We start from the raw sequence: 48,845 nt of genomic DNA, 5'->3' as shown, positions 1-48,845 counted from the left end.
AGGTTATTTCCCGAAGGAAATAACCCCGCTCGACTTGCATGTATTAGGCACGCCGCCAGCGTTCATCCTGAGCCAGGATCAAACTCTCCAAAAAAAGTTTGATTGCTCTATCGAATCAACGAGGTCATGCTTCACTCTTCAGTTTTCAAGGAACACTTGCCTTTATTTATTTCACCGCATTTCGCAGCGACAATTGAAATAATACCACCCTAAAATGAATAAGTCAACGACTTTTTGCAAAGAATAATTTTCCAAAGTTGAAGGTAGATATCCGATATAAAATAATTGGGACTAAATACGAGGCTGTTGAGAAACCCGGTTTTCCTTCTCCAGTTAAACGACTTCTTGCTTGTTTTTATAGAGCGGGAGTGAAATGGAAAAGGTAAACCGGCATACAATGGGCACTTTATCAAAAAGCTGAATAAGGACTTAATATCTGACTATTTTTTGTGTTGATTTTCTTCATCCTGTTTGGGCGTATGAAAAACATTCTGGATTTGCTCGCCAATATTTTTGACCAAGCCCTCAACCTGTTTAAGTACCTGGCTTACTTCTTCCATCTCTGGATCATCTTTTGCACGAATAATTCCAAATCGGATTTTTCTTTTCATATATACTTCCCTCGCTTTTTATCAAAAATCACATGGTTCTGCCTATTATATCACAAATATTCATTCTTTTCCGCTCCCTTCTTATTCAACAGAATTCTACAATTCTTTCAATTAGGGTATTGCCAACTTTCTAAACTTCCGCTATACTGTCCACTATAGATGAACATATGTATTTTCAACAAAAACAATTTGTGTGATAGGAGTAGGCATCCATGAATAATGAGACAGTAAAAGTAGGCTTGATGGGTTTTGGAACGGTTGGAACAGGTGTTGTACGGATTATTCAGGGCCATCAGGAAGATCTGGTCAAACAGACAGGTTTATCGATCCAAGTCGAAAAAATCCTGGTACAAAATCTGAACAAAAAGCGGAGTTTACAGGTACCCTCTGATTTACTGACAACGAATGCCTATGAGATTTTGTATTCTCCTGACATAGATGTCGTGATTGAAGTGATGGGTGGTATTCATCCAGCCAAAGAATACATTTTAACTGCCCTGGAACAGGGAAAACATGTCGTTACTGCCAATAAAGATTTAATGGCATTACATGGAGAAGAGATTCTAAGTAAAGCCAAAGAAAAACAATGTGATGTATTTTACGAAGCCAGTGTGGCAGGCGGCATTCCGATCCTGAGAGCACTGATTGAAAGTTTTTCTTCCGATCGAATTACCAAAATCATGGGAATTATCAATGGAACCACCAACTATATTTTGAGCAAAATGAGCCAGGAAGGAGCAGATTATCAGGAAGCATTGCAAGAAGCTCAGGCACTTGGATATGCCGAGGCGGATCCGACATCGGATGTGGAAGGATTGGATGCTGCACGTAAGATGGTGATTTTATCTACACTCGGGTTCCATATTCCGATGAAGTTGGATGAGGTGGAAGTAAAAGGGATTAGCCAGGTGACCAAAGAGGATATCGCTTATGCCAAGAAACTCGGGTATGAAATGAAGCTACTTGGCCTTGCTGAGCAAAACGGAAAAGGAATCGAAGTAAGTGTCGAACCGACTCTGGTTCACAAATCCCATCCCCTTGCTTCAGTCCATGGAGTGTTCAACGCGATTTATGTGCATGGAGAAGCCGTTGGTGAAACCATGTTCTATGGTCCAGGTGCAGGCGAGCTACCTACAGCCACTTCGGTGGTATCCGACCTTGTCACAGTTGTAAAAAACATGAAACTGTTGGTGAATGGCCAAGGAATTTCTTCCTCTTATAAAGAGAAAAAGTTAAAGGCGGATGATCATAAATACGCCAAATACTTCCTGCGGATGATTGTCTCAGATCAGCCTGGAGTATTTACGCAAATTTCGCAAGCATTGGCTGAGCAAAACATATCACTGGCTACCATTGTTCAACAGCCTCATCCAAAAGAAAAACAGGCCGAAATCATCATTATCACACACCGTGCAGCAAAAAGCAGCTTGAATCAAGCGCTCAGTCAAATGGAAAACATGGCCATTGTCTCTGAAATCAAAAGCTGTTACCGTGTCGAAGGAGGAGAAGCAGAATGGCTCGCCTAGCAGAAACCAGCTCAACAGATCGTATGGGAATCATCGCACGTTATCGAGAATACTTACCCGTAACAGATAAAACCCCTTTACTTACCTTACATGAAGGGAACACTCCGCTCATTTATGCAGAAAACCTGTCAAAGCAGCTTGGACTTCAACTTTACTTTAAATATGAAGGATTGAATCCAACCGGATCCTTTAAAGACAGAGGGATGGTCATGGCCGTTGCAAAAGCGGTGGAAGAGGGAAACACCACCATCATGTGTGCTTCCACAGGAAACACCTCCGCTTCCGCCGCTGCTTATGCAGCACGTGCCGGGTTGGATTGTATCGTTTTGATTCCAAGCGGAAAAATTGCCTTAGGAAAACTGGCGCAAGCGATTGCGTATGGAGCCAAAATCGTTTCGATTGACGGAAATTTTGACCAAGCGCTCTCCATCGCCCGTGACATTACGGCCCATGAACCCATTACCCTGGTCAACTCAGTCAATCCTTATCGGATCGAAGGGCAAAAAACTTCTTCGTTTGAAATTTGCGATACCTTGGGCAAAGCCCCTGACATTTTGGCAATCCCAGTGGGAAACGCCGGAAACATCACTGCTTATTGGAAAGGATTCAAAGAGTACAAAGCGATAGACAAAATCGGGCAACTTCCACGAATGTACGGATTCCAAGCTGCTGGAGCCGCTCCTTTGGTTCATGGCGAGCCTGTTCTTCAACCTGAAACAGTAGCCACTGCGATCCGAATTGGCAACCCTGCCAGCAAAGAAGGAGCTCTCAATGCCATCAAGGAATCATACGGTCTCATTGAGAGTGTAACGGATGAAGAAATTCTAGCTGCACAAAAATTACTCGCCCAGTCCGAAGGAATCTTTTGTGAACCGGCATCTGCCGCCTCACTGGCTGGGGTTATCAAACTGCGTCAAGCCAACCAGATCCAGGACGAAACCACCATCGTATGTGTTCTGACCGGAAATGGACTCAAAGACCCTGATATTGTCATCAACACAATGTCCTTTGAATCCCAGACCATCCCGGCTACTTATGATGCTGTGCTCTCCCTCATCAAAAAATAAAAAGGAAGTGAACAACATGAATCACTCCCTTTCTGTTCAAGTCAAAGTTCCAGCGAGTACGGCAAACCTGGGCCCGGGATTTGATACGATGGGTATGGCTTTTCAACTATACACAACGATTTCCATGCAGCTGGCGGAGACTACCCAAATTTCCCTCTCCGGTCAGGAATTACAAGGACTTCCTCATGATAAAAGCAACTTGCTTTATCGTGTGGCAGCTGATCTCTTCACTCGGGCTGGTTTACCCCAGCCAGAACTGACCATTGAAGTCAGCTCGGACATCCCTCTCACACGGGGACTCGGAAGTAGTGCAGCAGCCATCGTGGGAGCATTGGTTGCCGCCAACCAGCTGGCTGGCGAACCGTTTACCACGGATCAACTGTTTGCCTTGGCAACCCATTGGGAAGGTCATCCAGATAATGTAGGGGCTTCTCTCTTTGGCGGAATCGTGGTTGCGGCCATGCCCGAACATCCAGATGAACCCGTTCCCTATCTCAGACTGCCGGCTCCACCATTACAGGTACTCGTCACCATTCCAGATTTTCAGCTGGCTACAGCAAAAGCTCGCTCGGTTTTACCCAAAAACTATCCAAAATCGGATGTGATCTACAATATCGGGCGAAGCAGCCTACTCGTAGCTGCCCTTGCCCAAGGGCGTTTTGATCTCCTCAAAAAAGCGATGCGTGATCGCATTCACCAACCTTATCGTGCCGGACTGGTTCCAGGTCTTGACGAAATCCTTGAAGCTGCCCCAGACCATGGCGCATTGGGTGTCGCTCTTAGCGGAGCAGGTCCGACCATTTTATGCTTTTATCAAACAGAGCAGGAAAAACAGCAACTCTCTTCCTTTATTGCAGATGTGATGGCCAAACGTGAAATTACCTATCGAAGCATGTCCCTGCTCCCAGACTCGTCAGGTGTTCAAATCGATACATCTTTGCTATCTGCGATCGACTGAACCGATCAATCTGTTAAGGATGGCGAGTCTATCCAGAAAATATGGATACGATTCTCCCGTGCTTCGGGATGGGTTCCTTTCTCCGTGACGACTTCTGTACCATCACAGTCACTCCGTCAGGAACCCATCCCTCCGCTTTTTACAGGAAACAGAACACCTTTTTCATCCCTCTTATCGTGTTGATCAGCCACATGAGAGCCTGTGACAATCAAAGGGGCTCCTTTTCCAGTTGAGAAACGGAAAAGGAGCCCCAGCATTCAATACCCTGAAATCAGACAGATCTATTCCTTCTGCCCCGTCACATACAAGATATGATAAGTCGCATATACTCCATTGGCTACTTGATAGATTTGATCATACATTCTCATCACTTGGCCAAGCAACTTTCTGCTTTGACTCAATCGAAGCCGGTTTTCACTATAGCTGGCTCCGACTGCCTTCACCGCTTTTAAAAATGTATAGCAGTCGGGATATTCCAAACGATGAAACTGTTCAATGCCATCGACATTCTCCAGCCCTGCCTGTTTCCAGATCTGTTTCCAGTCATCCAAAGCCAACAACGGCAAATGATGTAAGGTTGACGGAAAACCCAGTTCTTCTTCCTTACGTCGAAACACATCAGACAATTCACGAAATGTCTGCGGGCCAAAGGTAGAAGTGATCATCCATCCATTTGGCGATAATACCCTGGACAGTTTTTGTATGGTTTTTGGTTTGTCTTGAAACCACTGGATGGTAGCATTGGAAACGATGAAATCAAATGGAGCAAACTTTGATAAATCCAGGGCCTCAATATCTCCTACCACAAATTGAATATTTTTGGCCTGATTCAACAGACTGCGCGCTTTGTTAACCATCTCCTCAGCAATATCTACTGCAACAATGGTTGAATTTGAAAATGCCTGAACCAACAAGTGAGTAAAAATCCCTGTTCCGCAACCAATCTCCAATATTCTCAGCTTTTCTTCCGATCTTGGAAGCAGTTTGACTAATTGCTCCGCCATCTTTCGTTGGACAAGAGCATGTCGATCATATGTCGCCACAGCTTGATTAAATTGTTTGGCAATCTTTTTCTTTAATAGTAACGACATCCAATCGCCCCTTTATCCAATCGGTAAACGCACTTGGTCTTGTCCAAAATGGAACATGCCCTACCTGTTCCCAAACTGTAAGCTCGGCTCGAGGCAATTTTTCGGCTAAAACCTGGGCCCCCTTCAACGGACAAATATCATCTTCCGCTCCTGTCAACAAAAACACGGGAACATCGATGTCATGAAACAAATGATCCATCTGAAACTGTTTTAAATAATCCAACCCCGCTTTAAGAGCATCCACTGCTGGAATTTCACTTCCTCTCCATCGTGACCAATTCTCCAAAAACCCTGCTTCCCGTTCAGAGACTGAAAACATCTGGCCATCAAATGCCGAAAGAACTTGCTCCGGTTTTTTCACCAACTGTCGTTTCATCCATTCCAGTTGGCGAGGATCACATCCATGGGAAAACACGGATGATCGCACAAATTGTACTGTACTTCCCACCAAAAACATCGCCTGGATTTTCTTCTGATCCATGGCAGCAAGCTCTAATGCCACCAATGATCCGAGTGACCAACCAACGATGATCGCTGAAGACGATGTGATGTTCTCCCATGCCTGTTTTCCTTTTTCACGGATCGCTTCCACATCGGGACAATCATTGAAATCAATCAGAGCATGCCTGAAATCCGGAAACGGTTGTATTATTTCTTGCCACACAGCCGCAGGGACCGACCATCCTGAAAACCACAAAAAGGTAATCGACTCGGTCATTTCAAATCACTTCCAACTCTTTGGCGATCTCTTTGATAACATGGACAGCTTTGCGTAAATCGTCCCACTCATGGTTCGCCATGATGGACAGACGGATCCGGGCGGATCCCTTCGGTACAGTTGGAGGGCGTATGGCAACAGACAGGATGCCACACGCCAACAACTTTTCGCTGAAAGCAAGTGTTGTACGTTCATCTCCCAAAACAATCGGAATGATTTGGGTCGAGGAAGAACCAATATCCAATCCGGCCTCTCGAAGCTCCCTCCGCACATATTGGCTTTTTTCAGCGAGCATCTGGCGCAATTCGTTTCCATTTTGCACCAATTTCAGTGCTTTGCGAATTCCGCCAACAACCGTTGGAGGCAAGGCCGTTGTATAGATCAAGCTTCGACAAGTATGAACCAAATACTGAATCCATTCTTTCTTTCCAGCTATATAAGCGCCGTAAACTCCAAACGCTTTACTGAACGTTCCCATATGAAGATCAACCTGCCCATGTATCCCCAGCTGATGTGCCATGCCTTGTCCCTCTTCACCAAACACACCGCCCGCATGCGCTTCGTCAATCATCAAAGCGGCACCATATTTTTCTTTGAGAAAAATGATTTCCTTTAAGGGAGCCACATCGCCATCCATGCTAAAAACGCTATCTGTTACGATTAGCCTTCGTTTAATCCCTTTCTGCTCTGCTTTTTTTAGCTGCAGTTCCAAATGATTCAAATCCCCGTGATGATATCGGTAATGAACGGCCCCACTTAGCCGAATCCCATCGACTATACTGGCATGATTCAACCGATCACTAAACACCGCATCATGCCGCCCCAGAAAAGCAGATAAAATCCCTACGTTTGCCATATAGCCATTGGCAAACACCAATGCAGCTTCCTTGTCTTGAAAACGGGCCAGCTCATACTCCAGCTCTTCGATTGCTTCATCATGACCAATAATCAGTCGGGAAGCGACTCCACCTGCTCCCCGTTCTGCCGCTTCTTTTTCAGCAGCAATGATCTCAGGATGACCAGCCAAACCCAGATAATTATTGGAAGAGAAGTTTAACAGCTGTTTTCCCTGGTACACCAGCACAGGCTGGCAGACCTGCCTGACCGGTCGCAACTCGCGTTTTAAACCAGCCTCAGCGAACGACTGTAAACGATGTTGAATCATCTCATTCCAATACTTCGTCATTCAGATAGCCTCCCAAATCTGAACAAGCGGCTGAAGGTCGATGGATCGTTGACTGGCCTCTCGAATCGTTTCTGTTGTCAATTCAGATAACCATGGCATTTTTCCAAGGACAGGAATGCCAGCCAATTGCTCCATCCATTGCGGATTCTCTGCAACACTTGGATCTTCTGCCAAAAGCTCCTCAGACCATCCGTTAATCACTACCCCCACAGGGTGAAGGCCTTTTTGCTTTGCCCATAAAGCCGTTAACGCCGTATGGTTCACCGTTCCCAAATTCGGTCGGGCCACAATCAAGAGTGGAAGCTCCATCGCTTTGGCCAAATCGGCAACAGTCCAATTTCTTCCCAGCGGCACCAACAAACCGCCGGCTCCTTCAACCAGCACGATATCATATTGGGCAGCCAAGTCCTGGTAAGACCGTAATATCTGCTCCAGTTCAATGACTTGTCCCTCTTTTTCAGCGGCTACACCTGGAGCGACTGGCAGCGTAAAGTGGTACAGAACAATTCGCTCAATCGGCTCAGAAGAACGGGTCCATTGTTTCAGACACATGCCATCGCCAGCTGGATCTTCCCGCAGATTCCCGCTTTGCACAGGCTTCATGACCGCCACTTTATAACCTTTTTCCTGCAAAGCCAACGCGAGCCCGGCAGTAACCACTGTTTTCCCTACACCCGTATCTGTTGCGGTAATGAACAATCCCTTGCCTCGACTCATCCTTCCGTCACCTCCGCAATGGCCCGATACAAAATATCGACCATTTCCTTCAGTTCGCTTTCCGTTGATACCAGTGGCGGCATGAATGTAACCACATCTCCGAGTGGCCGTGTTAACATTCCCAGATCACGTGCTTTGCGGCAGACTTTGACTCCCATCGCTTCTTCCCAGGGATAAGGCTCTTTGCTCTGTTTCTCCTTCACAAGTTCAATCCCAATCATGAGCCCAAGCTGTCTGACTTCCCCCACATGGGCTAACTCATCAAATCGTCTGAATGCTCGCTCAACTACTTTACTCATTTCCTGTACATGAGAAATGACATTTTCCTTTTCATAAAGATCCAGATTGGCTAAAGCCACCGCACAACCCAATTGGTTTCCTGTATACGAATGCCCATGATAAAAGGTCTTCGCTTCCTGAAAATCTCCATAAAACGCATCGTAAATTTCATCGGATGTCAACGTTGCTGCAACAGGTAAATAGCCACCGGTCAATTTTTTGCCCACCATCATAATGTCCGGTTCTATCCCCTCATGCTCAGAAGCAAACATCTTGCCCGTTCGCCCAAAGCCTGTGGCTACCTCATCCACCAATAACAGAACATCATACTGGCGGCAAAGTTTTTCTACCTCAGATAGAAATCCACTCGGCATCATAATCATACCGCCGGCTCCCTGCACCATCGGTTCCACGATCAAACCCGCGATATGATCCGCTTTTTCTTCCAGCTTTTGCTGTAACTCACTCAAACAGGCTTCTACACATTCTTCCACTGTGCCCTCAAATCGGTATGGATACGGATATGAAACTTTTTCAGTTGGAAACAGCAAACGATCAAAGGCTTGATGGAACAAATCAATCCCGCCAACACTGACCGCACCCAGAGTATCGCCGTGATATCCATTTTTCATGCTGAGAAACAATTGCTTCTCAGGCCGTCCCCGATGTTTCCAATATAGAAAGGCCATTTTCAATCCGATTTCCACTGCCTCTGCTCCACTGTCCGAATAAAACACTTTCTGCAAACGGCCAGGGGTAATCTGTACCAAACGCTCTGCCAACAGAATGGCCGGAATATTTGCAGCGCCCAATAACGTTGAATGTGCAATTTGGTTCAACTGCTCGACAATCGCCTGATTCAACTCTGGACGATTATGCCCCAGTGGATTGAGCCAGACCGATGCATTTCCATCGTAGTACTCGTTGCCCTTTACATCGATGAGCTTCACGCCTTTTCCTCTGGCTATAATGACTGGTTCGTCCTGTAGATATTCTTTCATTTGGGTAAACGGATTCCAAAGGTATTTTTTATTTTTTTCCAATAATTGTTCGTATGTATGATTCATCATTTGTCACCTCAAATGTAAACTATTATTTTATCAAGGTTTACATTTGAGGTAAGTATATCATTTATGCTTCATCCTGTCTATGCAAGATACAGAAACAAAAAGAAGATCCTGTTAAAGGCGATAGGATCTTAACAGCTTGTTGACAAAATATTCTTTATATACCGGTTTTCCTTTTCCGTTTCACTCCCGTTGCTTAAAAACGAGCAAGAAGTCGTTCAACTGGAAAAGGAAAACCAGGTTTGTCGACAGCCTCAGAAGATCCTGTTGATAGCAATAGGATCTTCCTGAAATATTGCTCATGGTTTCATTTCCACACTTCCCGATAAACTCGCAGCCAGTTCCCGCCCAGAATTTGTTCAATGTCACTTTCCTTATATCCATGTTTCAACAATGCCTCTGTAATCTTGGGAATCTCCCCATGCCCCTTGATGACATCAAATGGTTTACGGGGAATCTGAGCCAACGTCTCAGGAGCGATATACTTCATGAAATCTTCGCACAAATCGAGTCCAAGGCCCATATGCTCGATCCCTACTAACCTTTTGATATGATCCATGTGGGCAAGAAGACCATCAACATTTGCTTGTTCATCCGTGTCGGCTACCACGAAACTGACTGCATTGATCCCGATCACACCGCCTTTTTCGGCAATCGCCTTAATCTGATCATCGCTCAGATTGCGTGGTGAAGGGCAGATACTGCGGCAATTGGAGTGGGAAGCAATAACAGGATGCCGGGCAGCTTCCATCACATCCCAAAAACCCTCATCATTCAAATGTGTGACATCGAGCACAATTCCCAATTCTTCCGCTTTCTCGATCAACTCGAAACCAAAATCCGAAAGTCCTCCCTGTTTTCTTTTTCTCCCAAGAATGAAATCGCTTCCATCCCCTGCATCATTGCGTCGACTCCAAACAAATCCCAGCTTCCTCAAACCCAGTTCATAAAAAATACGCAACAAGTTCACATCGCGATATAGTGGTTCGGCCCCTTCCAAAGAAAGGATAAACCCGATTTTCCCCTCTTCCTCTGCTTTTTGAATGTCCGCCACGGATCGACATAAGCTAATAACCTCAGGCGATTCATCCATCTCCGCATACAATGCCTGAATCTGATTTAGCGCTTTTCGCAAGCTCATCTCTGGAACAAATTGATTATCTATGTAGATCGCAGCAACAACTGTATTCACTCCACCTTCTCTGAACTTTGGCAAATAATCGGTTTCAATGACTTTTTTCCGTCCATATCCTCGTTGAATCTCTACATCCATCAATAAATCAAAATGCGCATCAACAATATGAGCGCACTGATGGATTTGCTTGACTTGCTCCATCATGATCCCTCCTATTTTTACAGGTTAATTCGCTTTATTTTGAATATAATTGTTATATTAATATACTATCATTTTATATCTATTAAATAGAAGCGTTTGAAAGTATACCATAAGGCTACTTTTCCGCTCTCATCATCTGCCAAGTTTCAAGCCCCAGCCTATGAATGTTTATACAATCATATCGAATCAACTAAAAATAAGCTTGATCTAACAACAATTCGAAATGGTATATAATAAAAAAAATCGATAATCAAAACAAATCAAAGGATTGAGTCAACATGCCTTCAAACCATATTCACCTTAACCATTCACTTGTGATTGAACAACTGACCAGTCATGATATTCAAGATATTGTGAATCTATCAACCCTGCTTGGTTGGGACTACTCAGCTGAGGAAATCCATCTGATCCTGGAAACAGGGTTCTTATTTGGACATCGAAACCATCGAGGAAAGGTCATTTCGACTGCAGCCATTTTTCCATATAAAAAAAACTTCGCCTCATTGGGAGTCGTCATGGTCGACCCAGATTTTAGACGAAGAGGACTTGCTACACAATTGGTTCAAAAATGTATGGAAACAGTATCAGGCATTCCTATCATGTTGATCGCGACCGAAGAAGGAAAACCCTTATATGAAAAACTTGGATTTAAAACGGCGGGAACCTTATATAAGCTAATAGCGCAAAAATACAAGGGGACGCAAACCGTTCATGTTGATGACTATACAATCCATTCTCTGACGGATGCACACATGAAAGCCATACTAAAACTGGATCAACAAGCTTTTGGCGCCGATCGTGGGACTTTCCTGAAGAAAAGGATCAAACAAGCGACACTTCGTGCTGTACTTCTCAATCAGTCAAAAGAAGTGGCAGGATATGCACTGGGCGTTCAAACTCCTGAGCTACTGATCATCGGCCCCGTTATCGCTCCAAATTCATTGGCTGCCAGTCTCCTTGTCCAACATATTGCCAGCAGACATCCAGGTCCCATGCGGATCGACATCCCTTCCGAACATCCATCTTTATCTGATTTCCTGATTTCAAATGGATTTGAAATTGTTCGCCAGCCACCTGTCATGACATATCATTTTGATCATTTTCCCAATCGACCTCATTTATTTGCATTAGCCGCCCAAGCTTACGGTTAATTGATTGAACAGAACATGTTTGATCATCCGTTGTCAAATGAAAGTAAAGACTGTTAACCTCTTTGGACTTGCTAAGTTCCCTTTAGCTACAGGGTTCCTTTTCCATTTTTGCTTCTGCTGCTTTTCTCAATCAAAAACTCGCTCCACAGGAAAAGGAACCTTTAGTCTATTTTTTCTAGTCGTTATTTTTAAATCCCTATCCACTTATTTTCGGTTATCTATCTTTACAGCACATCTTCATGTAAAAATATAAAAACCAAACAGCATGATTCTGTTCATCTGCTGCTGCACGGCGAAATATATGCTGGATATATTTATCTTTTGCACGATCAGCAATATCCAAGTAAAAATCAACCGTTTCTTGTTCATCTTTAAAAGCAATTTTTAACCCTTCTTTGTAATTTTTCGGACATGGTTCCGTAATAGCTGGACTAGGCTGTCGACCAGTCAGCCTTGTATAAATCTTGGAAAATATCCGATAGTGTCGAACCTCATCCTCATAAATTTCCAATATCTATCTCTTTTCCTCTGTATTTCAAATATACGTTATGTACCTGTCATCAAAATGGTACTCTCAAGCACATTAGATAAAATGGTTAAATGACTTATATCACATGTAAATAATTCTCATATCCTGTATTGAATTTCCATTACTAAGCAAAAGGAGAGAATCAAAATGAGTGAAACGTTACATTGGCCCCATGGTTACCATGGTGTGGAAAGCCCTTATTATGATGACCCTGTAAGAAGATTAAGACCGTATCCATCCAAAAGGAAAACTCTCTGCACTGTTGAACCTATTGTTCAATATGGTCTACGGGAAGCCAGATATACCTCCGTAGAACATGCGATGCGCGAAGCAACAGCCATTGCCTATTTGGTCGGAAGGGGATATGATCCAAGGACAGCCCACCGAATTGTAGAATCTTGGGAAGTGAACGAAAGGTTCTAAATGAAATCCTTATGCGAACATAATGTGTAGCTTGATTGACATCGTCGGTTAAATTTTTTGTTTAATAGTGATTAGTTTCTTGACTGGTAAGACAAAAACTTTCCATATTCTTATAATTATCTTTCCATCTTGGTAAATCGAGCCAGCCTAAATTACAGATTAGGCTGGTTTTTGTTAGTTAGAAGGGTGCTAATCATTAACACTTGAATGAATGACCTCTTGTTAGATCTGAGCCTTGGACAGCCATTTCTCCGCAATCGACTATAGCTTGTTAATAGAGAGGTTGCTGCATCTTCCATTAGGTACTCCCTTTGGTCACGGCAATGGTTGCAAAAGTGGAGTAGATTTGATACTAACATGTATAAGCGTAGGTTGTGTGCTATTTTTCGCATGTAACATCACTTCACGTAATTCCTCAACACTATTTACCCTATACCCCATACCACCACAGCATTCGGCAAATCTGGCAAAGTCGATGCTGGAATAAGATACGCCATGAATAAATCCAAACTTGATCCGCTCCTCATTTAGTTCCTTGCCCAGTCCTAAGTTGTCCAAGACGATAACTGTAATTGGTAAGTTATAGGACACCGCTGTACTAAATTCTGCCATCAACATGGAAAATCCGGCGTCTCCAACGATGGCGAAAACAGGACGGCTCGGTTGAGCCACTTTTGCACCGATCGCAGCAGGCAGTCCAAAGCCAACACTGCGCCATAGCCACGACAAAAGAACTTGCTGTTGTTTACCGCGAAAAACCTCGCCCCACCAATACGTATGGTCTCCTGTATCTACTGCCAATATCGCATTGTCTGGCAAAATACTTTCCAGTTCTCTCATTACTTTGGCAGGTTCCATTGGAATGGCTTCGTTTAATACAGTTTCAACCCGACGGTTCCAAGTTTCTTTAGATTTCTTTATTTCGTTTACCCAGTCTGGTTTTTTATTCTCATCAATCGACTGAATCATGGTTGAGAGGACTGTCTTGGTATCGCCTGCAATTCCAAGATCGGCATGATAGTGCTTCCCGATGTTTTCGGGTAAAACATCCAGTTGCATGATCCGGTAATTTTGAGCCAAACGGTATAGTGGTTCAGGCCACCACGTTGAACCGATCACAAACAAAAGATCAGAACGAGCGGCAATTTCCTTGGACGTATCTGTTCCCGCACCGCCTATGACACCTAATCCCAGAGGATGATCTTCCGGGAACAGCCCCTTTGCTGGCAAACTGGTAATCACACCTGCATCGATCTTTTCTGCCAATTGCCTGACAAGGTCTTCTGCCCCCATTGCTCCCCTTCCAATCAAGAAGACAGGTTTTTGAGCGCTTCTCAACATTTCGATTCCATGTTCGATAATATAAGAAGGTGATTGTGCGAGTGTTCCGAGAAACGGTTCGAAAGGATAAATTGTCCCCGTGGTCGGCATGGTTAACAGATCACTTGGAATCCCAATATGCGACACTTTTTTTCGAGCCAATGCTTTTCTCATTGCTTCCTTTACGATTTTGGTCGTCGCTTCTGGGACTCCCAGTGTGGTATTGTATACAGTCATGTCTTCATAAAGCAAACCTGGTGTAAACTCTTGTTGATGCTCCGTTCCTCTATATTTTCCAGGAACTAGACCGGTAATGGCCAAAACAGGCACGCCGTCTTTGTAGGCATCGTACAATCCGTTCACAAGATGAGCAGCTCCCGGACCTCCGGAGGCCAGACAAACCCCTAACCGATTGGATGCTTTGGCATAAGCCGATGCCATGAATGCTGCACCTTCTTCGTGGCGTACAAGATAAAAACGGATCTTGCTTTTCTCTATTGCTTGTAAGAGAGGAATGTTGAACACACCAGGCATGCCAAAGATCGTGTCAACACCCCAAGCCTCTAATTGCTTGATCACCAGGTCTGCCACCATCCGCTTTTCTTCTGACCAACCGGAACTATCGGTTTAGTTTCAACAGTCAACATGGTTGCCATTATTACTTCAGCCCTCCGCTCTTCAGTTATTGACATATTTTTTGTATTTCACTGGAAAATATGGCGTTTTTTCTCTTCTTGGTTTTTTGCCGTTTTTCTTATCGAAATTATTATGGCTATGTAAGGTGTTGGTTTATGCTGATTCCCCAACTACGTTGCCACGTTTAGAAAACATCAAAAAGCCCTGAACATATTTAGTACAGGGCTTTTTGATGTGTCATTACCAATGTTTAGGAATCTTATTCTTCCCAATAACGAAGTCTGCATTTGAATGCCAGCTTTTCGGTCAGAAGGGGCCCATACAGGTAAAGGAACGGTTCTCTTTTGCAGTTGATTTCCGATTAACGACATGATTAAGATTCGCCAGTCGTAGGAAAAAATCGTCAGCTATTTATTTTCATCCTTCTGGTGATGACCATCCCCTGAACATAAAAAAATCCGCCATTCGTTCCCCACTTAAAAATTGGAAGACTTCTGGCGGGTAAGATTAAATTCAGGATTTCATTTCAATTGCTTTCATAACTTCTTATTCCTTTAACCCCTGTCTCGCTATGGCTTTACAATGAGTTTTCCCCATGTTTTTCGATTGGCCAAAAGATTCAACGCTTTCGGTAACTCTTCAAACGGAAACTCCCTATATAGAAGGGGGCGGATCGCACCCTGTTCGTATAATGTCATAAGGTGATTATGTGCTTCTACAACACGTTCCGGCATAAGTCTGCGGAACAATCCCCAATGTACTCCGACCACAGAATAATTCTTAACCAAAGCATGGTTAGTAGGTGCATTTGCGATGCGGCCTCCGGCGAAGCCTATGACGAGCAAACGTCCTTCAAATGCAATGCATTTTCGAGATCGATCGAACGTATCTCCGCCAACCGGGTCAAAAATCACATTTGCCCCACGACCTTTCGTAACTTTCTTAACAATGTCTGCAAAATCCTCCGCCAGATAATCAATTGCCACCTCAGCACCCAGATCTTTGCAAATCTGGACTTTTTCCGCGCCTCCTGCAGTAGCAATAACACGCGCCCCCGCTGCGCACCCTAATTGTATGGCCGCAGAACCCACTCCTCCAGATCCGGCATGCACCAGCAACACTTCTCCAGGCTGTATTCTAGCGCATCGATGCAGAGCATAGTAAGCGGTCTGGTAGGTGATAAACATCGATGCAGCCTCATTCCAGGATAACGAATCTGGAATCGGATAGACGTAATCCTCGGGAACCGAGACCCATTCTGCGAGACCTCCAGACGGCAATCGCGGCGTAGCAAGTACCCGTTGGCCCACTTTGAGGGAAACACCTTCACCAACCGACGTAATGGTTCCGGAAATTTCTGCTCCGGGAGTAAAGGGCAACGATGGCTTTTCTTGATATTTTCCCTGACACAACAAAATATCAAAAAAATTTAAAGCAACTGCTTCTACCTTAATTAATACTTCTCCTGAACCCGGCTGTGGTTTCGGCAACTCCTCCAGATGCAGGACTTCACCAGGATCACCCAGTTCTTTAACCACCCAAGCACGCATATCTCTTTCCTCCTCTACCTGTAATTCTATTAAGATCACTTTTTGGTCATATCCCAGTTGGCATTCGCTTGCATTATTAACCATAACTACATACCAACCAGTTAGTATATGGATTCTATAACATTTTGTCATTTATCCCATTCAACAGTATCTCAAGATATGTTTGAATGAGTTCATCTTCTGACACAGGACCGTCAGGATTAAACCAATTGTAGCTCCAATTGCACATTCCCAGAATCGCAAATGTCACAAGATCAGCCCTTAAATCGGCTCGAAATTCTCCCCTTTCTATTCCCATTTCGATTATTTTTTGTAAATTCAACCGGAATTGACTTCTCTTATTTTTGATGATCACGTAATGATCTTGATTAAGGTTAATCAATTCGCGAAAGAAAATCTTTGCCTTACGGCCATGTGTCTTTATTTGTTTTATTAATAACTGAACATTTTCAAATACTTTCGTTTTACAGTCTTTACTTGGATCAGCCAGAATTTGTTGCTGTTTTATCAAGAGTTCATCAATATACATTAATTGAATATCCATTAACAATTGTTCTTTGGAATCAAAGTAATAGTAAAAAGTTCCTTTCGTTACACCTAGTGCATCTACAATATCTTGAATCGACGTTTCACTAAATCCTTTTATTTCAAATAATTTAATGCTCTCTTCCACAATTTTCTGCTTCATAATTTGGCCCCTTTCTTACTGGCAACTGAGATGATTGTATAAAAAATTGAGATTGTTGCACAATTCTCCGTCGGTTCGCGATTAAACCGCTTCCGCAACGCCACAGCAGGTCTAAAGTCGCTCAGCGCTCCCCTAGCAAGTTTTCTATTCATTTATGCAACATGCTCAATTATTAAAACAATTATAATTTGTGAAGATCCCATCATCAACAACAGGCTTCTTTAACAGAAAGAGCGAATTGTGTCTGCAACGAGCGGGCCTTACAGTGACAAGAAGTTTTATGAGTTAAAATAGCTCGATGAACTTCTATGATTGAAAAAGAGGTCCGGGGAGAATCATGCAACATGATCCACATTAAAAAGAGGGGCCTTTTTTGATTAAGGAACTAATATTATCTTGCCTGTTGTCTGACGGCTTTCCAAAAGTTCATGAGCTTTTCCAGCCTCTTCGAGCGGAAATGTTTGTCCAATAATTAATTTTAATTTCCCCTCACCCACATAGTTAAGCAGCTCCTTTACACTCTCTTGATACAACGCGGGACGTTCCATAATACGTGGCAACCAGAACCCTATAACACTCGTATTTCTTTGCATAAGAACAGCAGGATCAAACCGGGTCTTTTCACCACCTGCTCGACCGTAAATGACCAGTCGTCCAAATTTCGCCAGGCATTGTAAACTTTTCTTGAATATATCTCCCCCTACCATTTCAAGCACGATATCGATACCTCTTCCTTCCGTTAGATCCATTACTTGATCCTTCCAATTTTCGTCTGTATAATTGACCCCAACATCCGCTCCTAATGAACAGGCAAGTTCCAATTTGTCCGAGCTGCTAGCTGTAGCGATCACTTGCCCTGCTCCCATTAACTTCGCCAACTGAACTGCCAACGTTCCAACTCCTCCTGCTGCGGCATGAACCAACACGGACTCACCTTGGGCCAATTGCCCTGATGTCTTCAATATATGATACGCACTGAGCCCTTGAACCAGGATGGCAGCAGCCTGTTCAAAATCAACATCTTCCGGAATGGGAATTAGCTGCTTTTCATGAAGAGCTACATACTCCGCATAGCACCCTTTTTCGGTTAAGGCAACCACACGGTCCCCCACCTTAAAACGAGTTACGTCAGGCGAGACCTCTGTAATCACTCCTGCTGCTTCGGAACCCGGGATGTAAGGAAGAGGTGTTTTCGCTAAATATTGGCCATAGCGGCGAGCTGTGTCCGCAAAGTTTACCCCCGCTGCCTTGACTTGTACCAATACACCACCTGGATTTAACGTTGGCACTGGAATATCTACTACCTGTAATACATCAGGTTTTCCATACTCACTAAATTGAATCGCTTTCAAATGTTTCATCCCCTATATGCTGGTGTTCATTGTTGCTTCAGGAAGTTTTGTCGCCAACTGGAGTAGCAATAAAAATTGATTTTGCAGGAATCAGGCTTACCAATCCCGCTTCCATCCCCCGTGATAACAGCAATATCCCCAGAATAACGGCTGATGTTTATCCCTCATCTGGAACCGGTGTTTATTTTTCATTTTAACGCTTGAATGAAGCCGCTCCGTCATCAACGCAAAAAACATGTCCGTTCAAAAAGGAAGCCTCGTCGCTGGCCAGAAAGGCTACCACCTGAGCGACTTCCTCCGGTGTACCTGCCTTGCCTCTCATCTGCGCCTTTTCAATGATGTTCCAAAGAGTCGGATTATTCCTCCACTCACTTACAATGTTCGTATCGATCAGTCCGGGTGCAATTCCGACCACTCTGATGTTAAAGCGGGCTAAATCAAGAGCTGCCGATTTTGTCATCATGACCACGGCCCCTTTACTGGCGTGATAAGGGAAATGTTTACGATCGGCAATAAATCCATAGATAGAGGCTGTATTGATGATCACGCCACCGTGATCTTTCATCGCGTTTGCTGCGGCCTTGATCCCGTAGAAAACACCGTGCTGATTCACCGCCACTGTTCGATGGTATTCTTCAACTGGCATGTCGAGCACATTATATCGTGTGTTCGTTATACCCGCATTGTTGAACATGATATCCAATTTTCCATAAAGTCCCAGTGTTTGTTGGACAAGCAATTCCACGCTTTCATACGAAGAAGTATCAACAGCAATGTAAGCAGCTTCTCCTCCCTGTTCTTTAATGCTTGTAGCTGTCATCGCTCCAGATTCGGGATTTATATCGGCAACTACCACCTTTGCTCCTTCCTGAGCAAACTTTTGTGCGGTTGCACGGCCGATCCCACTTCCAGCCCCGGTTACGATCGCCACTTTGTTCGCTAGCCTCATTTCCATCTCCCATTTCATCACATGATTTTTTATTAAAATATCCGGTTGTTCTCTGATGATGCAGCCTCAGACACCCGTAGAGCCTGGCTGGAACGCTTCATCGTAATAACCGCCAGGCTCCTTCATTTACCGTCTGTCCAACCGTGAGCAATCCGTAATTTTGCAAGATTGCCGCTCAGTGACCCCGGCGTTTTTTCAGCTCCTCTTCTTGCAGCTTTCTCCAGAGGATTTTGCCGCTGCCTGAAAGAGGGAGACTCTCTACGAACTCGACAATCCGCGGGTATTTATACGCTGCCATCTTCCCTTTGGACCACTCAATGATGTCCTGTTCGGTAACTTTGCCCTGATCCTTCTCGTTCAGGATAATAAATGCCTTGACGGTCTCCCCTCTTCTCGGATCTGGCACACCGATGACACAAGCCTGTTGTACTGCCGGGTGTTTGTATAAAATGGATTCCACTTCCGTCGGCCATACCTTGTACCCTGAGGCGTTAATCATGCGCTTGATGCGATCCACCATGAAGAAATATCCTTCCTCATCGTATTTCGCGATGTCTCCCGTTCGGAAAAACGATTTGCCTTCAATGGTCACAAAACTCTCCTGGTTTTCTTTCGGACGATTCCAGTATCCTTTCAGAACCTGGGGTCCACTAACAATCACTTCCCCTTCTTCTCCGGGGCCCAGTTCCTTCAAAGTCTCAGGATCAACAATACGGGCATCCACGTCAAAAGATGGGATTCCCATACATTGAAGCTTCGGCCGGTCCGGCGGATTGAAATGCGTTTGCGCCATGGTTTCGGTAAGCCCGTATCCTTCCGCATAATACAGGCCGGTCATTTCATACAGCTTTTGCCCGACGGCTTCGGGAAGCGGGGCTCCCCCGCCATTGATCGTATTCAATGTGTCCAGCTTGTACTTTGATAGATTTGGATTTGAGAGAAAGTCAACCACCATTGTGCTGATATTGGTCCAGTGTGTACAACCGTATTCCTGAATCAGTTTCCCTGCGACGTCCCGGTCCCAACGGCTCATGATTACCATCGTACTGCCCGCATAAATCGGAGCGTTCATACTGTGCTGCATCCCGGTAACATGAAAGAATGGCAATGTTCCTAACACAACCGCATCAGCAGTCATGTTTGCCCACACACTTGCACCTACAGCGTTGGCCTGAACGGTTGCATGAGTATGAATGCAACCCTTCGGCCGCCCTGTTGTCCCGGATGTATAGGGCAGTACAGCCATATCGTCCGAATCCGCGGTAAGCGGCCCGGGTTGAGAGCCATGCTGAAGAGCATCCTGCCACAAAACCACTCCTTCTTCCCGAATATGTTGACGGGGTGCGGTCACCATATCAGGGCATTCGTATTCCATATCCGGGGAGACATAATCGGAATAAGCGGCAACAAGCACGTGTTTTAACCCGGTCTGGCCCTGCTTGAGTGGTGCAATTCGGTCATACAGTTCCTGCCCGACAATCGCTACTTCGGCCTGTGCATCCTCAATATAGAAAGCCAGCTCTTCGGTAAGATTCATCGGGTTGATCGGCACCACTACAGCATTTGCTCTAAGAATGGCATAAAAGGCGATGACAAATTGAGGGGAATTCTGCAGATCGAGAAGAATCCGGTCTCCTGCTGAAACACTCCATTCTCTTTGTAAAAATCCAGCCAACGCATTAACTTCGTTCAGCAAATCCCGATAGGAAATGGAACGCCCGTAGTAGACGATGGCGGTTTTATCAGGATATCGCTGAGCGGAAACTTTCAGGTTATCAAACAATGTTGTTTTCGGCACCGTCAACGTTTTTGGTACCCGTTTTGGCCAAAATGGATAATGTCTGTCCATCATGGCAGCGTAATCACCACCCGGATCGGAATTTCAACTTTCTCATGATCCCACAGATGCGCGGAATGGTTTCTCATCGCTATAAAAGCTCCCCAACTTTCACATGTCCTTTAAGCAAATTCCTTGCTATAATAAGACGCTGAATTTCATCCGTTCCATCATAGATCCTCCACAGCCTAGCTTCACGGTACCAGCGTTCAATCGGCAGTTCTTTTGTATATCCCATCCCTCCAAAGATCTGAAGAACGCGGTCGACCACTCGGTTTCCCATATTCGCCCCAAATAACTTCGCTATGGAAGCAAGATGTCGATTGTCCCGACCTTGATCAAGAGTCCATGCGGCATTCAATACGAGCCATTTTGCGGCTTCTATTTCAACCGCTGAATCCGCAATCATCCATTGAATCGCCTGTCTCTCCGCAATGGGTTTTCCAAAAGTAATCCTTTGCTTCGAGTAATCAATTGCCATCTGAAGGAGACGCTCTGCTGCTCCAACGGCAATCGCTCCGACTACCCAACGGGCGTAGGAAATCCATTCCAAACCTAACCGAAAACCACCATTCAACTCACCAAGAATATTTTCTTCCGGTACTCGTACATTTTCGAAAATTAAGGAAGCAGGTGCCCATTCTCCCATTGTTTGGATAGGCTCGGACCGCCACCCCATTTCTCTGTCGACCAGAAAACAAGTGACTCCGCCGTGTCCTTTTACATTCTTGTTTGTAACAGCAAAGACCATGGCAAAATCGGCTTCATTTCCATTGGTGATAAAGATTTTTTCACCGTTTAGGATATAGTGGTCTCCGTCTTTTTCGGCCGTCATCTTAATATTCGAGGGATCGGAACCAGCACCGGGCTCTGTTAAGGCAAAACAGGACTTTCGCTCGCCGTTAATGGTAGGAATCAAATACTTTTTTTTCTGCCAATCATTGCAATAGTACAAAATATTGTCAGCATGTCCGCCAAATCGAAATGGCACGAATGTTCTTCCTGTTTCCATTAAAACGATCGCCTGCATCAATGCTCCCAGATTGGCTCCACCATACTCTTCTGGCGTATTTATGCCCCAAAATCCGGCCTTCTTTGCCTTCTCCTGAAGTTCCTTGATTTTCTCACGAGTTATTCCCGGCCGTCCTTCTCTCTCATTTCGAAGCACTTCAGGTTCCAATGGCATCAATTCACGTTCAACAAATTGTCTAACCGTTTTTTGAATCATTCTCTGTTCATCGGTTAAGTTGAAATTCACCAATAATCTCTCCTCTCAAGTGAAACAGACGGATACTAAAATCAATCGATTAAATTAGCGAGCACTTTGGGATAATTCCCAGGCACGAATCATTAAGCTACGGGCCCGATCCCCAAAATTAGCAAATCGTTCATCCTCCGTTTGTCCTTTTTTCCAACGGTAATAAATTTGTTGAACAATAACCGCCAACTTAAAGTAAGCAAATGTTAAATAAAAATGGATTTGTGAAACATCCCGTCCACTTTTTTTCGCATAGGCTTCAATAAATTGTTCCCGAGACATAAAACCGGGCAAAAGGGTTATCGAATGCTTCCCCATCCAATACTTAAGTGCATCCGGATCATCATCCTGAGTCCAATAACTCAAAGCGCAGCCCAAATCCGCAAGAGGATCTCCGATGGTGGCCATTTCCCAGTCAAAAATACCAACCATTTTACTTAAGTCATTATAGTCAAACATGACATTGTTTAGCTTATAGTCATAATGGATAACGGTAGGATGAGGGGAAACGGGCAAATGGTCAATCATCCATTTTTTCAGTTCTTCCACTCCTTCGATTTCATCTGTCTTCGCACGTTCATAGCGGGCAATCCAACCAGTTACCTGACGTTTCATAAATCCTTCCGGAAATCCTATTTCATTCAGGCCTGCTGCCTCATAATCGATACTATGAAGCTCCACCAGCCGGTCTACCATCGCTTGAGAGATTTGATGACAGATCTCCCGGGTTGGAGTGTAAGGTTTCGGAAATTCGCTATCCAATACAATGCCGCACCGTCTTTCCATTAAATAGAACGGACTGCCGATTATCTCTTCATTATCACTAAACAAATACGGTTTAGGAGCAAGTGGAAACACGGGATGGAGCTTGCTTAATATCTTATATTCGCGGCCCATATCATGAGCTTTGGGGGCAACAGGACCAAGAGGAGGCCTGCGAAGAACCGCCTCCCAGTTCCCTATACGCAATAAATACGTCAAATTGGAAGCTCCTGTAGGAAATTGACGGATTTCCAAAGGCGAATCATCTAAACCTTCTATCTTTTCCCGCAAGAAGTTCTCCAGTCGTGGAAGATTCAATTCTTCCCCTTTGCGTACAGAAATGGTGTCCTGTTCGGCTTGTTTCTGTTCTTTCTGATCTTTATCAGTCATGAAGACCACCTTACTTATGTTTGAAATTAGGGTCACGTTTTTTCGATAAACGCTTGAATTAAATTTCCCATCCGGTCACTTATGCATCTGTATATTGATATCACCTAATACTAACCAGTCAGTATGTTGATTTAATATTGGTAATTATTCATTTTTTAACCTCTTATCAATCACATGGCATGGACTCCGCCATCAACCACTAATACATGGCCCGTGACATAGTCTGAAGCTCTGGAAGCCAAAAACAGGGCTGCACCCTTTAGGTCATAATCAGAACCAAACCTTCTCAACGGAGTTTGTTCCAGGATTTGCTTCCCAACTTGATCCAAAACTCCCTTTGACATCTTAGTAGGGAAAAAACCTGGGGCAATCGCATTGACATGAATATTGTATGGTGCCAATTTCATGGCAAGATCTTTTGTAAACGTGATGACGGCTCCCTTACTGGTAGAGTATCCGATGGCGTCCAATTTTCTGGGATCCTGTCCCCCCAAGCCGGCAGTGGAAGCAATATTGATAATTTTTCCCGACTGATTTTTCATCATGGTCTTTCCAACGGCTTGTGACATGAGGAATGTTCCCGTTACATTCACATTCATTACCATATTCCATTTTTGGAGAGGCATCTCCAAAGCCGGAGCTCCCCAACTTACACCGCTGTTATTAAACAAGATGTCAATGGTGCCAAATTGTTTCAACGTTTCTTCAACCACGTAATTGACATCCTCAGGATTCGTTACATCACACTTTAAGGCAAGGGATTGAACCCCTTTTTCTTTTAATCTTTCACTCGCTTCCTGACAAGCTTCCAGTTTGCGGGAACAAACCACTACATTGGCTCCGGCTTCAGCAAGAGCCTCTGCTATCTGTTTTCCCAATCCTCTTCCTCCACCGGTGACAATGGCTGTTTTACCTGTTAAGTCAAACAATTCTCTGATATGCATAGGCGTATCCCTTTCCCAATATAATTTAGCGATTGATTCAATCAGAAAAAAATGAAATGAGTATCTTTGGACAGTCTCAAGAAGCAGTTGTGTCACGTGTTTATCTATCAATTGTAATTATTCGGAAACATATTGATGATAAAATTTCAATCGTGGTTTTTCACTGTCATTCATCTTAAGCTCCCTACTTAAAACCTTGTTCATCGCGTTTAAAGCACCTATATTCTTTTACGGGTTACGAATGCGCTTTCAACTCCAGCTTCGCGATAGCTGCCCGATGAACTTCATCCGGGCCATCTGCCAGACGGAGTGTCCTTGCATTTGCCCACTGAGCTGCAAGCGGAAAATCTTCACTTACCCCTGCAGCACCAAAGGCCTGAATCGCTCGATCCAATACTCTGAGAGCCATATTTGGAGCCACGACTTTAATCATGGCAATTTCTTTTCTGGCTACCTTATTCCCCACTTTATCCATCATATAGGCTGCTTTCAGGGTTAATAGACGCGCCTGTTCAATTTCGATTCGGGAATCTGCGATCCACTCCTGGATCACACCCTGTTCTGCCAGAGGTTTACCGAAGGTTACGCGTTCCTTGACTCGCTTACACATGAGTTCAAGCGCACGCTCAGCCGCCCCGATCAAGCGCATACAATGATGAATACGCCCTGGACCAAGCCTTCCCTGAGCAATGGCAAAACCTTTTCCTTCCCCCCAGATGATATTGGAAGCAGGCACTCGCACATTGTCAAATTCAATCTCTGCATGACCGTGAGGAGCATGATCATAGCCAAAGACAGGTAAGTGACGCAAAATCTTAACTCCGGGAGTATCGAGCGGTACCAGTATCATAGAATGTTGTTCATGTCTGGGCGCCGACGGGTTCGATCTTCCCATTACAATCGCAATCTTGCAGCGTGGGTCTCCTGCACCTGAGGACCACCATTTCCTGCCGTTAATTACATATTCATCTCCGTCCCGTTCAATCCGGGTCTCCATATTGGTGGCATCTGATGAAGCTACATGGGGCTCTGTCATCGAAAAGCAGGAACGGATCTCTCCATTTAATAATGGAACCAGCCACTTCTTTTTTTGTTCCTCTGTTCCATAACGGACTAACACTTCCATATTTCCGGTATCCGGTGCACTGCAATTGAATACTTCTGGAGCTATAAAAGAACGTCCCATAATTTCGCAAAGCGGAGCATATTCAAGATTGGTCAAACCTGCACCATATTCACTATCGGGTAAAAATAAATTCCATAACCCGGCAGCCCTTGCCTTAGCCTTCATCTCTTCCATAATAGGAGGAGTAGTCCAACGATTGGGAGCTTCATTCAGTTGCTGTTGATACGTTGCTTCATTAGGATAAACGACTTGTTCCATAAATTCAGTTAATCGCTTCTGTAATTCTTTTACCTTATCACTGTAATCAAAATTCAATGCGATCCCTCCGCTTCCATATCAACTAACCAGTTGGTATGTTATATATTTCATTTTTATTTTATTATTATTTGTTTTATCTTTCAAATATTTTTTTCGATTTTGCGTTGTTAATCTGGAATTAAAAAAGAGAACACTTCTTAAACGATCTTTAAGAAGTGTTCTCCAAAATACCATGAAACCTAATTCAAGGAAAGAGGGATTTCAACATACTTTCCATCTTTCATCATCATTGCTTTTGGTGTGGTGATTAATGACCCGTCTTCAGATAATCCTTTGACTGACAAGGGAATTTTGTCTTCAGACAATTGTTTGCATGCATCATTTATTTTTGCCCGGATTGCAGCCGGATCATCTGTGGTTCCAGCCAGTTCCATCGCTTTTGCAAACAGATGTACAGCCATGTAATTGTATAAAACTTCCGATGTCGGGATCTTGTCTGCGCCAAACTTCTTTTTATATCTCTCAACAACCTTCTTCGTTCCTTCTGTCGGCCACTTTGAAGCTGGCCGAACGCCGATTACTCCTTCCAATAGCTTGGGGTCTTTCAAAACTTGCTCTACCTCTTCCAATTTAGCCTGATCCATCATAATCACACCACCCTTAAACCCTTGTTCGCGGGCAGCTTTAATGATGAGGGCTGTGGGTTGGGAAGCTCCGCCGACAAACAGAACATCCGGTTTCGATGAAAGCGCTTTCGTTACAGCAGATGAAAAATCGCTTTCTTTGTTATAATCGACCGGGTTTTCGGCAACGATTTTGCCACCGAGTCCAATCCATGTTTTCTTGAAAAGAGCCGTCCAATCTTTCGCATACTGGTGAGTTCCCGGTATTAATGCCACTTTCTTGCCAAACCGTTTCATCATTTCTTTTGAGAACGTCTTCGGATAGATATTATAGGTTGGAGGAATGCGCACCATCAGCGGATTTTTCACTTCTGTGACTTTCGGTTCACTCGTATAGGCAGCAATCAGAAAATTTTCTTGCACGTTAAACTGCTGCATCGCAAACACACCGCCTGAATGGGGGGTGAAGATAATCGTTGCGTCATTTTCCTGTTTCAACCGCCGGGCGTTTGTTGCCGTTTCGTTTGGAAGGTACTTGTCATCCAATGCGACGAGCTTCAGCTTAACGTTATCTTTCCCTACTTTTATTCCTCCTGCGGCATTAATGTCATCGATGGCCATGTTCATTCCGTCTAACGTGTTTTTACCATACAGAGCCGCCCCGCCGCTTTGAGGCCCGGACCACCCGATATTGACAACTTTCGATTCTCCAGCTCCTCCGCCTTCTGAGTTCGCGCATGCTGTCAGAATAAGAAGTGAAACAGCGGTTGTTAGAGTGAGAAGAGTTTTCCACATTCGTTTCATTTAATCCTCTCCTTTGCCTGGCTTCTTTTGTTTTTCCTTTGGAGTAAAAACATAAGAACATCCAGCATATTCGTACTACGCTCCAATGTAAGCTCGTCTCACCTGCTCGTTGTCACAGAGCATCTCTCGCGCCCCTTCAAGCACCAGATGTCCGTTTTCAATGACATAACCACGTTGGGCTATCTGCAAAGCTGCAAATGCATTTTGTTCCGCCAATAGAACACTGGTTCCATCACGGTTGATTTTCTCGATTGTTTTAAACATCTGTTCAACGACGAGCGGAGCAAGCCCGACCGAAGGCTCATCCAGCAACAGCAGTTTCGGTTTGGCCATGAGAGCCCGTGCGATCGCAACCATCTGCTGTTGACCCCCGCTCAATGAACCTGCCGGTTGTTCCCTTTTCTCGTACAAAATCGGGAACAATTCGTAAATATTTTCTAACGAACGGGTTATGCCCGCTTTGTCTTTTCGATGGATGTAAGCACCTAAAGTAAGGTTTTTTAAGACAGACATTTCAGGAAACAATTTCCTTCCTTCCGGACATTGAACGATTCCCGCTTTTACAATCCGGTCCGGGGACCACCCGCCGATCGATTGTCCCATAAACTTGACTTCACCCGCTGCTGGCTTTAAAAGGCCGCTGATGGTACGGAAAATAGTACTCTTTCCGGCACCGTTTGCACCCAGCAGTACAACCAGCTCTCCTTCATTTACTTCCAAATTGACAGAATGAAGTGCTATGGAGCTTCCATACTTGACTGTAACATCAATGAGCTTGAGCATGCGGGGTCCCTCCCAAGTAAGCCTCAATCACCGTTTCATTCCGACTGATTTCAGCCGGTGTTCCTTCCGCTATCTTTGTACCCTGGTTCAAAACCATGATCCGGTCAGCAAGATTCATGATCATTTGCATTTTGTGCTCAATAATGCATATCGTCAGACCTGCTTGCTTCATTTTTTTGATCAGTTCTGCCAGGCCACTCGTTTCATCAGCGTTAATGCCGGCTGCAGGTTCATCCAGCAGGACCAGCTTTGGATCGGTAGCTAAAGCTAACGCGATTGCCACTCTTTTCTGCTCTTCCTGTGAAATGCTCGCCACCGGCCGGTTGGCCAGCTCAGAAGCTCCGACAAATTCAAGCACTTGCAGGGCTTTTTCCCTGCACTCGCTTTCTTCTTTTCGATACCGTTTGCTGCGTATCACGGCACTCCAAAACCCGCTTTTCGTTCTAAGCCGATGTCCGATAATCAGATTATCCATCACAGTAGCTTCAGCAAACAATTTCGTTGTTTGAAACGTGCGTGCGATTCCCATCTTCGCTATTTCATAGGAGGGTTTATTCGTTACATCCTCACCTTCAAGGAATATTTTGCCGGAGGTGGGTCTATGAAGTCCGCTGATCAGATTGAAGAAGGTGGTTTTTCCTGCTCCGTTGGGACCAATGATCGCCGTGATCTCACCTTGATTGATTTGGAAATCTACCGCATTTACCGCTATGTTCCCGCCAAAACTTTTCGTTAATTTTTCGGTTTTAAGCATCGATTTCCCCCCCAGCCAATCTCCGGTCGGTTGTCCCTTTTTCGATTACCCGATTCTCATTATCGATAGTTTCCGGCAAAACAGACTGACGTTTCATTTTTAGACGGGCCAACGCTCCCATAATCCCATGCGGCAGGAACATGACAATCAGTACGAGGATTGGGCCAAAAATGATCATGCGATAGTCCTGCCAGGACTGAAGCAATTGCATCATGGCCATCACAAGCGCAGTTCCCACCAAAGGGCCCCACAAAGTGCTGATTCCGCCAACCAGCAGATACAACAACATTTCAAATGCATGTTCAATGGAAGCGACTTCCGGGCCGAGGAATCGGAGATAACCTGCATACAATGCACCAGCCAGTCCAGCCAACACAGTTGAATGAACGAATGCCAGTATTTTACTCTGCATTACGTTAATTCCCAGTGCCTCTGCCAACTCTTCACTGTTTCGGATTGAAATGAATGTTCTTCCGACTAACGATTGTACAATTTGTCGATTCACAAACATGGCAAGTACAAGGAAGAACAGTATCAAGTAGTACTGGGAGGTGACGGTCGAAAATTCAAATGAACCGATTTTCGGAATGGGGATCCCAAGTAGCCCGCGAACCCCCTCAGTCAACGATTCCCATTTTTCAATGACTAGGGAAATGATGACTCCCATGCAGAGAGAAAAGATCGCAAAATAGTGACCCTTCAAGCGAAGCGAGATCATCCCTACCACCGCTCCGACAATTCCTGTCAAAGCGACCGCCATCACCAGTGACACCAGAAATGACATCTGCGCTTTCGCCATCAGAAGCCCTAATGTATATGCACCCATACCAAAAAATCCGGCGTGGGCCAATGACAACTGCCCGGCATATCCGGCAATCATATTCATTCCGCTTACTGCTATCGTCCAGATGAATATCATAATGAGCATATTCAGATAGTAGGAATTGTCAGTGAGCAAAGGAATGGCCAATGCAACAAGGAGCAATGCGGGCACAACCCATTTTGAGGCCGGGAAAGATCTCATTTTATCGGGCCTCCTTCGCAAACAGTCCGGTTGGTCTAACGGTTAGAATGAATACTAAGAGGGCAAACGCAGCCAGGTCTTTATACTCACTGTTAATGTAAGTTCCTGATATACTTTCTGCCAATCCAAGAATGTAGCCTCCGAGCACAGCCCCTGGAATGCTTCCCATTCCGCCAAGGACAATAATCACAAACGCTTTCAGGTTCACCATCGCCCCCATCGAGGGATAAACAAGGTTGATTGGTGCGGCTAATGAAGCGGCAGCCGCGGCCAGTCCCGATGCAATGGCGAAGGTCATGAGAGAAACTTTATTGGCGTTAATGCCGACAAGGAAAGCCCCTTCTCTGTTTTGAGCCATCGCTTCAATCGTTGAACCGATTACCGTTCGCTTCAAAAACAGATTCAACCCGATCATCAGGGCAATGGCCGACAAAATGACAATGATCCGTTGTTCCGTGATGGTAAGTCCAAACAGGTCGATGACTCCATCATACGGGGAATCAAGGCGGCGATAATCAGATCCCCACATCTTGCGGGCAGTTGCTTCAATGAACAGCATGACTCCAATTGACGCGATCATCGAGTTGATATGAGGTGCATGATGCAATGGGCGAAACACAAGTCTCTCAAGTAACATGCCAATAACGACAAGTGCCGCCACGGAGAACAGGATGGCTGGCCAATAACTTAAACCGTAATGAGTGATCATGAAAAACGTTACATAGGCACCTAACATATACAAATGGCCGTGTGCAAAGTTCGGTAGTTGCATAATTCCATAGATCAACGTGATGCCAAGAGCCACCAGGCTATAAATACTGCCAAGTACAAGGCCATTGACGATCTGCTGAAAAAATAATTCCACTCCAATCCCCCTCTGTATGCTTCTCTTCATATGTGACGGGCTTATTCCTTTTTTGATTTGGGCGTTCGCAATCAAATATGAAAATGATCCACCTCCATTTATCCAACTAACTAACCAGTTGGTATGTTTAATATCAGTTTTTTATATTATATTTCAATATATATTATTATTCAAATATTTATTCGTTTTTTCCTCTTTTCACACATGACCATTAGCTATAAAAATGCTACTATTATATAAATGATATGAAAATTGGATATATTGGAGGAACAGAAATTGAATATCTATTTAATTCGTCACGGTGAATCTGAGCATAATGTAGACCGTTTTCGCATGGCTCATACCCACGATTCTAAACACAATCTTACAGAGCTAGGCAGAAAACAGGCGCAGGTCACTGCACAATTTATAAAAGATCATGTCAAAGGCAGCATGATTCTCTACTCATCCCCATATCTTAGAACCATGGAGACAGCGAAAGCCATTCACGCCTTGCTTCCCGAAGGAACGCCTTTCTATGAAAATCCTCTTCTCCGGGAATGGGAGCTGGGAAATCTGTACGATTTTAATCATCGAACTCCTCAAGCCAAAAAGGAATTTAAAGCAGCGGGTCGATTTTATTACCGTTATCCGAACGGGGAATCACTTGCGGATGTATATCTCCGGTCTTCTATGTTTATGCATACCGTTGTCCAACGACTTGAGCGGCAGCAACGATACGAAAACCTGATTGTGGTTACTCATGGCGCCTTTATTCAAATGCTGCTTGCATTTATAATGAATTGGCCTGTTGAAAAACTTGAATCTTTTAAGCCCGTTGAAAATGCTGCTGTCATTCGCATTCAAGAAGCAGATGGAGAGTATTGTTATGAAAAGATTTTTGTGCCTGAGGTTGATCAATAATCTAAAGGAAGGCCTTTAAAGGAAATTATAAGGAACAGGAAAAGGAACGAATCCAGATTTTTACAATATGGACTCGTTCCTTATATGATGCTAAATTTGGATTCAATAGTACCATTTTCCCCTTTGTTTCTGCACTATTCATTTAATTAACAAGCCAATTATGCTTAACTATTATTAACATATATGGTCAAGTAAACAATTGAACGAAAAGTATTATTTTTTAATAGAATAATTATTTACAAATAACATTTAAAAGAGTATTATAAATATACAAATAATAATTTCTTAAAATCAATATATAAAGTATATTTATTAGCTTATATTATAATGAAAAATCCAGTGATATTCATCGTATGCATTTTATTTGAAGGAGTTGGTAACGTTAGCGATCATGGGGCATTCGTGGTTAGTCCTCATCAAACTAAAGGTTCATTATTTTTTGTGATTTTGAAATGGTTTCATTCGACTTTTAATATGAATCACACAGTCATTAACTGCGAAAGCGAATTAGTTTCATCCAGTCATTTATGTATTAACATTTAGAATTTATTCGGAGGATTGAATGAATAAATCGGTTTCAATGCGAAAATTGATATTTTATATGTTATTAATGCTAACCCTTTTGAGTATATGTATCGAAATGTACTATAATCCTTTACTTTATATAGTAGGGAATGATTCATTTCGGAAAGATGACTGGGAAAGTATAAAACATGTATATTTTCCAACTTCACAATACACCAAATCTGATGAAATATATATGATCAAGCAAAGAAGCTTAGAAGATCTAGTGTTGTTTCAAGCAAAAAAGATGGGAATAGATGTTTCTGACCAAGCAATTCAACAGCAACTCAATCAGCTTGGAAAGACAAAAGAAGAGCGTGCAGTACAATTGAAACAATTAAAAATAACAGAGGAAGAAAGCAAACAAAATATTCGCAGATCTATGATAGGCTTTCAGGTAAAAAATCATGTCACAAAAAATATCGTCATAACTCAGGATGAAATAAAGAATTTCTATCTAACACATCTAGAAGCATTTAAGATTCCTGAACTGAGAACAATTCGATATATAAGAGTAAAAGATAGGAGTAATGATTTGGTCCAAATTTCAAAGTACATGAATGAAAAAAATTTTAAAAATATTTTCGATAATAACCGAAATAATAAAAATATTTATGGTGAATGGTCAGAACTTATACCTCAACTACAAATGAAGGATAAAGTAGGTTTGCAAGTGTCCACTAAAATGTTTCAGGCTACCAAGAACAAGCTATATGGTCCTATTCGTGTAGATGATTGGATCTATTGGTTTCAAGTAGAACGAATTGAGCCGCCTCGTCAGCAGCCGTTAAGCGAAGTGAATCAAAAAATTTACTCCACTCTTCTTTTTGAAAAGCAAAAGGTTGTCTTACAAGACTGGCTGGAAGCCAAAAAAAAGACCAGTAATTATCGGCTGTTTATTCATAATCTTTCGCGTGATCCATTAATTGCGTTTATTTATGATTTTCCTGTCAATGTCCAACTGATTTTCAGTTCAACTGATTAATAAATGAAGGAGATGAATCATTAGTATGAAAAAAACTTTCTTTTTATTGGCAGCCGCGTTCTGTTTAAGTGTCATGTCTGTTTCACCTGTTGCGTTTGCAGCGGAGAAAGGTCCCCAAATCGCAAATGAACCCATGTGGGACACTGCTCCGCCTCCTGCTAACTATGATCCTGCATTAAAGAAAGTACTTGATACAAAAGCCCCAAAAGATAAAAGAGCTTCAGCACTTGCCAATCCTATCATTGTAATCGATCCAGGCCATGGCGGTTCTGATCCTGGAGCGATTGGAAACAATCTTCAGGAGAAAAACATTACTCTAGATATTGCTTTAAAATCAAGAGCTTACTTGTTAGCAAATTACCCTGTCACGGTATATATGACCCGTAGCTCAGATACCACTGTGTCCTTAGAAAACCGGGTTGCTTTGGCAAATAATGTAGGAGCTGACTTTTTTGTTTCCATGCATATCAATAGTTACACCGATCCTGCTGCAAGTGGGCTAGAAACCTACCACTACTATGGAAGTGTAAACGGAACCAGGTTAGCTACTGACATTTATAATAAATTGAAAAACTCATACTCTGTTCTCCGTGGTGTGAAGGAAGCTGGATTTTATGTTCTGAAGTATACAAACATGCCAGCTTCGTTAGGAGAGACTGGTTTTATTACGAATCCTACTGATGCTGCAAACCTTGCCAATTCGAATTTCCGTCAAACTCTGGCAACACAATATGCACAGGGTATGCATGTTTACTGGTGGGGATTCTAAAAAATTGTTGACTTCAAGCCAATGTAATCGAATTACATTGGCTTGAAACATTTACAAATTTATTTCCAATCCGATCTCTGCCACCAATAATTCTTGATGATACTCTTGTTCTGCTTCCTGTTTTAGTTGTAAAGGATCTAATTCTGGATAAAGATGTGTGAGCAGCAAACGCCTCGCCTTGATTTGGTTTGCTGCTTGAGCTGCTTGTTTGGCAGATAAATGGCCAATCGGATCAGCAGGCAAATCTTTGTGTAAAAATGAAGCTTCACAGATAAACAAATCCGGCTCGATCGCCATTCGAGTCCAATCCGTTCTCGGGCCAGCATCTGCTCCATATAATAGGACTTTTCCATCATATTCGATCTTCATGGCATAACAGGGTACTGCATGATCTGTTAAGAAAAAGGAAATGTTTACCCCTTCCAATGAAACCGTTTTTCCTTCAGTAATAGCTTGCAATAGAATATAATTGCGATAAGATAATTTTTCAAACCATCCTTTTGGTTCGGAAGGAGCCCATACGGATAAAGGTTGGTTTCTTTTCTGGAATTGGTTCGCGACAAGTAAAGCATATTGCAAAACAAAAAAATCGCTAATATGGTCGTGATGTAAATGTGAAATTAGCACAAGATCCAACTCATATGGTTTACACTTTTTTGCTAATTGAGCCAATACACCACTTCCACAATCCATTAAAATGCGCTTGCCTCCTACTTCGAGTAGATACCCAATGGTTGCACCATCCGCCGCAGGGAATGGAGATTGGCAGCCTAGTACAGTTAGTCGCACTTGTCTCACCTCACTTTGCTTCTATTTCTATTTTTCCTTAGTTACTGATAAGAATCACCTAGAAAATAATAATAATAATAAGCAACACATTTCCTCTATAATGTGTTGCTTTTCCTACTTAATGCCATCTGACTGGCAGTATAACATTATTATAAATTAGATTTATATACATAGATAACAATAAAATCTTTTTATTATAACACTCTTTCGCTCCCAAGAAACAAACGCCTCCTCGATTTCCTACAAAAAATCATGAGGATATCTTTTCCCGGCTATTTGTACAAGGTTTGAAGCGATCAGAAAGCATATCTTTTAAGTATGCCAAGGCGATTTCTGCATCTGTACCTAAGGCACGTAAAGTGACGGTACAGTTTATAAAGCTCGGGACTAACAAACACATGGCAAGTAAACTTTTGGCATTAACGGTTGACTTATCTGTTTCAATCAGGATATAGCTATTGAATTGATTTGCTTTTTTAACAAATTGAATAACCATTGCCAGGTTGATACTTGAAGCGATTTGACATTGAGCAGTGCGTTCTACCATGATGATCACCTCTTTTATGAAAGATTAAATAAAAGTGGAGTAATCAAGGACATAAACAGTGGAGAGATACTCATTGCGATGATGCCCATTGTTCCTTCCAGTTCCCCCCATTCAAATGCACGGCTCGCTCCGATTGCCTGAGCTGAAGTACCCAATGCTAATCCTTTGGCAATTCTACTTCTGATTTGTCCGAGCTTTAAAAACAGAGGTGCAGTGACAAGTGAGAAAACAGCAGATATGACTACAAACAGAACCGTGAGGGAAGGGATACCCCCCAGTGAGCGGGAAATGGATAGAGCAATAGGCACAGTAACCGATTTCGGTATCAAAGAAAGCATCAGATCTTTATTTAAATGCACCTCATTTGCTAACATCATGACACAAACAACGCCTGCTAACGTTCCACTCGAAACACTGTAAACGATGATCCAGAGATGTTTTTTTAGCATTCTCATCTGCTTGTATAAGGGAACAGCCAGGGAAACAGTGGCCGTACCCAAAAGTAGCGAGAAAATACCAGCTCCGGATGTATAATGACCATAATCCACATGGAAAAAAGACAATAAGGATATGACAATAATCGTGACAGTATACAGCGGGTTTAGCCAATATTTATTAAATTTCCGAAATATCTTTACCCCTATCACATAACTCGCAAAGGTTATCACGGTGCATAAGAATGTGTTACCGATTAAGGCTTCCATTCTACTTCCTCCTTTTTTTGTTTTCGTAATACTCAGCAGTATAGGCCGTAACAAATAAGACGACCAAACTGCTTGCAATCAATATGACAGCCAGTTTTAGTCCTTCCGTTTGGAAAATTCCAATATAGCGCAATACACCAATGATGGAAGGAATGAACAAAAGTGTAATATGTTTAATATGCAACTGGGCAATCCTTTCGACCCATGTCACTCTGCAAATACCCAATAACAATGCAATAAACAGCAAAACCATCCCAACAACAGCCCCAGGTAAAGGAAGATGCAGCCATGTCACAATGAGGTTTCCAATAAGATAGATCACGAATATGGTAAAAAACTGAATAATGATCCGTATCATTTGAAAGCCATCTCCCACTTCTTTAGAACCAAGTATGACATATGGTTTATCTATTTTTCTACAAATGTGTTAGATTTTCTGACATAAAACTTTTATACATCTTGAAATCATGTTATATTATCTTACAAAAATGATATTAAGGAGTTTCTCTTATGATAAAGTAAAAGCGGGGTGAATGATTCATGTCCTATAAAGATCAAAAAGTCATTGGTATTGGAACAGTGAGTGAGCTAACAGGACTGTCGTTAAGGCAAATTCGATACTATGAGGAGAGAAAGTTGATTTTTCCGGCACGAACTGAAGGAGGAACGCGGAAGTATTCATTTTCAGACGTGGAAAAGTTAATAGACATCGCCAACAAAATGGAGGATGGCTTACAAACATCCGAAATTAAAAAGATAGAGAAAAGGATAAAAGACCGGAAAGTACGCGACCAAATGATCCGCGGGCAGTTGAATGCTGCATTTCGCATCAGAAAATAAGCTCCAAACCATTTCAGACTGTATACTATTTGAATAAATGGATAAGTTTATCATTCTGAAAATATGGATACGTTTCTCCCACGCTTTGGGATGTGTTCCTTCCTCCGTGACGACTTCTGTACCATCACAGTCACTCCGCAAGGAACACATCCCTCCGCTTTATAAAAAGGTGTTGCTCGGCAACATGAGGATCTGTCAAATAGCAAAGGTTGGAAGTTTTCATGTACCTTTCCTGAATCAAAAGCAAAGAATCTGCAATTTCCCTCTACTTTTTGTCAAACTTGTATGTATCTTTGCATTAAATTAGGATAAAATGATGAGTATCCTACTTTGAGGAGTGAAAAAATGGAAGTTACGATGAAGATGGATGAAGTTCTTGCAAAAATTGCACAGTTACAAAAAAACGGTGAATCATTGAGCAAGAAAAAAATAAAGCAGGCCTATCCTGAGCTTCTGCAAAACGCTTTGTACTATTTTCCTAGTTGGGAACATGCAATTCAACAAGTGAAATAGAGCTATTTTTATATAATATAGCCCTAGTCTGATATTTGATCAGACTAGGGCTGTCCATTGCTTTGTTGCGAATTAAAAATAGAAAGTAAAGGAAAGGGGTACCAATCTCTTGGCACAATTTACTGAACTCGGACTCAGTTCAGCGTTATTGGAGTCCATTCGCGATATGGGATTTGAAGAAGCAACCCCCATTCAAGCCCAAACCATTCCCATTGCTTTAGAAGGTCGCGACTTACTGGGACAGGCACAAACCGGTACAGGCAAAACAGCTGCTTTCGGCATTCCTTTGATTGAAAAGTTATCATTGGACAACGACCACATTCAAGGAATTGTGATCACTCCGACACGTGAACTAGCAATTCAGGTAGCCGAGGAACTTAATCGGATGGGCCAGTACAAAAAAATTTGGGCTTTACCGATTTACGGCGGACAAGATATCCAGCGGCAAATCCGTTCCCTTAAAAAAAGACCTCAAATCATTGTCGGGACACCTGGTCGTTTGAAAGACCATATCCAACGCCGTACCATTCGGCTCCATACGATTAACCAGGTCGTGCTCGATGAAGCAGATGAAATGTTGCAAATGGGCTTTATAGAAGATATTGAAGAGATTTTATCTGAAATTCCAGCACAGCGGCAAACACTTCTCTTTTCTGCCACCATGCCCAAAGATATCCAAGCCCTTGCCAATAAATTTATGGTTAATCCAATGGTCGTAAAAATCAAGTCAAAAGAAGCAACGATGCCCAATATCGAGCAACATTACATTGAAATGACCCCTGCACAAAAATTCGATATCCTGTGCAATCTTTTAGATATCCAGTCACCGGAACTCGCGATCGTGTTTGGCCGTACCAGAAAGCGAGTGGATGAAATTACAGAAGGATTGAATAAACGTGGATACTCTGCAGAAGGCATCCATGGGGACATGTCCCAAGCTCGTCGAGATACGGTTATTCACCGATTCCGAGAAGGAACCATTGATATTATGGTCGCAACTGATGTGGCCGCACGCGGCTTGGATATTTCCGGTGTCACTCACGTCTATAATTTTGACATTCCACAAGATCCAGACAGCTACGTCCATCGAATCGGACGAACCGGCCGAGCAGGCAGAGCCGGAATCGCAACCACTTTTGTTGCTTTTGGGGAAATCGAACATCTACGTAATATCGAGAGAGCAACCAAAAAGAAAATGATACACCAACCCGTTCCGACCCTGAGTGAAGTCATTACCGGACAACAACGGTTTGCGATCGAAAAGTTGCTGGAAGCTGTTGAAGAGAACGATTTCCATGTTTACGTCGAATTGGCTGAAGAGCTGCTGGAGCATACCGACTCCGTTCGCCTGTTATCTGCTGCATTAAAACTATTGACCAAAGAACCAAACAAGACACCCATCCAACTCAGCGAAGATCCACCGCTTGCTGGCAGTTGGAAAGGAAACAGAAAAACAAGGAAAGTCAAAGGAAAAAGCATGACTGCCAAGCAATTCCAAGGCAAAAAGAGAAGGCAAGGCAAAAAGAAAAGGAAAGTAAAAATATAGAGTTTCATCCTTTCGCTTATCATCTCTAGTCTGATTCTTTTCCTAAAAAAAGACATAGCCCGTCATTTCTAACGAGTTATGTCTTTTTGCATTTACACCGATCCCATATTATCCAAATCCCGTTCGTATTCCAACTCATCTTCATTCGCCCTACCCTTCTTTCATTTTTGAAACCAATTTTGGTCATCCTAATTAGGATTTATGATATCAGTTCATTCTTCTTTACTCTTCTTCCAAACGAAATTTGTTCTTGAGATCGCTACGTTTTTTGAGTAAAAAACCGCTCGAATTTAGGAATAAAAAATTGAATAAAGGGACCACACAAAAAGGTATAGATGATGGTTCCAAAGCCGATTGGACCATGTAAAAGAAAGGCTAACATCAGTGCGCCCATATCTGTTAACGTTTTGGACCACATCAGGCTTAAACGAAATCGATGAGAAAGAGCATACATCAATTGATCTGCAGGCGTGATGGCAAACTTCCCCTGGACATAAAGCGACATCCCTATAGATGTCAAAAGCAGCCCCGCCCAAAATGTAAGAACTTGCATTTCTGCTTGATCTGGTTCAAAATCAAGGAGATAAAGACAGCAATCCATACAGAGCCCCATTATAAAAATGGTGATGAGTGAAATGAAATTGGGTTTACTTTTTATCAAATATGAATTGAAAAAAACCAGGAGAATGCCAACAACAAAAAGCCATGATCCCACAGTTAAACCTGAGTGATTTGAAATTCCTACATAAAATCCATCCCATGGACCCGTGCCAAAATCAGAGCGAATGATCAACGAAAGACCTACAGATTGTATAATCAACCCCACTATATATGCAAATACTCTCGCATAAGTTTTGTTCATGTTGACCAGCCTCATAAGGAAAAGTGATTTGATTAAAACATATGTATCGATTCTGACAAATAGAAACCGAAAAAACAAAAAGCAGGCTCTTTCACTCAAAGAAAGCCTGCTCCAGATATATTTTCCCAGGACAAAAATGACTTATTCATATATACTCGTCCGGTATGTCTTCTTGAGTACCTTGCTACCGATCGTCCAGATCCCAGACTGGAACAATCTTGATATCGTCTGGGTTTGCTTCGGAGTGTACCCTTGCTTTCTCAGCACTTTCGTCAATCATTTCAATCCAGACGGGAACGCCTCGATATCTAACTTCAACTTTTTCTGGTGATTTCAAAATCTCTTTTGCCCGTTGCATATCCATTCATCATCCCCCCTTTTGCATCATTTACCCTTAGATTGTGTCAAGAAAGAGGAGTTATTCCATGAATGAATGTCTATGCCCATTTGAATTGCAAAGTATATATAAAGTTTATTAGAATAAAAAATATTACATAGAAAAGTAGAAAAATGCAGCTTGTTGACAAAGTATCCGTTATATGCCGGTTTTCCTTTTCCGTTTCACTCCCGTTGCTTAAATACGAGCAAGAAGTCGTTCAACTGGAAAAGGAAAACCGGGTTTGTCAACATCCTCGTAGAAAAATGTATGGGATGTGATCTTCCAATGATAAACCACATTTTCCCTTTCATTTCTATTTATTTTAAATTTTTATGACATTAACATCTAACCTATATGCTTCAATCTATATTTCCTGTATGATAGCTATATAATGAACTTAATGTTTATGTGAATCATTTCACAATATTTTCTTGGAAAACAGAACAAAACAAAAGAAGACCACTTCCCGGCAAGGAAGCGGTCTTTCATGGATTTTACATAAACTCGGCTGCGAGTTTATCAAACTGGTCTTTGGAGATTTTGATATCCTGTTTCGCCAGAGGTTCTTCTTTGAATCCTTTGATCAAATCTTCATATGGTTTCCGATCTTTATTTTGATAGATAATACCTGTAACAAGTCCATTGTGATCCATAAGTGTTTGCATAGCCATGTTACGATCGGATGGGTCATAGCCTTCAATCTCGGACAAGCTGACCAGGTTTTCTTTGAACCAGTCATAGGTGTTCACTTTGTTGTAGGTGACACATGGGCTAAATACGTTAATCAAAGAGAAACCTTTGTGTTTGATTCCTTCTTCAATAACTTGAGTAAGTTGTTTTAAGTCACTGGATACCGATTGAGCCACAAATCCAGCACCAACAGTCAGAGCCATTTCCATTGGGGAAATTGCTGCCTCAATGGATCCAGCTGGTGTACTTTTGGTTTTGAAGCCCATGGCACTCCGTGGTGAGGTTTGTCCTTTCGTCAGACCATATACTTGGTTATCCATGACGATATAGGTGATGTCTACATTCCGACGGATCGCATGAACCGTATGTCCCATACCGATCGCAAATCCGTCTCCGTCTCCACCAGCCGCTACTACCGTTAAATCACGATTTGCCAATTTCAAACCCTGGGCAATAGGAAGAGCGCGTCCGTGAACTCCGTGAAAGCCGTATGCATTAACATAACCAGAAATCCGACCAGAGCAACCAATCCCTGATACGATGGCTACATCTTCTGGTTCCAATCCAAGGTTGGCAAAAGCACGCTGCATGGCGGCCAGCACAGAGAAATCACCACAACCTGGACACCAGTTGGGTTTTACTTTGTTGCGAAAATCTTTAAATGTGGCCATGTACCAACAGCTCCTTACATTGATTGTAAATTTCGGATGGCAAGAATGGGTTTCCGTCGTATTTTCCGAAGTGTACCAGTTTGTCAGCCATTCCGACATTCATTTTGATCAGGGATGTCAATTGCCCTGTCGCATTGTTTTCAACTACCAGTACTTTTTTCGCTTTTTTCATCTGTTCTGCCACGATCTCCGTTGGGAATGGCAAGATTTGACGAATATGCGCATGATTTACTTTCAAACCTTCTGCTTCAAGACGTTCCATTGCTTCTGCAATGGTTCCACGAGTCGAGCAGAAACCAATGATCAGCAAGTCTGCTTCTTCATGTTTTGCGTCCAAATGAACAGGATTTGGGAAATTGATTCCATTTTTCAACTTGGACAAACGTTTGTCCATCATTTTTTTCCGGTTAATTGGACTTTCAGATGGACGACCTGTTTGATCGTGCTCTACCCCGGTCACATGGTGTAAACCGTATTTCGTACCTGGCAGCACCCGGCGAGAAATACCATCTTCGGTAAACTCATAACGTGGGAACAGCTCTGAATTTGCCAACTCTGGCAATTCTTCATCAAGTGGTACCAGTTTGCCGCGTCTGATCTGAATCCGATCATAGTCGAGCGGTTCCACGGTTTGTTTACCCAGTGATAGAGCCAGGTCAGACAGAATGATGACTGGGCATTGGTATTCTTCAGCCAGGTTGAAAGCTTCAATGGTATCATAGAAGCACTCTTCTGCTGTACTTGGTGCAATCACGATTTTCGGAATTTCTCCGTGTGTGCTATATAGCATGGCGAGTACGTCACTTTGCTCTTGCTTGGTTGGAAGACCGGTACTTGGACCTCCACGTTGGGTATTGACAATAACTGCAGGCGTTTCTGTCATACCTGCAAGTCCGATCGCTTCTGTCATCAAGGAAAGACCAGGACCAGCAGATGCTGTTAATGCACGAACGCCACCATAGTTTGCACCGATTACCATGGTAATCGCGGCAATTTCGTCCTCTGTTTGAACAACCGTACCACCAAACTCTGGTAAACGTTTGATCAGCCATTCCATAATCTCAGAAGAAGGCGTAATTGGATAAGCAGCCATTAAACGGGCTCCTGCTGCCAAAGCACCAAAAGCAATTGCATCGTTTCCAATCATATATAAACGCTGTTTACCATCGGATGGCTCCAGCTTAAAGTCTGGGAGAGTTGCCATTTCCGTTTGCACAAATGCTGCACCACGAGCAATTGCGTCCATATTTTTGTCTACGACTTTTTGTCCTTTACGAGCAAAGCGCTCTTCAATCACTTCCTTAAATGCCTCGACTGGAATGCCCAATAAAGCAATGGAAGCACCGACCGCTACCATATTTTTCATTTGAGCCATGCCAACTTCTTCAGCAATTTTAGTAAAAGGAACAGCGATGAGTCGAGCAGAAATCCCTTCTGGAATAGTTGGATTGAATTTGGCATCAGCTAAAATAATTCCATCTTTTACTAATTCATGTGCGTTTAGATCAATGGTTTCTTGGTCAAACGCAACAAGAATATCTAGTTCGTCGGAAATCGAGCGGACTGGTTTGGTACTGATCCGAATTTTTGTATTGGAGTGACCGCCTTTAATACGAGAAGAAAAATGACGATAACCGTATAAATAATACCCTTTGCGGTTCAGCGCTGTGGAAAGAATTTCACCAGCACTATCAATCCCTTCCCCTTGCTGTCCGCCCACTTTCCACGAAAGCTGCTTTTTCATGAACTCATCTCCTTTAACTCACAAACACCATACTAAAAAAAAATGAAAACGATTTATTATCGGCTCTTCACAAACCCAATCACTCAAGATTGTGCCGAGTCGATAACTTCATCACCTACTAATTCTAGTCCTCTAATGTATAAAAAGCAACCTTAAATCCTCTTTTATCCTTTCATTTTCTTCTTTTTTTTATCAATAACATAATTTGATCCAACTAAACAGCTTTTTTCTTGCGTTTTTATCTGTTTTTTGCAGGTAAATGTTTCTTATAAAAAGAATACCCATTTTCCCATGTCCATTTTTGGATCAAATGCTCGGGATAATATCTTGATAAAGCTTCAACCAAATAACCCACCTGTCCTGCATGCTCCAGGTTCGGGATCTTGTGATCGATTCCGTCAAAATCAGAGCCAAAGCAGATGATATCTTCTCCACCCAGACTGCAAATATGCTCAATGTGCTTCAAAATATGATCAATTCTAGCTTCATTTTCCATTTCATGCACAAAAGAAGGTACAAAAGTAATCCCCATTAATCCTTTTTTGGCAATGAGTGCAAGGATTTGGTTATCACTAAGGTTTCGTTCATGTGAACAAATCGCCTGACAGTTCGAATGGGAAGCGATGGTCGGAAGATCATAATGTTCAATGACATCCCAAAAGCCACGAACAGATAAGTGTGAAACATCAAGAACCATACCCAATCGTTTCATCTCTTGCACAAATTGATGCCCGAATTCTGTCAGACCTCCACCCCGTTTTTCCCCAATGCCATCTGCCACTTCATTCGCATAATTCCATGTCAGGCCTACTTGGCGTACACCCAAATGATAAAACAAACGCAAATAAGCCAATTCCCCCTGCAAGGCATCCGCTCCTTCCAAAGACAGCAAAGCCAGACGAGGCTGAGGAGATTCAGGAAGCAAATCTTCTTGATCCGTCACTAATTTGATCCTTTTCCCTTCATCGAGAACTTGCTCATAAAAATAGTCGATTTGCTTTAAGGCTGCATCCAACTTTTGCAATTTGGGCACATGATCCGGAACAAAGATGGCAAAAGTCTGAAAATAAACTCGCCCCTGCCTTAAACGATCGTATGTAACATCTAAAGAAGGATTCTCCTCCTCATAGAAAATATATTTTTCTGAATTCATCCACATTTTCCAGAGAACGTCACAATGTCCATCAAAAAATAGCATAAAAAGTCTCCTCTCACATTTTTTAAATTCTGGTGCATTTGAAAAGGGGGCTCCTTTTCAGTTTATGAACTTTGCCCACTTGATGAAACAGGGGCAAGACAGAAAAGGAACCCCTCGTTTCAATAAAACCAAGACCCGCTTTTCAAAAGAAAACCTGTTTATTTTTGCAAATAAACAGGTTTTACTTAAGATATATTTTATTCAATTAATGGCGAGGTTCAACAATTAACTTAATCGCTGTACGCTCTTCACCATCGATGACGATGTCCGTAAAAGCTGGTATGCAAATTAAATCGATACCGCTTGGCGCGACAAATCCTCGTGCAATTGCAACCGCTTTAACAGCTTGATTTAATGCTCCTGCACCAATGGCTTGCATTTCTGCCTGACCCCGTTCACGCAAGACTCCGGCTAATGCACCTGCGACAGAATTCGGATTAGATTTTGCTGAAACTTTTAATACTTCCATTTAGGTACCTCCTTGATAGTCTTCGATGGTTTGGATTCGATGGTTTGGAGTGAGTCCACTATTATATCTATTCGACTAACTCTTAAAAATTCCTGCTTCTTTTTGTAGACAGGAATGAAAAATCTGAAATAATTTTATGTAAAATCAGCTAATTAACGGAAAATCCTCATCAATACGAATGCGTTTCAGTTTTTTCGCCCTTTTTGTATGTGGATCAAATTCAATCAACACTGCATTTAACTGACTTCTTCCTTTAGCCACTTCAAAACGTACTGGCAATTGTGTCAGAAAACGGCGAATCACTGCTTCTTTATCCATTCCCAGAATTCCATCATAAGGACCGACCATACCCACATCTGTCAAATACCCCGTTCCTTTGGGCAAGATCCGTTCATCTGCTGTTTGTACATGGGTATGGGTACCGATGACTGCAGATACTCTGCCGTCTACATACCAAGCGAATGACTGTTTTTCGGAGGTTGTTTCAGCATGGAAATCAATGAGGATATAGTGACTGGGTGGAGTTTGCTCCAAAATTGCATCAATCGTGCGGAAAGGACAATCGAGCGGTTGTAAAAAAGTACGTCCCATCAAGCTTACAATTGTACATTTCCCCTTGGAAGTAGGGATCGTAATAAAACCACGACCAGGTGTTCCGGGAGGAAAATTGGCAGGACGAATCATGTGTTCTTCCCACTCAACAAAGTCGAAAATTTCAGGTTGAGCCCATGCATGGTTTCCCAAGGTAATACAGTCTACCCCTGCCGCAATCAGCTCACGGGTAATAGCACGTGTAATTCCTCGTCCACTCATGGCTGCATTTTCTCCATTGACAACGATCAAATCAGGCGAAAACATTTTTTTAAGTTCTGGCAAGTAGCTTAGCAAAGTTTGACGCCCGAGATCTCCTACAACATCTCCAAACATTAATACCTTCATAATAGATAATATCCTCCAACCTACTTTAAAAAAATAAAGCGGCCGGAGCCACTTTATTTTGCATATTCCACCGATCGTGTCTCCCTGATCACGGTAACTTTGATATGACCAGGATAATCGAGTTGATTCTCGATCTGTTTCGTAATTTCTCTGGCTAAACGACTTGCTTCCGCATCGTCCACTTCATCCGGCTTCACAATAATGCGACACTCACGACCTGCTTGGATCGCATAGGATTTCTCTACTCCATCAAACGACTCGCAAATCTCTTCCAGCTTTTCAAGCCGTTTGATATAAGCTTCCAGTGTCTCACGCCGTGCTCCCGGACGAGCGGCAGACAAAGCATCCGCTGCACGAACGAGAACCGCAATCACACTGGTTGGTTCTACATCGCCATGATGAGATGCGATACTATTGATGACGACTGGATGCTCTTTATATTTTTTCGCCAATTCGACACCAATATCGACATGTGATCCTTCAATTTCGTGATCAATCGCCTTACCGATATCATGCAGTAGTCCGGCTCTTTTGGCCAGATGGATATCTTCACCCAACTCAGCCGCCAACAGACCACTTAAATGCGCTACTTCCATGGAATGCTTCAGGACGTTTTGACCATAGCTCGTACGGAACTTCAAACGACCGATAATCTTGATAAGATCAGGATGAAGACCATGAACTCCCGTCTCAAATGTCGCCTGCTCTCCATATTCCCGGATACGCTCGTCCACATCCCGGCGCGCCCGTTCAACCATTTCCTCAATACGAGCGGGATGAATCCGACCATCAGCAACCAGTTTCTCCAGTGCAACACGAGCAACTTCGCGTCGGATCGGATCAAATCCGGATAGTATAACCGCTTCAGGAGTATCATCGATAATGAGATCGATTCCGGTCAAAGTCTCCAACGTACGGATATTTCTGCCCTCGCGTCCAATGATGCGTCCTTTCATCTCGTCATTTGGCAAGGTCACCACTGAAACCGTTGTTTCTGCTACATGATCTGCCGCACATCGCTGGATCGCTAACGACAGGATATTCCGCGCCCGTTTTTCTCCTTCTTCAATCGCTTGCTGTTCCATCTCTTTAATGATTTGAGCTGTCTCATGTTTCATTTCATCTTCGACTTTTTTCAGGATTATTTGCTTCGCTTCTTCGGTTGTTAATCCCGAAATTCGTTCAATTTCTTTTAACTGTTCCTGATATAGCTGTTCAACTTCCTGTTCGCGCTTTTCAATTTGCCGTTCTTTTTGATTCAATTCTTCACTGCGCTGTTCCAAAACCTGCTGTTTTTGCTCCAGTGTTTCTTCTTTTTGACTCAGACGCCGTTCAATCCGCCCCAATTCATTTCGCTGGTCGCGGATCTCTTTTTCAACTTCACTGCGAAGACGATGAATTTCATCGCGTGCTTCAAAGATCTTCTCTTTCTTTAATGTCTCTGCATCTTTCGCTGCTTTTTCCAAAATGGCTGAAGCTTCCCGTTCAGCACTCCCGATCTTCGCTTCAGCTGTTACTTTACGCATCCAGTAGCCAGCAACCCCTGCTACCGGAACCAGTAACAGCAAAATAAAATGTAAGGCATTAAATGTCATCTATCCCCTCCTCACCTCCTCTATTTTTGTTTAAAAAACAAGACCGATCACTTCGGTCTTTCGCGCTCGTTCACATGCTGTTTGCTATACCAGGTAAGGCTGGACTTCCAGCAACATCTTTTCTTCACTCATCATCCATTGGCTCATTATGGAACTTGAGGTATCTTTTTTCCTTGAAAAACAAAGATACATATCAATTTTATTATTTAATTTTACCTATTGTCAAGGCGAGGGCCACGAACAATCTCTGATTTCCCACCGGTCAAACGTACAAAAAACGCCTGATCCGCCGACTCCGTCAAATGCGTATTATGAGTCACCATGATCACCTGACGATCAAATGTTTCACAAATCGACTTTAGAAATTCAATCATTGGAACAACAAAGTCTTCACTCACATGCTTCCCAGGTTCATCCAATATAACCGGTCCTTTTAAACGCGGGCGAATCGTTTCCAATAAAGCAAGTCTGAGAGCCAGGGAAATAATATCGACAACGCCTCCACCACGCGAATCCTGCGGTCTGTTGCGAATGATTTTCCCATCCCATTCTGTCACCACATAAAACTCTGCCGTTGGACTTCCGCCATGATCAGCCAACTCAATCTCAAAGCGAAACATGGGGCCAAAAATATACTGCAGGGCCTTGGTTACAAGCGTTTCCAATTGCATTTTTGCCTGTTCCCGGGCATGATCAGAGGACTTTTGCAATAAAATCTGCACTTTTTCCAGCAGTTCCCGCTCTTGATTCAGTTGATGCCACTTTTCTTCAATTTCTCTTTTTTGCTGTAAAATGCGGTCCCGAATTCCTTTTCTCCTCGCCAGTTCATTTTGCGCTACCTGTAACTCTTTTTCCAACTCTTCCAAAGCAGCGATCGATTCCATCTATCGTCTCAGCTCCTCTGGAAGCAGTGCATATACCTGAGCGATATCTTCATCAATTTCACGCTCGAGTCTCTTGATCTCTTCCTGCAATTGATCAGGTTTGACTCCCAATTCATCAAGCTCTTGCAAAATTTTTTGTTCTTCTCTTTCCAGGGTTTCGAGTCGTAACTCTGCTTTGTACCGCAAATCTTTTGCCTTCTCCAGCCTTGCTTTGATATCCTTGATTTTTTCTTCTAAAGTTGACATACAAAACACTCCCTATACCAAATACTCTTCTAATAAATGCTCCAACAGTTTCGATGAATTGACCTGCGTTCCACAAGTCGGACAAGTTCCTTGCTCTTTGAGTAATGCTACATACTCATTGGTTAACTGTTCAATTTCTTTTTTTCGATTCAGGTAATACTCTTCGCCAATCCTGATTCTCTCTTTCGTTTTCAACCATTCATCATACAACTTTGCCAACTGCTGCAATCGGGAAAGTTTGACATCGATTTCAGTCACTTGTTCGCTTAAATGCGGGATCTCTCGCGTACTATTCATGACTGTATCCACTTTTTGCCTGATTTGCCCAAACTTTTGCCATTGTTCCTGTTTTTCAATAAGGGCACGCAAACGATCCGCTTTACGAACCAATTCCAATACCAGCTGTTGAATAACTGGAACATGCTG

The 48,845-nt window shown here is 43.0% G+C and carries 48 protein-coding genes, 1 rRNA gene and 1 pseudogene (1 of these 50 cut by a window edge); 11 read left to right on the top strand and 39 right to left on the bottom strand.

The window, feature by feature from the left end:
• Both BMZ78_RS08500 and BMZ78_RS18760 read right to left on the bottom strand, forming a co-directional pair.
• Positions 1-94, bottom strand: a 16S ribosomal RNA gene (locus tag BMZ78_RS08500); the annotation flags it as partial.
• Positions 95-440: 346 nt separating this feature from the next.
• On the bottom strand, positions 441-611 hold the full coding sequence (locus BMZ78_RS18760) for a hypothetical protein (protein WP_175482369.1): 171 nt from the start codon (positions 609-611) through the stop codon (positions 441-443).
• Positions 612-823: 212 nt separating this feature from the next.
• Between BMZ78_RS18760 and BMZ78_RS08495 the strand changes: the two genes are divergently transcribed.
• From BMZ78_RS08495 to thrB, 3 genes are read left to right on the top strand one after another with little or no spacing between them, the layout of a single operon-like run.
• A complete protein-coding gene (locus tag BMZ78_RS08495) occupies positions 824-2,137 on the top strand; it encodes a homoserine dehydrogenase (RefSeq protein WP_093229541.1) in 1,314 nt (437 codons plus the stop codon).
• Positions 2,125-3,204, top strand: coding sequence for a threonine synthase (thrC, locus tag BMZ78_RS08490; protein WP_093229539.1), 1,080 nt, complete (start codon positions 2,125-2,127; stop codon positions 3,202-3,204). The genes BMZ78_RS08495 and thrC overlap by 13 nt, the downstream gene beginning before the upstream one ends.
• A gap of 16 nt (positions 3,205-3,220) precedes the next feature.
• Positions 3,221-4,162 carry a homoserine kinase gene (gene thrB / locus BMZ78_RS08485; protein WP_093229538.1) on the top strand — a complete coding sequence of 314 codons (942 nt, stop codon included), beginning with the start codon at positions 3,221-3,223 and terminating at the stop codon, positions 4,160-4,162.
• Between the two features lie 281 nt (positions 4,163-4,443).
• Here the strand turns inward: thrB and bioC are convergent, their stop codons facing one another.
• The 6 genes from bioC to BMZ78_RS08455 form a co-directional block, all read right to left on the bottom strand.
• Positions 4,444-5,253, bottom strand: a complete 810-nt coding sequence (gene bioC, locus BMZ78_RS08480; RefSeq protein WP_093229537.1) for a malonyl-ACP O-methyltransferase BioC — start codon at positions 5,251-5,253, stop codon at positions 4,444-4,446.
• The gene (locus tag BMZ78_RS08475; RefSeq protein WP_093229552.1) at positions 5,213-5,971 is read right to left on the bottom strand and encodes an alpha/beta fold hydrolase; all 759 of its coding nucleotides are present in this window, start codon (positions 5,969-5,971) and stop codon (positions 5,213-5,215) included. The genes bioC and BMZ78_RS08475 overlap by 41 nt, the downstream gene beginning before the upstream one ends.
• A gap of 1 nt (position 5,972) precedes the next feature.
• Entirely contained in the window at positions 5,973-7,157 is a 1,185-nt protein-coding gene (bioF, locus tag BMZ78_RS08470; protein ID WP_093229535.1) for an 8-amino-7-oxononanoate synthase, read from the bottom strand.
• Positions 7,158-7,874 (bottom strand): dethiobiotin synthase, encoded by a 717-nt coding sequence (gene bioD, locus BMZ78_RS08465; protein ID WP_093229534.1) that lies wholly within the window; start codon positions 7,872-7,874, stop codon positions 7,158-7,160.
• Positions 7,871-9,220: an adenosylmethionine--8-amino-7-oxononanoate transaminase gene (gene bioA / locus BMZ78_RS08460; protein WP_093229533.1), complete on the bottom strand. Its 1,350-nt coding sequence runs from the start codon at positions 9,218-9,220 to the stop codon at positions 7,871-7,873. The genes bioD and bioA overlap by 4 nt, the downstream gene beginning before the upstream one ends.
• A gap of 307 nt (positions 9,221-9,527) precedes the next feature.
• Complete coding sequence (locus BMZ78_RS08455) at positions 9,528-10,556, bottom strand: dipeptidase (RefSeq protein WP_245739790.1); 1,029 nt, start codon at positions 10,554-10,556, stop codon at positions 9,528-9,530.
• A 278-nt stretch (positions 10,557-10,834) separates the two neighbouring features.
• Here BMZ78_RS08455 and BMZ78_RS08450 point away from each other — a divergent pair, with 278 nt between their 5' ends.
• Complete coding sequence (locus BMZ78_RS08450; protein ID WP_093229530.1) at positions 10,835-11,707, top strand: GNAT family N-acetyltransferase; 873 nt, start codon at positions 10,835-10,837, stop codon at positions 11,705-11,707.
• Positions 11,708-11,921: 214 nt separating this feature from the next.
• On the opposite strand, the pseudogene BMZ78_RS08445 reads toward BMZ78_RS08450, so the two are convergent.
• Positions 11,922-12,221 (bottom strand): annotated as a pseudogene (locus tag BMZ78_RS08445) (ferritin family protein); the annotation flags it as partial.
• A 162-nt stretch (positions 12,222-12,383) separates the two neighbouring features.
• On the opposite strand from BMZ78_RS08445, the gene BMZ78_RS08440 reads away from it, so the two are divergent.
• The gene (locus BMZ78_RS08440; protein WP_245739789.1) at positions 12,384-12,659 is read left to right on the top strand and encodes a hypothetical protein; all 276 of its coding nucleotides are present in this window, start codon (positions 12,384-12,386) and stop codon (positions 12,657-12,659) included.
• Positions 12,660-12,974: 315 nt separating this feature from the next.
• Here BMZ78_RS08440 and BMZ78_RS08435 read toward each other — a convergent pair whose 3' ends face one another.
• From BMZ78_RS08435 to BMZ78_RS08365, 15 genes are all read right to left on the bottom strand, one after another.
• Positions 12,975-14,573, bottom strand: a complete 1,599-nt coding sequence (locus tag BMZ78_RS08435; RefSeq protein ID WP_093229527.1) for a thiamine pyrophosphate-binding protein — start codon at positions 14,571-14,573, stop codon at positions 12,975-12,977.
• Between the two features lie 611 nt (positions 14,574-15,184).
• The gene (locus BMZ78_RS08430) at positions 15,185-16,165 is read right to left on the bottom strand and encodes an NADPH:quinone oxidoreductase family protein (RefSeq protein ID WP_093229525.1); all 981 of its coding nucleotides are present in this window, start codon (positions 16,163-16,165) and stop codon (positions 15,185-15,187) included.
• Between the two features lie 115 nt (positions 16,166-16,280).
• Positions 16,281-16,853 (bottom strand): TetR/AcrR family transcriptional regulator, encoded by a 573-nt coding sequence (locus BMZ78_RS08425; protein ID WP_093229524.1) that lies wholly within the window; start codon positions 16,851-16,853, stop codon positions 16,281-16,283.
• Between the two features lie 377 nt (positions 16,854-17,230).
• Positions 17,231-18,205 (bottom strand): quinone oxidoreductase family protein, encoded by a 975-nt coding sequence (locus tag BMZ78_RS08420; protein WP_093229522.1) that lies wholly within the window; start codon positions 18,203-18,205, stop codon positions 17,231-17,233.
• A gap of 193 nt (positions 18,206-18,398) precedes the next feature.
• Positions 18,399-19,154 (bottom strand): SDR family NAD(P)-dependent oxidoreductase, encoded by a 756-nt coding sequence (locus BMZ78_RS08415; protein WP_093229521.1) that lies wholly within the window; start codon positions 19,152-19,154, stop codon positions 18,399-18,401.
• A gap of 175 nt (positions 19,155-19,329) precedes the next feature.
• Complete coding sequence (locus BMZ78_RS08410) at positions 19,330-21,006, bottom strand: long-chain fatty acid--CoA ligase (protein ID WP_093229519.1); 1,677 nt, start codon at positions 21,004-21,006, stop codon at positions 19,330-19,332.
• A gap of 76 nt (positions 21,007-21,082) precedes the next feature.
• Entirely contained in the window at positions 21,083-22,249 is a 1,167-nt protein-coding gene (locus BMZ78_RS08405) for an acyl-CoA dehydrogenase family protein (RefSeq protein WP_093229518.1), read from the bottom strand.
• 54 nt (positions 22,250-22,303) lie between these two features.
• Positions 22,304-23,401, bottom strand: a complete 1,098-nt coding sequence (locus BMZ78_RS08400; RefSeq protein ID WP_093229516.1) for a phosphotransferase family protein — start codon at positions 23,399-23,401, stop codon at positions 22,304-22,306.
• A gap of 170 nt (positions 23,402-23,571) precedes the next feature.
• Positions 23,572-24,345, bottom strand: coding sequence for an SDR family oxidoreductase (locus tag BMZ78_RS08395; protein WP_093229515.1), 774 nt, complete (start codon positions 24,343-24,345; stop codon positions 23,572-23,574).
• Positions 24,346-24,580: 235 nt separating this feature from the next.
• A complete protein-coding gene (locus tag BMZ78_RS08390; RefSeq protein WP_093229513.1) occupies positions 24,581-25,786 on the bottom strand; it encodes an acyl-CoA dehydrogenase in 1,206 nt (401 codons plus the stop codon).
• Positions 25,787-25,968: 182 nt separating this feature from the next.
• Complete coding sequence (locus tag BMZ78_RS08385) at positions 25,969-27,156, bottom strand: ABC transporter substrate-binding protein (RefSeq protein WP_093229512.1); 1,188 nt, start codon at positions 27,154-27,156, stop codon at positions 25,969-25,971.
• Between the two features lie 75 nt (positions 27,157-27,231).
• Positions 27,232-27,939 carry an ABC transporter ATP-binding protein gene (locus tag BMZ78_RS08380; protein ID WP_093229510.1) on the bottom strand — a complete coding sequence of 236 codons (708 nt, stop codon included), beginning with the start codon at positions 27,937-27,939 and terminating at the stop codon, positions 27,232-27,234.
• Positions 27,923-28,693, bottom strand: coding sequence for an ABC transporter ATP-binding protein (locus BMZ78_RS08375; protein WP_093229509.1), 771 nt, complete (start codon positions 28,691-28,693; stop codon positions 27,923-27,925). Before BMZ78_RS08375 ends, BMZ78_RS08380 begins: the two co-directional genes overlap by 17 nt.
• Entirely contained in the window at positions 28,686-29,717 is a 1,032-nt protein-coding gene (locus tag BMZ78_RS08370; RefSeq protein WP_093229507.1) for a branched-chain amino acid ABC transporter permease, read from the bottom strand. The genes BMZ78_RS08375 and BMZ78_RS08370 overlap by 8 nt, the downstream gene beginning before the upstream one ends.
• Position 29,718: 1 nt before the next feature.
• The gene (locus tag BMZ78_RS08365; RefSeq protein ID WP_093229506.1) at positions 29,719-30,582 is read right to left on the bottom strand and encodes a branched-chain amino acid ABC transporter permease; all 864 of its coding nucleotides are present in this window, start codon (positions 30,580-30,582) and stop codon (positions 29,719-29,721) included.
• 276 nt (positions 30,583-30,858) lie between these two features.
• Between BMZ78_RS08365 and BMZ78_RS08360 the strand changes: the two genes are divergently transcribed.
• The 3 genes from BMZ78_RS08360 (at position 30,859) to BMZ78_RS08350 (ending at position 33,803) form a co-directional block, all read left to right on the top strand.
• Positions 30,859-31,485, top strand: coding sequence for a histidine phosphatase family protein (locus BMZ78_RS08360; RefSeq protein WP_175482368.1), 627 nt, complete (start codon positions 30,859-30,861; stop codon positions 31,483-31,485).
• A 562-nt stretch (positions 31,486-32,047) separates the two neighbouring features.
• Positions 32,048-33,034 (top strand): peptidylprolyl isomerase, encoded by a 987-nt coding sequence (locus BMZ78_RS08355; protein WP_093229503.1) that lies wholly within the window; start codon positions 32,048-32,050, stop codon positions 33,032-33,034.
• Between the two features lie 25 nt (positions 33,035-33,059).
• The gene (locus BMZ78_RS08350) at positions 33,060-33,803 is read left to right on the top strand and encodes an N-acetylmuramoyl-L-alanine amidase family protein (protein ID WP_093229501.1); all 744 of its coding nucleotides are present in this window, start codon (positions 33,060-33,062) and stop codon (positions 33,801-33,803) included.
• A gap of 51 nt (positions 33,804-33,854) precedes the next feature.
• On the opposite strand, the gene BMZ78_RS08345 is transcribed toward BMZ78_RS08350, so the two are convergent.
• From BMZ78_RS08345 to BMZ78_RS08330, 4 genes are all read right to left on the bottom strand, one after another.
• Positions 33,855-34,592, bottom strand: coding sequence for an MBL fold metallo-hydrolase (locus BMZ78_RS08345; RefSeq protein WP_139203296.1), 738 nt, complete (start codon positions 34,590-34,592; stop codon positions 33,855-33,857).
• A 250-nt stretch (positions 34,593-34,842) separates the two neighbouring features.
• Positions 34,843-35,139 carry an HPr family phosphocarrier protein gene (locus BMZ78_RS08340; protein ID WP_093229498.1) on the bottom strand — a complete coding sequence of 99 codons (297 nt, stop codon included), beginning with the start codon at positions 35,137-35,139 and terminating at the stop codon, positions 34,843-34,845.
• Between the two features lie 14 nt (positions 35,140-35,153).
• Positions 35,154-35,843, bottom strand: a complete 690-nt coding sequence (locus BMZ78_RS08335) for an LrgB family protein (RefSeq protein ID WP_093229497.1) — start codon at positions 35,841-35,843, stop codon at positions 35,154-35,156.
• Position 35,844: 1 nt separating this feature from the next.
• A complete protein-coding gene (locus BMZ78_RS08330; RefSeq protein WP_093229495.1) occupies positions 35,845-36,201 on the bottom strand; it encodes a CidA/LrgA family protein in 357 nt (118 codons plus the stop codon).
• 182 nt (positions 36,202-36,383) lie between these two features.
• Between BMZ78_RS08330 and BMZ78_RS08325 the strand changes: the two genes are divergently transcribed.
• The 3 genes from BMZ78_RS08325 (at position 36,384) to cshA (ending at position 38,742) form a co-directional block, all read left to right on the top strand.
• On the top strand, positions 36,384-36,683 hold the full coding sequence (locus BMZ78_RS08325) for a MerR family transcriptional regulator (protein ID WP_093229494.1): 300 nt from the start codon (positions 36,384-36,386) through the stop codon (positions 36,681-36,683).
• A 345-nt stretch (positions 36,684-37,028) separates the two neighbouring features.
• Entirely contained in the window at positions 37,029-37,196 is a 168-nt protein-coding gene (locus BMZ78_RS18755) for a hypothetical protein (RefSeq protein ID WP_175482366.1), read from the top strand.
• A 109-nt stretch (positions 37,197-37,305) separates the two neighbouring features.
• A complete protein-coding gene (gene cshA, locus BMZ78_RS08320) occupies positions 37,306-38,742 on the top strand; it encodes a degradosome RNA helicase CshA (RefSeq protein ID WP_093229492.1) in 1,437 nt (478 codons plus the stop codon).
• Between the two features lie 259 nt (positions 38,743-39,001).
• Here cshA and BMZ78_RS08315 read toward each other — a convergent pair whose 3' ends face one another.
• The 11 genes from BMZ78_RS08315 to BMZ78_RS08265 all read right to left on the bottom strand — a co-directional run.
• Positions 39,002-39,682, bottom strand: coding sequence for a YczE/YyaS/YitT family protein (locus BMZ78_RS08315; RefSeq protein WP_281244551.1), 681 nt, complete (start codon positions 39,680-39,682; stop codon positions 39,002-39,004).
• Between the two features lie 106 nt (positions 39,683-39,788).
• On the bottom strand, positions 39,789-39,968 hold the full coding sequence (locus BMZ78_RS08310) for an H-type small acid-soluble spore protein (RefSeq protein ID WP_093229489.1): 180 nt from the start codon (positions 39,966-39,968) through the stop codon (positions 39,789-39,791).
• Positions 39,969-40,477: 509 nt separating this feature from the next.
• On the bottom strand, positions 40,478-41,344 hold the full coding sequence (locus BMZ78_RS08305) for a 2-oxoacid:ferredoxin oxidoreductase subunit beta (RefSeq protein ID WP_093229488.1): 867 nt from the start codon (positions 41,342-41,344) through the stop codon (positions 40,478-40,480).
• Entirely contained in the window at positions 41,331-43,088 is a 1,758-nt protein-coding gene (locus tag BMZ78_RS08300; RefSeq protein WP_093229486.1) for a 2-oxoacid:acceptor oxidoreductase subunit alpha, read from the bottom strand. Before BMZ78_RS08300 ends, BMZ78_RS08305 begins: the two co-directional genes overlap by 14 nt.
• 238 nt (positions 43,089-43,326) lie before the next feature.
• On the bottom strand, positions 43,327-44,286 hold the full coding sequence (locus BMZ78_RS08295; RefSeq protein WP_093229484.1) for a dipeptidase: 960 nt from the start codon (positions 44,284-44,286) through the stop codon (positions 43,327-43,329).
• A gap of 205 nt (positions 44,287-44,491) precedes the next feature.
• The gene (locus tag BMZ78_RS08290) at positions 44,492-44,755 is read right to left on the bottom strand and encodes a stage V sporulation protein S (protein ID WP_093229483.1); all 264 of its coding nucleotides are present in this window, start codon (positions 44,753-44,755) and stop codon (positions 44,492-44,494) included.
• Positions 44,756-44,899: 144 nt separating this feature from the next.
• Positions 44,900-45,694: a TIGR00282 family metallophosphoesterase gene (locus BMZ78_RS08285; RefSeq protein ID WP_093229482.1), complete on the bottom strand. Its 795-nt coding sequence runs from the start codon at positions 45,692-45,694 to the stop codon at positions 44,900-44,902.
• Between the two features lie 53 nt (positions 45,695-45,747).
• The gene (gene rny / locus BMZ78_RS08280; protein ID WP_093229480.1) at positions 45,748-47,289 is read right to left on the bottom strand and encodes a ribonuclease Y; all 1,542 of its coding nucleotides are present in this window, start codon (positions 47,287-47,289) and stop codon (positions 45,748-45,750) included.
• Positions 47,290-47,501: 212 nt separating this feature from the next.
• A complete protein-coding gene (locus BMZ78_RS08275; protein WP_093229478.1) occupies positions 47,502-48,173 on the bottom strand; it encodes an ATPase in 672 nt (223 codons plus the stop codon).
• Positions 48,174-48,419 carry a hypothetical protein gene (locus tag BMZ78_RS08270; RefSeq protein ID WP_093229477.1) on the bottom strand — a complete coding sequence of 82 codons (246 nt, stop codon included), beginning with the start codon at positions 48,417-48,419 and terminating at the stop codon, positions 48,174-48,176.
• A gap of 12 nt (positions 48,420-48,431) precedes the next feature.
• Positions 48,432-48,845 carry the final stretch of an AAA family ATPase gene (locus BMZ78_RS08265; protein ID WP_093229475.1) on the bottom strand. The gene runs 1,035 nt beyond the window's last position, so the window shows 414 of its 1,449 coding nt (coding positions 1,036-1,449); its start codon lies beyond the right edge, outside the window; its stop codon occupies positions 48,432-48,434.

The organism is Thermoflavimicrobium dichotomicum, from assembly GCF_900114055.1.
Classification (GTDB): domain Bacteria; phylum Bacillota; class Bacilli; order Thermoactinomycetales; family Thermoactinomycetaceae; genus Thermoflavimicrobium; species Thermoflavimicrobium dichotomicum.
The sequence above is the reverse complement of the archived record's forward strand: the minus strand, read 5'-3'. Positions and strand labels throughout refer to the sequence as shown.

Excerpts from the sequence above, each read along its gene's own strand:
- BMZ78_RS18760 (WP_175482369.1), bottom strand. The coding sequence starts at position 611 with ATGAAAAGAAAAATCCGATTTGGAATTATTCGTGCAAAAGATGATCCA.
- BMZ78_RS08495 (WP_093229541.1), top strand. The coding sequence starts at position 824 with ATGAATAATGAGACAGTAAAAGTAGGCTTGATGGGTTTTGGAACGGTT.
- thrC (WP_093229539.1), top strand. The coding sequence starts at position 2,125 with ATGGCTCGCCTAGCAGAAACCAGCTCAACAGATCGTATGGGAATCATC.
- thrB (WP_093229538.1), top strand. The coding sequence starts at position 3,221 with ATGAATCACTCCCTTTCTGTTCAAGTCAAAGTTCCAGCGAGTACGGCA.
- bioC (WP_093229537.1), bottom strand. The coding sequence starts at position 5,253 with ATGTCGTTACTATTAAAGAAAAAGATTGCCAAACAATTTAATCAAGCT.
- BMZ78_RS08475 (WP_093229552.1), bottom strand. The coding sequence starts at position 5,971 with ATGACCGAGTCGATTACCTTTTTGTGGTTTTCAGGATGGTCGGTCCCT.
- bioF (WP_093229535.1), bottom strand. The coding sequence starts at position 7,157 with ATGACGAAGTATTGGAATGAGATGATTCAACATCGTTTACAGTCGTTC.
- bioD (WP_093229534.1), bottom strand. The coding sequence starts at position 7,874 with ATGAGTCGAGGCAAGGGATTGTTCATTACCGCAACAGATACGGGTGTA.
- bioA (WP_093229533.1), bottom strand. The coding sequence starts at position 9,220 with ATGAATCATACATACGAACAATTATTGGAAAAAAATAAAAAATACCTT.
- BMZ78_RS08455 (WP_245739790.1), bottom strand. The coding sequence starts at position 10,556 with ATGGAGCAAGTCAAGCAAATCCATCAGTGCGCTCATATTGTTGATGCG.
- BMZ78_RS08450 (WP_093229530.1), top strand. The coding sequence starts at position 10,835 with ATGCCTTCAAACCATATTCACCTTAACCATTCACTTGTGATTGAACAA.
- BMZ78_RS08440 (WP_245739789.1), top strand. The coding sequence starts at position 12,384 with ATGAGTGAAACGTTACATTGGCCCCATGGTTACCATGGTGTGGAAAGC.
- BMZ78_RS08435 (WP_093229527.1), bottom strand. The coding sequence starts at position 14,573 with ATGGTGGCAGACCTGGTGATCAAGCAATTAGAGGCTTGGGGTGTTGAC.
- BMZ78_RS08430 (WP_093229525.1), bottom strand. The coding sequence starts at position 16,165 with ATGCGTGCTTGGGTGGTTAAAGAACTGGGTGATCCTGGTGAAGTCCTG.
- BMZ78_RS08425 (WP_093229524.1), bottom strand. The coding sequence starts at position 16,853 with ATGAAGCAGAAAATTGTGGAAGAGAGCATTAAATTATTTGAAATAAAA.
- BMZ78_RS08415 (WP_093229521.1), bottom strand. The coding sequence starts at position 19,154 with ATGAGGCTAGCGAACAAAGTGGCGATCGTAACCGGGGCTGGAAGTGGG.
- BMZ78_RS08410 (WP_093229519.1), bottom strand. The coding sequence starts at position 21,006 with ATGATGGACAGACATTATCCATTTTGGCCAAAACGGGTACCAAAAACG.
- BMZ78_RS08400 (WP_093229516.1), bottom strand. The coding sequence starts at position 23,401 with ATGACTGATAAAGATCAGAAAGAACAGAAACAAGCCGAACAGGACACC.
- BMZ78_RS08395 (WP_093229515.1), bottom strand. The coding sequence starts at position 24,345 with ATGCATATCAGAGAATTGTTTGACTTAACAGGTAAAACAGCCATTGTC.
- BMZ78_RS08385 (WP_093229512.1), bottom strand. The coding sequence starts at position 27,156 with ATGAAACGAATGTGGAAAACTCTTCTCACTCTAACAACCGCTGTTTCA.
- BMZ78_RS08380 (WP_093229510.1), bottom strand. The coding sequence starts at position 27,939 with ATGCTCAAGCTCATTGATGTTACAGTCAAGTATGGAAGCTCCATAGCA.
- BMZ78_RS08375 (WP_093229509.1), bottom strand. The coding sequence starts at position 28,693 with ATGCTTAAAACCGAAAAATTAACGAAAAGTTTTGGCGGGAACATAGCG.
- BMZ78_RS08370 (WP_093229507.1), bottom strand. The coding sequence starts at position 29,717 with ATGAGATCTTTCCCGGCCTCAAAATGGGTTGTGCCCGCATTGCTCCTT.
- BMZ78_RS08355 (WP_093229503.1), top strand. The coding sequence starts at position 32,048 with ATGAATAAATCGGTTTCAATGCGAAAATTGATATTTTATATGTTATTA.
- BMZ78_RS08350 (WP_093229501.1), top strand. The coding sequence starts at position 33,060 with ATGAAAAAAACTTTCTTTTTATTGGCAGCCGCGTTCTGTTTAAGTGTC.
- BMZ78_RS08340 (WP_093229498.1), bottom strand. The coding sequence starts at position 35,139 with ATGGTAGAACGCACTGCTCAATGTCAAATCGCTTCAAGTATCAACCTG.
- BMZ78_RS08335 (WP_093229497.1), bottom strand. The coding sequence starts at position 35,843 with ATGGAAGCCTTAATCGGTAACACATTCTTATGCACCGTGATAACCTTT.
- BMZ78_RS08330 (WP_093229495.1), bottom strand. The coding sequence starts at position 36,201 with ATGATACGGATCATTATTCAGTTTTTTACCATATTCGTGATCTATCTT.
- BMZ78_RS08325 (WP_093229494.1), top strand. The coding sequence starts at position 36,384 with ATGTCCTATAAAGATCAAAAAGTCATTGGTATTGGAACAGTGAGTGAG.
- BMZ78_RS18755 (WP_175482366.1), top strand. The coding sequence starts at position 37,029 with ATGGAAGTTACGATGAAGATGGATGAAGTTCTTGCAAAAATTGCACAG.
- BMZ78_RS08310 (WP_093229489.1), bottom strand. The coding sequence starts at position 39,968 with ATGGATATGCAACGGGCAAAAGAGATTTTGAAATCACCAGAAAAAGTT.
- BMZ78_RS08305 (WP_093229488.1), bottom strand. The coding sequence starts at position 41,344 with ATGGCCACATTTAAAGATTTTCGCAACAAAGTAAAACCCAACTGGTGT.
- BMZ78_RS08300 (WP_093229486.1), bottom strand. The coding sequence starts at position 43,088 with ATGAAAAAGCAGCTTTCGTGGAAAGTGGGCGGACAGCAAGGGGAAGGG.
- BMZ78_RS08295 (WP_093229484.1), bottom strand. The coding sequence starts at position 44,286 with ATGCTATTTTTTGATGGACATTGTGACGTTCTCTGGAAAATGTGGATG.
- BMZ78_RS08290 (WP_093229483.1), bottom strand. The coding sequence starts at position 44,755 with ATGGAAGTATTAAAAGTTTCAGCAAAATCTAATCCGAATTCTGTCGCA.
- BMZ78_RS08285 (WP_093229482.1), bottom strand. The coding sequence starts at position 45,694 with ATGAAGGTATTAATGTTTGGAGATGTTGTAGGAGATCTCGGGCGTCAA.
- rny (WP_093229480.1), bottom strand. The coding sequence starts at position 47,289 with ATGACATTTAATGCCTTACATTTTATTTTGCTGTTACTGGTTCCGGTA.
- BMZ78_RS08275 (WP_093229478.1), bottom strand. The coding sequence starts at position 48,173 with ATGGAATCGATCGCTGCTTTGGAAGAGTTGGAAAAAGAGTTACAGGTA.
- BMZ78_RS08270 (WP_093229477.1), bottom strand. The coding sequence starts at position 48,419 with ATGTCAACTTTAGAAGAAAAAATCAAGGATATCAAAGCAAGGCTGGAG.